At 62.8% G+C, this 57,671-nt stretch carries 52 protein-coding genes, 1 tRNA gene and 1 pseudogene (2 of these 54 cut by a window edge); 20 read left to right on the top strand and 34 right to left on the bottom strand.

From position 1 onward, the window contains the following. From BMX92_RS02950 to BMX92_RS02940, 3 genes are all read right to left on the bottom strand, one after another. On the bottom strand, positions 1-569 hold the beginning of the coding sequence (locus tag BMX92_RS02950; RefSeq protein ID WP_093011632.1) for a PAS domain-containing sensor histidine kinase. The gene continues 1,780 nt to the left of window position 1, outside the view; 569 of the gene's 2,349 nt are visible here — the first part of the coding sequence; the start codon lies at positions 567-569; the stop codon falls past the left edge of the window. Positions 570-734: 165 nt separating this feature from the next. Continuing rightward, on the bottom strand, positions 735-2,153 hold the full coding sequence (gene ahcY, locus BMX92_RS02945) for an adenosylhomocysteinase (protein ID WP_093011629.1): 1,419 nt from the start codon (positions 2,151-2,153) through the stop codon (positions 735-737). Positions 2,154-2,286: 133 nt separating this feature from the next. Further along, complete coding sequence (locus BMX92_RS02940; protein WP_093011626.1) at positions 2,287-2,847, bottom strand: YqgE/AlgH family protein; 561 nt, start codon at positions 2,845-2,847, stop codon at positions 2,287-2,289. Between the two features lie 144 nt (positions 2,848-2,991). On the opposite strand from BMX92_RS02940, the gene BMX92_RS02935 reads away from it, so the two are divergent. Further along, on the top strand, positions 2,992-3,474 hold the full coding sequence (locus tag BMX92_RS02935; RefSeq protein ID WP_093011623.1) for a peroxiredoxin: 483 nt from the start codon (positions 2,992-2,994) through the stop codon (positions 3,472-3,474). 91 nt (positions 3,475-3,565) lie between these two features. Next, on the top strand, positions 3,566-5,020 hold the full coding sequence (locus BMX92_RS02930) for an AMP nucleosidase (RefSeq protein WP_093011620.1): 1,455 nt from the start codon (positions 3,566-3,568) through the stop codon (positions 5,018-5,020). Positions 5,021-5,116: 96 nt separating this feature from the next. Here BMX92_RS02930 and BMX92_RS02925 read toward each other — a convergent pair whose 3' ends face one another. Genes BMX92_RS02925 through BMX92_RS02905 form a run of 5 tightly spaced genes read right to left on the bottom strand, consistent with a single transcriptional unit; the run spans position 5,117 to position 10,673 of the window. Then, positions 5,117-6,265: a GGDEF domain-containing protein gene (locus BMX92_RS02925; protein WP_093011617.1), complete on the bottom strand. Its 1,149-nt coding sequence runs from the start codon at positions 6,263-6,265 to the stop codon at positions 5,117-5,119. Positions 6,266-6,296: 31 nt separating this feature from the next. Next, positions 6,297-8,129 carry a M2 family metallopeptidase gene (locus BMX92_RS02920; protein ID WP_093011614.1) on the bottom strand — a complete coding sequence of 611 codons (1,833 nt, stop codon included), beginning with the start codon at positions 8,127-8,129 and terminating at the stop codon, positions 6,297-6,299. 52 nt (positions 8,130-8,181) lie between these two features. After that, a complete protein-coding gene (locus tag BMX92_RS02915) occupies positions 8,182-8,943 on the bottom strand; it encodes an alpha/beta fold hydrolase (protein WP_093011611.1) in 762 nt (253 codons plus the stop codon). Positions 8,944-9,000: 57 nt separating this feature from the next. Next, on the bottom strand, positions 9,001-9,639 hold the full coding sequence (locus tag BMX92_RS02910; RefSeq protein WP_093011608.1) for a DUF2238 domain-containing protein: 639 nt from the start codon (positions 9,637-9,639) through the stop codon (positions 9,001-9,003). An 8-nt stretch (positions 9,640-9,647) separates the two neighbouring features. Continuing rightward, positions 9,648-10,673, bottom strand: coding sequence for an aspartate-semialdehyde dehydrogenase (locus tag BMX92_RS02905; RefSeq protein ID WP_093011605.1), 1,026 nt, complete (start codon positions 10,671-10,673; stop codon positions 9,648-9,650). A 169-nt stretch (positions 10,674-10,842) separates the two neighbouring features. Here BMX92_RS02905 and BMX92_RS02900 point away from each other — a divergent pair, with 169 nt between their 5' ends. After that, positions 10,843-11,553 carry a class I SAM-dependent methyltransferase gene (locus BMX92_RS02900; protein ID WP_093011602.1) on the top strand — a complete coding sequence of 237 codons (711 nt, stop codon included), beginning with the start codon at positions 10,843-10,845 and terminating at the stop codon, positions 11,551-11,553. A 3-nt stretch (positions 11,554-11,556) separates the two neighbouring features. Here the strand turns inward: BMX92_RS02900 and BMX92_RS02895 are convergent, their stop codons facing one another. The 3 genes from BMX92_RS02895 to BMX92_RS02885 form a co-directional block, all read right to left on the bottom strand. Beyond that, entirely contained in the window at positions 11,557-12,879 is a 1,323-nt protein-coding gene (locus BMX92_RS02895; RefSeq protein ID WP_093011599.1) for a DUF418 domain-containing protein, read from the bottom strand. Between the two features lie 52 nt (positions 12,880-12,931). Then, a complete protein-coding gene (locus BMX92_RS02890) occupies positions 12,932-15,151 on the bottom strand; it encodes a S9 family peptidase (protein ID WP_093011596.1) in 2,220 nt (739 codons plus the stop codon). A gap of 117 nt (positions 15,152-15,268) precedes the next feature. Beyond that, positions 15,269-15,343, bottom strand: a tRNA-Val gene (locus tag BMX92_RS02885). 136 nt (positions 15,344-15,479) lie between these two features. Between BMX92_RS02885 and BMX92_RS02880 the strand changes: the two genes are divergently transcribed. Next, complete coding sequence (locus BMX92_RS02880; RefSeq protein WP_093011594.1) at positions 15,480-15,608, top strand: entericidin A/B family lipoprotein; 129 nt, start codon at positions 15,480-15,482, stop codon at positions 15,606-15,608. A gap of 12 nt (positions 15,609-15,620) precedes the next feature. Here the strand turns inward: BMX92_RS02880 and BMX92_RS02875 are convergent, their stop codons facing one another. Beyond that, the gene (locus BMX92_RS02875) at positions 15,621-15,809 is read right to left on the bottom strand and encodes a hypothetical protein (RefSeq protein ID WP_093011591.1); all 189 of its coding nucleotides are present in this window, start codon (positions 15,807-15,809) and stop codon (positions 15,621-15,623) included. A gap of 200 nt (positions 15,810-16,009) precedes the next feature. On the opposite strand from BMX92_RS02875, the gene hslV reads away from it, so the two are divergent. From hslV to BMX92_RS28340, 4 genes and pseudogenes are all read left to right on the top strand, one after another. Further along, positions 16,010-16,552 (top strand): ATP-dependent protease subunit HslV, encoded by a 543-nt coding sequence (hslV, locus tag BMX92_RS02870; protein ID WP_177184916.1) that lies wholly within the window; start codon positions 16,010-16,012, stop codon positions 16,550-16,552. A 150-nt stretch (positions 16,553-16,702) separates the two neighbouring features. Further along, entirely contained in the window at positions 16,703-18,004 is a 1,302-nt protein-coding gene (gene hslU / locus BMX92_RS02865) for an ATP-dependent protease ATPase subunit HslU (protein WP_093011584.1), read from the top strand. A gap of 222 nt (positions 18,005-18,226) precedes the next feature. After that, complete coding sequence (locus BMX92_RS02860; protein WP_093011581.1) at positions 18,227-20,350, top strand: S9 family peptidase; 2,124 nt, start codon at positions 18,227-18,229, stop codon at positions 20,348-20,350. Next, a pseudogene (locus BMX92_RS28340) lies at positions 20,347-20,913 on the top strand (GIY-YIG nuclease family protein). The gene BMX92_RS02860 and the pseudogene BMX92_RS28340 overlap by 4 nt, the downstream one beginning before the upstream one ends. Here the strand turns inward: BMX92_RS28340 and proS are convergent. The 3 genes from proS to phaR form a co-directional block, all read right to left on the bottom strand. Beyond that, positions 20,914-22,440, bottom strand: coding sequence for a proline--tRNA ligase (gene proS / locus BMX92_RS02845; RefSeq protein ID WP_093011572.1), 1,527 nt, complete (start codon positions 22,438-22,440; stop codon positions 20,914-20,916). It abuts the pseudogene before it with no gap. A 107-nt stretch (positions 22,441-22,547) separates the two neighbouring features. Next, entirely contained in the window at positions 22,548-22,889 is a 342-nt protein-coding gene (locus tag BMX92_RS02840; RefSeq protein WP_093011569.1) for a hypothetical protein, read from the bottom strand. Positions 22,890-22,894: 5 nt separating this feature from the next. After that, a complete protein-coding gene (gene phaR / locus BMX92_RS02835) occupies positions 22,895-23,461 on the bottom strand; it encodes a polyhydroxyalkanoate synthesis repressor PhaR (RefSeq protein ID WP_093011566.1) in 567 nt (188 codons plus the stop codon). Between phaR and BMX92_RS02830 the strand changes: the two genes are divergently transcribed. After that, a complete protein-coding gene (locus BMX92_RS02830) occupies positions 23,460-24,548 on the top strand; it encodes an alpha/beta hydrolase (protein ID WP_256213252.1) in 1,089 nt (362 codons plus the stop codon). The genes phaR and BMX92_RS02830 overlap by 2 nt on opposite strands. A 67-nt stretch (positions 24,549-24,615) precedes the next feature. Beyond that, positions 24,616-25,788 (top strand): acetyl-CoA C-acetyltransferase, encoded by a 1,173-nt coding sequence (locus tag BMX92_RS02825; RefSeq protein ID WP_093012545.1) that lies wholly within the window; start codon positions 24,616-24,618, stop codon positions 25,786-25,788. Between the two features lie 56 nt (positions 25,789-25,844). On the opposite strand, the gene alr is transcribed toward BMX92_RS02825, so the two are convergent. Continuing rightward, positions 25,845-26,891 carry an alanine racemase gene (gene alr, locus BMX92_RS02820; RefSeq protein WP_093011563.1) on the bottom strand — a complete coding sequence of 349 codons (1,047 nt, stop codon included), beginning with the start codon at positions 26,889-26,891 and terminating at the stop codon, positions 25,845-25,847. Positions 26,892-26,916: 25 nt separating this feature from the next. After that, positions 26,917-28,506: an MFS transporter gene (locus tag BMX92_RS02815; protein WP_093011560.1), complete on the bottom strand. Its 1,590-nt coding sequence runs from the start codon at positions 28,504-28,506 to the stop codon at positions 26,917-26,919. Between the two features lie 183 nt (positions 28,507-28,689). Between BMX92_RS02815 and BMX92_RS02810 the strand changes: the two genes are divergently transcribed. Next, positions 28,690-29,721, top strand: a complete 1,032-nt coding sequence (locus BMX92_RS02810) for a M28 family peptidase (RefSeq protein ID WP_218145728.1) — start codon at positions 28,690-28,692, stop codon at positions 29,719-29,721. A 2-nt stretch (positions 29,722-29,723) separates the two neighbouring features. Here BMX92_RS02810 and BMX92_RS02805 read toward each other — a convergent pair whose 3' ends face one another. The 8 genes from BMX92_RS02805 to BMX92_RS02770 form a co-directional block, all read right to left on the bottom strand. After that, positions 29,724-30,095 (bottom strand): tRNA-binding protein, encoded by a 372-nt coding sequence (locus tag BMX92_RS02805; RefSeq protein WP_093011557.1) that lies wholly within the window; start codon positions 30,093-30,095, stop codon positions 29,724-29,726. 144 nt (positions 30,096-30,239) lie between these two features. Continuing rightward, positions 30,240-32,240: an acetyl-CoA carboxylase biotin carboxylase subunit gene (locus BMX92_RS02800; protein ID WP_093011554.1), complete on the bottom strand. Its 2,001-nt coding sequence runs from the start codon at positions 32,238-32,240 to the stop codon at positions 30,240-30,242. A 126-nt stretch (positions 32,241-32,366) separates the two neighbouring features. Next, a complete protein-coding gene (locus tag BMX92_RS02795) occupies positions 32,367-32,606 on the bottom strand; it encodes a hypothetical protein (RefSeq protein ID WP_093011551.1) in 240 nt (79 codons plus the stop codon). Continuing rightward, positions 32,603-33,607, bottom strand: coding sequence for a biotin synthase BioB (gene bioB, locus BMX92_RS02790; RefSeq protein ID WP_093011548.1), 1,005 nt, complete (start codon positions 33,605-33,607; stop codon positions 32,603-32,605). The genes BMX92_RS02795 and bioB overlap by 4 nt, the downstream gene beginning before the upstream one ends. A gap of 63 nt (positions 33,608-33,670) precedes the next feature. Further along, positions 33,671-35,824, bottom strand: a complete 2,154-nt coding sequence (gene scpA / locus BMX92_RS02785) for a methylmalonyl-CoA mutase (protein ID WP_093011545.1) — start codon at positions 35,822-35,824, stop codon at positions 33,671-33,673. Between the two features lie 166 nt (positions 35,825-35,990). Continuing rightward, on the bottom strand, positions 35,991-36,431 hold the full coding sequence (gene mce, locus BMX92_RS02780; RefSeq protein ID WP_093011542.1) for a methylmalonyl-CoA epimerase: 441 nt from the start codon (positions 36,429-36,431) through the stop codon (positions 35,991-35,993). 49 nt (positions 36,432-36,480) lie between these two features. Next, positions 36,481-36,771, bottom strand: a complete 291-nt coding sequence (locus BMX92_RS02775) for a GIY-YIG nuclease family protein (protein WP_093012539.1) — start codon at positions 36,769-36,771, stop codon at positions 36,481-36,483. A gap of 120 nt (positions 36,772-36,891) precedes the next feature. Then, on the bottom strand, positions 36,892-38,424 hold the full coding sequence (locus BMX92_RS02770; protein WP_093011539.1) for an acyl-CoA carboxylase subunit beta: 1,533 nt from the start codon (positions 38,422-38,424) through the stop codon (positions 36,892-36,894). A gap of 185 nt (positions 38,425-38,609) precedes the next feature. On the opposite strand from BMX92_RS02770, the gene BMX92_RS02765 reads away from it, so the two are divergent. Further along, positions 38,610-40,025, top strand: a complete 1,416-nt coding sequence (locus tag BMX92_RS02765) for a helix-turn-helix domain-containing protein (protein ID WP_093011536.1) — start codon at positions 38,610-38,612, stop codon at positions 40,023-40,025. A gap of 6 nt (positions 40,026-40,031) precedes the next feature. Here the strand turns inward: BMX92_RS02765 and BMX92_RS02760 are convergent, their stop codons facing one another. Next, on the bottom strand, positions 40,032-41,072 hold the full coding sequence (locus BMX92_RS02760) for a nucleoside hydrolase (protein WP_093011533.1): 1,041 nt from the start codon (positions 41,070-41,072) through the stop codon (positions 40,032-40,034). Positions 41,073-41,176: 104 nt separating this feature from the next. Then, positions 41,177-42,073 carry a LysR family transcriptional regulator gene (locus BMX92_RS02755; protein ID WP_093011530.1) on the bottom strand — a complete coding sequence of 299 codons (897 nt, stop codon included), beginning with the start codon at positions 42,071-42,073 and terminating at the stop codon, positions 41,177-41,179. 107 nt (positions 42,074-42,180) lie between these two features. Here BMX92_RS02755 and BMX92_RS02750 point away from each other — a divergent pair, with 107 nt between their 5' ends. Together BMX92_RS02750 and BMX92_RS02745 are read left to right on the top strand one after the other, a co-directional pair. Continuing rightward, positions 42,181-42,960 (top strand): SDR family NAD(P)-dependent oxidoreductase, encoded by a 780-nt coding sequence (locus tag BMX92_RS02750; protein ID WP_093011527.1) that lies wholly within the window; start codon positions 42,181-42,183, stop codon positions 42,958-42,960. A gap of 60 nt (positions 42,961-43,020) precedes the next feature. After that, positions 43,021-43,734 (top strand): 2OG-Fe dioxygenase family protein, encoded by a 714-nt coding sequence (locus BMX92_RS02745; RefSeq protein WP_093011524.1) that lies wholly within the window; start codon positions 43,021-43,023, stop codon positions 43,732-43,734. Between the two features lie 174 nt (positions 43,735-43,908). On the opposite strand, the gene gor is transcribed toward BMX92_RS02745, so the two are convergent. Both gor and pgi read right to left on the bottom strand, forming a co-directional pair. Then, complete coding sequence (gene gor / locus BMX92_RS02740; RefSeq protein WP_093011521.1) at positions 43,909-45,255, bottom strand: glutathione-disulfide reductase; 1,347 nt, start codon at positions 45,253-45,255, stop codon at positions 43,909-43,911. Between the two features lie 201 nt (positions 45,256-45,456). Then, positions 45,457-46,974 carry a glucose-6-phosphate isomerase gene (gene pgi, locus BMX92_RS02735; protein WP_093011519.1) on the bottom strand — a complete coding sequence of 506 codons (1,518 nt, stop codon included), beginning with the start codon at positions 46,972-46,974 and terminating at the stop codon, positions 45,457-45,459. 176 nt (positions 46,975-47,150) lie between these two features. Here pgi and lepB point away from each other — a divergent pair, with 176 nt between their 5' ends. From lepB to era, 4 genes are all read left to right on the top strand, one after another. Beyond that, positions 47,151-47,975 carry a signal peptidase I gene (lepB, locus tag BMX92_RS02730; protein WP_093011516.1) on the top strand — a complete coding sequence of 275 codons (825 nt, stop codon included), beginning with the start codon at positions 47,151-47,153 and terminating at the stop codon, positions 47,973-47,975. After that, a complete protein-coding gene (gene rnc / locus BMX92_RS02725; protein WP_177184914.1) occupies positions 47,972-48,643 on the top strand; it encodes a ribonuclease III in 672 nt (223 codons plus the stop codon). Before lepB ends, rnc begins: the two co-directional genes overlap by 4 nt. 154 nt (positions 48,644-48,797) lie before the next feature. Next, entirely contained in the window at positions 48,798-49,085 is a 288-nt protein-coding gene (locus BMX92_RS02720; protein ID WP_093011510.1) for a GIY-YIG nuclease family protein, read from the top strand. Positions 49,086-49,121: 36 nt separating this feature from the next. After that, positions 49,122-50,030, top strand: coding sequence for a GTPase Era (gene era, locus BMX92_RS02715; protein ID WP_093011507.1), 909 nt, complete (start codon positions 49,122-49,124; stop codon positions 50,028-50,030). Positions 50,031-50,169: 139 nt separating this feature from the next. Here era and BMX92_RS02710 read toward each other — a convergent pair whose 3' ends face one another. Next, a complete protein-coding gene (locus BMX92_RS02710) occupies positions 50,170-51,072 on the bottom strand; it encodes a hypothetical protein (protein ID WP_256213251.1) in 903 nt (300 codons plus the stop codon). A gap of 106 nt (positions 51,073-51,178) precedes the next feature. Beyond that, positions 51,179-53,764 carry a type I DNA topoisomerase gene (gene topA / locus BMX92_RS02705; protein WP_093011504.1) on the bottom strand — a complete coding sequence of 862 codons (2,586 nt, stop codon included), beginning with the start codon at positions 53,762-53,764 and terminating at the stop codon, positions 51,179-51,181. Between the two features lie 133 nt (positions 53,765-53,897). Between topA and BMX92_RS02700 the strand changes: the two genes are divergently transcribed. Then, positions 53,898-54,767 (top strand): DUF4253 domain-containing protein, encoded by an 870-nt coding sequence (locus tag BMX92_RS02700; RefSeq protein WP_177184913.1) that lies wholly within the window; start codon positions 53,898-53,900, stop codon positions 54,765-54,767. Between the two features lie 21 nt (positions 54,768-54,788). Here the strand turns inward: BMX92_RS02700 and dprA are convergent, their stop codons facing one another. The 3 genes from dprA to BMX92_RS02685 all read right to left on the bottom strand — a co-directional run bounded on the left by dprA (position 54,789) and on the right by BMX92_RS02685 (position 57,193). Continuing rightward, positions 54,789-55,871 (bottom strand): DNA-processing protein DprA, encoded by a 1,083-nt coding sequence (gene dprA / locus BMX92_RS02695; RefSeq protein ID WP_093011498.1) that lies wholly within the window; start codon positions 55,869-55,871, stop codon positions 54,789-54,791. Next, complete coding sequence (gene plsY, locus BMX92_RS02690) at positions 55,868-56,479, bottom strand: glycerol-3-phosphate 1-O-acyltransferase PlsY (protein ID WP_093011495.1); 612 nt, start codon at positions 56,477-56,479, stop codon at positions 55,868-55,870. The genes dprA and plsY overlap by 4 nt, the downstream gene beginning before the upstream one ends. Positions 56,480-56,650: 171 nt before the next feature. Then, positions 56,651-57,193, bottom strand: coding sequence for a sugar O-acetyltransferase (locus tag BMX92_RS02685; RefSeq protein WP_177184912.1), 543 nt, complete (start codon positions 57,191-57,193; stop codon positions 56,651-56,653). Between the two features lie 97 nt (positions 57,194-57,290). Here BMX92_RS02685 and murI point away from each other — a divergent pair, with 97 nt between their 5' ends. Beyond that, a protein-coding gene (murI, locus tag BMX92_RS02680) for a glutamate racemase (RefSeq protein ID WP_093011492.1) crosses the window boundary here: on the top strand, positions 57,291-57,671 show its 5' portion. 423 nt of this gene lie beyond the right edge of the window; the window shows 381 of its 804 coding nt (coding positions 1-381); it begins with the start codon at positions 57,291-57,293; the stop codon falls past the right edge of the window.

Below are 57,671 nucleotides of genomic sequence, written 5' to 3'. Positions count from 1 at the left end.
ATCGGGAACGGCGCCGCCTCGACCAGTCCGGCCAGCGCCTCCAGCGCCTCCCGCAACTGTTCGACGTGACTTTTCAAATCCTGGATTTCGGCCTGACTGTCGGTCGCATCGAAAATCCACAGCACCACGCCGCCGCTTTCGGCAAGGCCCGGCCCGGCGGGCGCGCCGCGCACCAGCAGCAGGCGGGAAGAGCCGACGCCGCGCACCGGTAGGGCGAAACTCTTGCCCGCGCGCTGGGCCGAGGCGATTTCGCGGGCCAGCGCGGCCCCGTCATCGGGTTCCAGCCCGCCATCGGCGTCTGTCAGTTCCGACAGGAAGGTCGGCACTCGCGTCTTGCCCAGCCATTTGGCGAGGCGATCGGCGGCTTCCAGCCGGCCATCAGGATGGATGATGATCGGGGCGGCGGGAGCGGACGCCAACAGCACGGCCAGCCGATCCAGCTTGCCTTGCGCCTGTGTGCCTTCGCGCCGCATCCGCTGACCGCTGAGCAGCGCCCACACGGCCGCGCCCAGCCAAGCAGCCAGCACGACGCCAAAGATGATTGCGGCATAGGGGGACAAGGTCGTCATGACCCCTGCCCTCCGGCCCGCCGAACCTGCCTGTCCCTGTCCATAAGCCGATTGGGCCTAAACCAGTTCGGGCCTATCGGGAAGGCGGCAGGAAAGAAAAAGCGGGCAAGAAAAAAGGGAGGCGTTGCCGCCTCCCTTTCCGATCTGCCTTGCGGCGTCGCTATCTTAGTAGCGGTAATGGTCGGGCTTGAACGGGCCTTCCACCGGCACGCCGATATAGTCGGCCTGACGCTGGCTGAGCTGGGTCAGCTTCACGCCCAGCTTTTCCAGGTGCAGCGCGGCGACCTTCTCGTCCAGATGCTTGGGCAGGACATAGACGTCGTTCTTGTACGTCTCGCTCTTGGTCCACAGTTCGATCTGGGCCAGCGTCTGGTTGGTGAAGCTGGCCGACATGACGAAGCTGGGGTGGCCGGTGGCGTTGCCCAGGTTGACCAGACGGCCCTTCGACAGAACGATGATCTTCTTGCCGTCGGGGAATTCGACTTCGTCGACCTGCGGCTTGATTTCCGTCCACTTCATGTTGGACAGGCCGGCGATTTCGATTTCGCTGTCGAAATGGCCGATGTTCGACACGATCGCCATATTCTTCATGGCGCGCATATGATCGACGGTCAGGACGCCTTCGTTGCCGGTGGCGGTGACGAAGATGTCGGCGCGGGGCGCGGCTTCTTCCATCGTCACGACTTCATAGCCTTCCATCGCGGCCTGAAGCGCGCAGATCGGATCGACTTCGGTCACGAGAACGCGGGCGCCGCCATTGCGCAGCGACGCGGCAGACCCCTTGCCGACGTCACCGAAACCGGCGACGCAGGCGACCTTGCCGGCCAGCATGACGTCGGTGCCGCGACGGATCGCGTCGACCAGCGATTCCTTGCAACCATAGAGATTGTCGAACTTCGACTTGGTGACGCTGTCGTTCACGTTGATCGCCGGGAAAGGCAGCTTGCCCTTCTTCGACAGTTCATACAGGCGATGCACGCCGGTGGTGGTTTCTTCCGACACGCCTTTGATCGACTGGACCGTCTTGGTCAGGAAGCCCGGACGTTCGGCCAGAACGCGCTTCAGCACCGAACAGAAGATTTCTTCTTCTTCGTTCGACGGGGTGAACAGCTCTTCGCCTGCTTCGACGCGCGCGCCCCACAGCGCGAACATGGTGGCGTCGCCGCCATCGTCCAGAATCAGGTTGCAAACGCCGCTGTCGTCATTGTGCCAGTCGAAGATGCGTTCGACATAGTCCCAATATTCCTGAAGGCTTTCACCCTTGATCGCGAAGACGGGCACGCCGGACGCGGCGATCGCGGCGGCGGCATGGTCCTGCGTCGAATAGATGTTGCAGGTCGCCCAGCGAACCTGCGCGCCCAGCGCGGTCAGCGTTTCGATCAGCACGGCGGTCTGGATGGTCATGTGCAGCGAACCGGTGATGCGCGCGCCCTTGAGCGGCTGCGACGCACCGAATTCGGCGCGCAGGGCCATCAGGCCGGGCATTTCGGTTTCGGCGATCTCGATTTCCTTGCGGCCAAAGGCGGCAAGGGCGATATCGGCGATCACATAATCCTGCGCCTGGGTGGCGGGTGCAGTGGCCACGAGCGTATCTCCGTCAGCTAAGAATGGGGCCCTGCCCGGCACAGGCCGGACGGGGCGATATGCTGGGCCTTACCAATCGCAGGCAAGGCTGACAACCCAATATAAAGATTTCTTTATGTAGTCGGTCGCAGGATCAGGCCGATCCGGCGCCGCTCACCAGATGGCTCGAATCGATCCCGGACGCCGCGAAAATGGCCGACCATTTGCCGCGCGTAGGGGTGTCGAACAGCAGGCTGCTGCTGGCCGGAGCGAGGAACCAGCTTTCGCCTGTCATCTCCGTCTCCAGTTGCCCGGCGCCCCATCCGGCATAGCCCAGCGCGACCAGATAGCGACTGGGACCGCGCCCCTCCGCAATCGCCTTCAATATGTCGAGCGATCCCGACAGGCCCCATTGCTTGTCGACCTGCACCATGTCCTGCCCCGCCCAGTCGAGCGAATGCAGCACGAAACCGCGCCGCGGCTCTACCGGGCCGCCGCGCAGCACGGGTACATCGCCGACCTTGCTGCCATCGATATCGAAACTTTCCAGCAGGTCGCGCAGCCGCACGCCCTCCATCTCTTCATGCACGGCGATACCCAGCGCGCCCTGCGCGTCATGCACGCACATGGCGATGACCGAATGATCGAAGCGCGTGTCCTGCATCCCCGGCAGGGCGAGCAGGAAATGGCCACCATAGAAGCGCGTCTGGTTCATGGATCGAATATAGCCTCTCTCAGGCCCTTGCCAAGAACGGGTGACCTTAAGGGCAGGGCAGAATGACATATTCCCGCTGGCGTCTTGACAGCCCGGCCGCCAGCGCCGACCTCCGCCGCCGGTTCACAGGCCAGGAGAATAAGCATGACCATCACCAAGGGCGAACGCCTTCCCAGCACGACCTTCACCAAGATGACCGAAAACGGCCCCGAAGCCGTGGCATCGGACGAATTTTTCGCCGGCAAGACGGTCGCCATCTTCTCCGTCCCCGGCGCTTTCACGCCGACCTGCTCGGCCAAGCATCTGCCCGGCTTCATCGACAAGGCCGAAGCATTGAAGGCCAAGGGCGTCGATGAGATCGCTTGCACCGCCGTCAACGACGCTTTCGTCATGGGAGCCTGGGGCAAGTCCGCCGGCGCCGAGGGCAAGGTGACGCTGCTGGCCGATGGCAATGCCGATTTCGCCAAGGCCGTTGGCCTGACGATGGACGGCAGCAAGTTCGGCCTGGGCACGCGCGGCCAGCGTTTCTCGATGATCGTCAAGGACGGCGTGGTCGAGGAGCTGAATGTCGAGGCGCCGGGCGATTTCAAGGTGTCGTCGGCGGACTTCATGCTGGAACAGCTCTGATCTGACAGAATTTGCGCGCCGGATGGATAATCCGGCGCGCAATATTGCAGCCGGTCTTCCTTCCTTCATGCAAAGACGGTAACAGGAGGCGATGACACAAAGCATCGGCACCGCGACGGTCGCGCAACTCGACCAAATCTACCAGACATCCATCGAAACCCTGCGCGAGGCGATGCGCGCTTACGCCCGCGACGGCAGCATCCCGCCGCCCGAGGCACGAACTGACCGGCGTTTCTGCTATCCCGAACTGCGTATCACCTATCGGGATGATAATCAGGCGCCGCCTCCCGGCCGCTCCTTCGCCCGGCTTTCCAAGCCCGGCCGCTATGTCACCACCATCACGCGCCCGGCGATGTTTGCTGATTATCTGGCCGAACAGGTCGATCTGCTGGTCCGCGACTATGGCGTCGAGGTGGAGGTGGGCCTCAGCGATCAGCAGATACCCTTCCCCTATGTGCTCGACGGTCTGGACATTAACGCGCTGGATGGCACCCCGCCGACCGAACTGGCGCGCTACTTCCCGGCGACGGAACTGGCCGAGATTGGCGACGAGATTGCCGACGGGCTGTTCACGCCGGATATCGATGGCGATCGCCCGCTGGCCCTGTTTGACGGGTTGCGCACCGATTTCTCGCTGGCGCGGCTGAAACATTATACCGGCACGCCGGCCGAGCATGTGCAGCGCTATATCCTGTTCACCAACTATCATCGCTATGTCGACGAATTTGTGGACTGGGCCTGCAAGGAATTGCAGCGGCCCGACAGCCGCTTTACCGCTCTGTCCGGCGCCGGTGGCGTCTATGTGACGCCAGAGACGGCCGATCCCGCGCAGATGATCGCCGACAGCGCGTGGCGCAAGCATCAGATGCCGGCCTATCACCTGATCGCGCCCGACCGCAGTGGCATCACCCTGGTCAATATCGGCGTCGGCCCGTCCAATGCGAAGACGATCTGCGACCATCTCGCCGTCGTCCGCCCGGAAGCCTGGCTGATGATCGGCCATTGCGGCGGCCTGCGCCCCAGCCAGCGGATTGGCGACTATGTGCTGGCGCACGCCTATCTGCGCGACGACCATGTGCTGGACGAGATGCTGCCGCCCGAAATCCCGGTGCCGGCGATCGCCGAAGTACAGGTGGCGATGGCCAGTGCGGCCGAAGCGGTGCTGGGCGGTGGCGATCCGGAGGATTTCAAGCGGCGGCTGCGCACCGGGACGGTTGTCACGACCGACGACCGCAACTGGGAATTGCGTTATTCCAGTTCGGCGCTGCGTTTCAGCCTGTCGCGGGCAGTGGGCATCGACATGGAATCGGCGACGATCGCGGCGCAGGGCTATCGCTTCCGTGTGCCCTATGGGACGCTGCTCTGCGTGTCGGACAAGCCCATTCACGGTGAATTGAAGCTGCCGGGGCAGGCCAATCGTTTCTATGAGGAAGCCATTGCCGGGCATCTTCGCGTCGGCCTGATGACGTGCGAGCTGCTGCGACAGGAAGGGGCGAAGCTGCACAGCCGCAAGCTGCGCGCCTTCAACGAGCCGCCTTTCCGTTAAAGCATTTTCGAAGCAGACGCTATCGTCTGCTGACTCGGAAAACGCGACCAATCAAGGGCTTAGAGCCGTCGATCCGATGCAATCGGATTGGCGGCTCTAAGCGGCTTCGCTCCAGATGGTGATGCGGTCCTTACCGTCCTTCTTGGCGGAATAGAGGGCCGCATCCGCGCGGGCGAACATATCCTCCAGATACATGTCGGTGTCGGTCAGTTCGGTCACGCCGAAACTGGCGCGAAGGCCGGTAACGGGCACGTCGGCCAGTGCCAGATGGGCAACCTCCGCGCGCACCCGCTCCATGACTTCAGCGGCGCAGACGTCGGCCGTATCCAGCAATAGCAGGCCAAATTCGTCGCCGCCCAGACGCCCGACGACATCGCCGCGACGCACCGCACTGACCAGCAGGGCCGCAAAGCCCCGCAGCGCCTGATCCCCGGCAATATGGCCATGGCCGTCGTTCAGCGCCTTGAATCCGTCCAGATCGCAGACGACCAGCGCCAGCCGCCGCTTGTGCCTGCGCGCCTGCGCGATCGCCTGCGCCGCCGCTTCGTCCAGCCCGCGCCGGTTGAGCACCTGCGTCAGGGGATCATGGCGGATCTGCTTGCGCAATTGCTGGGCCAGATCGCCCGCCACCACCAGCACGGCGGTAACGGCGGTCGCGACATAGATGGTCGGCATGAAGATGCTGAAGATCAGGCGATAGAGGTCCTTGCCGATCTCCGGCCCACGGATCAGCAACGCCGATCCCGCCAGGGCAAGCTGAACCAGCGCGAAGGCAAGCAGGGCGACGAAGAAGACCAGTTCCGGCGGGGTGAAGCGCCGATCCCTTGGCCAGAGAGAAATCGCGCTGACTGCCAGCAAGACGCCGACATAGGTCGGAATGATCAGGCCCTGCATGATCTGGCTGCCGACCGGACCGATGGCCAGCCCCATGCCCAGCGTTGCCAGCGCAGCCGGTATGGCGAAGGCCGGCAGGCGCAATGGCTTGCCCGAGCGTTGCCGCACGCCGATGGCGAGCAGCGATCCGCTGATGATCAACCCGACACCGGTCACGATGAACCAGCCGGGGCTCTTCAGGAAATAGCCGCCGGCATTGGCTATCCATTGCAGCATTCCCACTGCATAGGAAGCGGTCCAGGTCAGGACGTGCCTCTGCCGGCCGAAGTGAAGCCAGGCCACGGTCATCGCCACCGTCATTACGGTGGCGGTACCAAAAAGCAGGGATAAAAGAATGGCTGCCGCGTTCATGCGGCAGCCGTTTACCAAGATTTACTCCGGCTTACCAGCCGCAGGACTTGCCTTTATTCTGCGCAATCAACCACTTCTGGAGCGGCGCGAAATAATTGACCAATGCCTTGCCCGACATTTCACGGCTGCCGGTGAAGGCTTGCAGCGCGTCGGGCCAAGGCTTTGACGCGCCCATTTCCAACATGGCGTTAAGTTTGGCGCCTACTTCCTTGTTTCCATAGAAAGAGCAGCGGTGGAGCGGGCCGGTCCAGCCGGACTGCTTGCATGCTGCTTCATAGAATTGGAACTGCAGAACGCGGGCCAGGAAGTAACGCGCATAGGGCGTGTTGCCGGGAATATGGAACTTGCCGCCCGCGTCGAACTTCGTCTCGTCACGGGACACCGGTGGGACGATGCCCTGATATTGGGTGCGAAGGTCGGTCCACGCCTTTTCATACTGGCTTTCGGGAATCGATCCGTCGAAGACGCCCCAGCGCCATTTGTCGATCAACAGGCCGAAGGGCAGGAAGGCGACCTTGTCCATCGCTTGCCGCAGCAACAGGCCCAGATCCTTGTCGGCGCCCGGCACCTTCGCCGGATCGAGCAGGCCGATCTTCACCAGATAGTCGGGCGTGATCGACAGGGCGATGAAGTCGCCGATGGCCTCATGGAAGCCGTCATTGGCGCCATCCAGATAGAGCGGCTTCTGGATCTGGTAGGCGCGCTGATAATAATTGTGACCGAGTTCGTGGTGAATGGTGACGAAATCGTCGCCATTGACCTTGGTGCACATCTTGATGCGGATATCATTCTTGTTGTCGAGATCCCAGGCGGATGCGTGACACACGACTTCGCGGTCGCGTGGCTTCACGATCTGTGAGCGATCCCAGAAGCTCTGCGGCAGCTTTTCAAAGCCGAGCGAACTGTAGAAGCCTTCGCCCGCCTTCACCATGCGGGTCTGGTCATAATCCTTGGCCTTGAGCAGATCGGTGACGTCATAGCCCAGATCGCCGGCGCCATCGGGTGCGACGATATCATAGATATTACCCCATTCCTGCGCCCACATATTGCCCAGCAGGTCGGCGCGGATCGGCCCGGTCTTGGGCTGGACCGCATCGCCATATTTCTCGTTCAGCTTCGTGCGGGTATAGCAATGAAGCTGGTCGTAGAGCGGCTTCACTTCGCCCCAGATCTTGTCCGTCAGCTTGGCGAAATCGGCGGCGGGCATGTCATATTTGGAGCGCCACATCGCGCCTGTATCGGCAAAGCCCAGTTCTTTCGACCCGGCATTGGCGATGCTCACCAGCTTGGCATAATCGGACCGCATCGGCGCGCCGACATTGTCATGCCAACTGACCCACATTTCCTTCAATTCTTCGGGGTTGCGGTTTTCCCCCATCTGCTCTTCGATGTCGCTGCCGTTGATCGGCTGCCCCTTCAGCGTGCCCTTCCCCTTGCCATAGGCGGACTGGAGGCGGGTCGCGAGGTCGTTCAGTTCCTCGGCCGCGCCCGGCGTCGTCGGGGCCGGCAGGGTCAGCGCCGTGCGCAGCAGCGTCAGCCGGCGCTTCGTTTCTTCGGACAGGCCCGGCGCGGTCGCATATTTCGCTGCGTCCAGCGCATAGTCGACCCGCATCTTGGTATCGATCGCGCCGAAATAGGATGCCATCGCATCGGTATCATCAGTGATATAGGTGGCGTTGATCCACGCGGCCCGGCCACTGACGATCGACTGGTCGAACAATGTCTGTTCAGCCTTGGCCAGAAAGGCCTCCGCATCAGCAGCGGTGGGCGTGGGCGATTGCGTAGCAGCAGGCGCCCGCTGCGCCTGCACCGGCGAAGCAACGAGGGCGGCCGCAAGCGCGGCCATGGAAATTGCGATTTTCACGGGGTTCCCCTTATCGGTTATAAGGGGAAGGTGGCTTGCCGCAGCGATACAGTCAAGCGGTCAGAAAATCGACCATCGCCTGCCCCAATTCCTTGCGAGTGACGGCGTTCATATGATTGCCCGGAACCTCCACATAACGGCCGTTCGGCAATATTTCGACCAGTTCCTGCGCAATGCCATTATCCTGATCGTCCACGCCGCAAATCACTTCGGTCGGCTGCTGGAAGCCGGCGATGACCTGTTCGGGCGTGTCGACGAAGGTGTTCAGGATGTTGAGCATCGCGACCGGATCACCCTTGGTGGTCTTGAGAAAAGCCTCGGTCATCCATTCGGACGTGCCGCGTTCGAACGTGCCGAGATTGGTGAGGACATTCTTGTAATAGCCGCCCTTGTCCAGCGTCTTGACCAGGCCTCGCAGCCCCATGCCGGCCAGGATCACGCGCCGCGGCGTCGCGCCGCGCGCCAGCATGCGGACCGTCGTGCGCGCGCCCAGCGAATATCCGCCCAGATCATAGTCGGTCAGGCCCATCTGCTCGACCAGCGCCAGATTGTCGTCGGTCAGCGCGTCGGGCGGATAGGCGGCGGCGTCATGCGGCTTGGCGCTTTCGCCATGGCCGCGCAGGTCCGGCAGAATCAGGCGGAAACCGGCAGCCACCAGCTTTTCGGCATGGCCATAGCGAATCCAGTTGGTCCAGGCGTTGGAGAAATAGCCATGGATCAGCACCAGATCGCGGCCTTCCCCCACAACATGCACCGCGATCGGCAGGCCGTCGCGCCCCTTGATGTCATGGCGTTCGATAGGGAGGTCGGTCATCGGGGGCAATTCCTTGTAGCGGCGGGCTAACGGGCGGCGTGCCTTGCCGATATGGCGTCAGCCTTTGCGGCGCAAGAGTGCGATGACCGCAATGGTCGCGCCGATCTGTGCGACCGCCATATCTTTCTGCGCGTCCCAGACATCACCTTGCTGGCCATTATAATAGTCGGCGGTATCGCCAGCGGCGATGATGGTCAGCAGCCATTCGAAAATTTCATACAGCGCGCTGCCAAGGCCGATCGCAGTAAAGGCGAAGGTCAGGCTCCAGCGCCAGCGCGATGTGCCATAGCGATGCGCGACTTCGGCGATCGGCAGCGTCAGCAAGGCGCCGAAGGCGAAATGCACGAGCCGGTCATATCCATTGCGTTTCATGCCGAAGAGACCGGAAAGATCATGCCCGCTGATCGCCCGCGCCCAATCATCATAGGGGACGTAGGAATAGATCCAGCGTGCACCCAGAGTGTGGAGCAGCAGGAACAGCCAGATACAGGCGATTGCAGATGTAGGAAGAGGCCAGTGTCGCAACAGCCACGGCGCAATCAGGATCAGCGCAACCGTGGGTCCATGCTGGAGCGGCGCGAGATCAGGATAGGGTTGCGCGATATTGGCGAGGCCGATCGCGGCCAGCAGCAGAAGGATCATCCGGCGCTGCGCGAGCGGAAGGGCTTTCCACATCGCGGCAGCGCCGGAGATCATAGAGGGCCTTAGCCCTTCTTGAGGTGGCGGCGGCCGAGCAGTTCGGCGATCTGCACCGCGTTCAGCGCTGCGCCCTTGCGCAGATTGTCGCTGACGCACCACAGGTTGATGCCATTCTCGATCGTCGAGTCTTCCCGCACGCGACTGATGAAGGTCGCGAAATCGCCGACGCATTCGATCGGGGTGATGTAGCCGCCATCTTCGCGCTTATCGACCAGCATGATGCCCGGCGCTTCGCGCAATATGTCCTGCGCTTCCTTGGCCGAAATCTCGTTTTCGAATTCGATGTTGATCGATTCCGAATGGCCGACGAACACGGGCACGCGCACGCAGGTCGCCGTGACCTTCACCTTGGGATCGAGGATCTTCTTGGTTTCCGCGACCATCTTCCATTCTTCCTTGGTCGAACCATCGTCCAGGAAAACGTCGATATGCGGGATCACGTTGAAGGCGATCTGCTTGGTGAACTTCTTGGGTTCGGCCGGATCGCCGACGAAGATGTTGCGGCTCTGCTCGAACAGTTCGTCCATGCCCGCCTTGCCTGCGCCGGACACCGACTGGTAGGTCGACACGACCACGCGCTTGATCTTCGCGGCGTCATGCAAAGGCTTCAACGCCACGACCATCTGCGCGGTCGAGCAGTTCGGGTTCGCGATGATATTCTTCTTGGTATAGCCGTCGATCGCGTCCGGGTTCACTTCGGGCACGATCAGCGGCACGTCCGGGTCCATGCGATAGAGCGACGAGTTGTCGATCACGACGCAGCCAGCCGCCGCCGCCTTGGGCGCATATTCCGCCGTCGGGCCGGAGCCTGCGGCGAACAGGGCAATGTCCCAGCCGGTGAAATCGAAATGTTCAATATTTTTGCATTTGAGAATCTTGCCAGTGTCACCGAACTCAACGTCGGTGCCCTGCGACCGGGGCGATGCAACCGCCGCGATCTCGTCAATAGGGAACTCGCGTTCGGCGAGAATGGTCAGCATCTCGCGGCCCACATTACCGGTGGCACCCACGACGACGACCTTGTAACCCATGACTAAAGTCTCCACTCAATATGCATTATTGCAGCGGGGGCGGCATAGCGATACTGCGGCGTTTGTCCAGAAAGAAGGGCTTGGTCAGGAAAAAGCGCACGCATTGCCATTATGGTCCTGCGCCAGTACGAAAACCGCCCTCTCCCCATGATACGGAAATAATCTTCTGATGCAGTCCGACTTGCTGCCGCCCCAGCCCGACCAATGGTTTCACAGTTTCGCCTTTCCCGATGGCGAACGGGTCAATGGCATCAAGCCGCTGGAATCGCTTCAGGAGGAAGCGGACCTGATCTTCCCCACGCCACTTGCCGGCAAGAGCGTACTCGACATTGGGGCTTGGGATGGTTTCTTTTCCTTCCAGGCGGAACAGCGCGGCGCGGGCAGCGTGCTGTCGACCGACCATTTCTGCTGGTCGGGCGAAGGCTGGGGCAACAAGCAGGGGTTCGATCATGCCCATGCCCGTTTCGGATCGAAAGTCCGGTCGCTGGATCTGGACGTGGCCGATCACCGGGTGGAGGAATTGGGCCAGTTCGACATGGTGCTGCTGCTGGGCGTGCTTTATCATGTCACCGACCCCTATCGCACGCTGGAGGCCGCCGCCGCGATGAGCCGCGACCATCTGGTGATCGAGACGGTGACGGCGCTGCGCCATGAGCCGGTGCCGGCGATGCGACTGTTCACCGAACTGGAACTGGACCGCGATTCCACCAATTACTGGGCGCCCAATATATTGGCGTTGCGCGAAATGTGCCGGCGCTTCGGCTTCACTCGCTTCCAAGTTGTCCCCGAAGCACTCGATAATCAGGGGTGGCGCAAATGGGCGATGCATTTCCGCAAGAAGGACCGCTATCGCCGGGCGATCTTCCACGCCTGGCGATAAACGTCATTCCGGCATCCGGCGGAAGGGCTGGCGCCGCCAGTAAGCCAGCGAGCGCCACGCCCATTCCATCGGCCCGCTGATGAAATAGCGGGTCCAGATATTCGCCATCAGCAACAGCAGCAAGGCGATGCCGGTGGCCCAGCCCCAAAGCGTCGCCCAGCCGAACACGCCCTTCAATCCCATGGCAGCGGGCGAGAAGAGGATGTTGATGCCGATGATCTGCTCCAGGAAATAAAGCGAGAAGGCGACCTGCCCGGCCGCCACGAACGGCTTCAATATCGCATGGCTCACGCGGAACCGCACCAGCAGATTGACCAGCGCCACATGGCCCAGCGACACCGCGATCCGGGCATATTCGCCGGTTATCCAGATTGTCTTGGGAATGGGCTGGAACGCCAGCATCTCCATCACGCCGAGCGCGCGGGCGCCAAGGCCCAAACCATAGGTGACCAGCGCCATAAGCAGGTAGAAGCGCGTCGATCGCTGTCCCTGAATGATGCCCATCTTCCATAAGGCGATACCGATCAGCATCGCGCAAAAGGCTTCGGCCACGCCCATATAGATGGCGCCCTTGGCCGCGAAGCTCAGCCAGGCGCCCCAGAGATAGGTCGCATAGCCGACATAGCTGCCGCTGCGCGCCTTGCTTTCTTCTTCCGCCTTTTTCTGGGTTTCCTTGTCGATCTTGAAGCGGTCCAGCTTCTTCTTCCACGCCTCCAGCGCGGCCTTGTCCGCCTTGTCCAGCGGTTTGCCCTGTGCCTGATGCTGCTGCGCCGTCTGGACGCTGGCGACCAGTGATACGCGCTCGACATATTGGACGGTGGCAAAGATGCCGATGCCAGTGGCGAAGAACAGCCCCAACGGGATCAGCGACCGTGGCCGCAAATGGCGGAACGGAAAGAGGAACAGCGCGGCCAGCGCATAAACATGCAATATGTCGCCGGGCCAGAGCAGCAGGAAGACATCGACCAGCCCAAACAACAGCAGCCACAGCGCCCGACGGATATAGAGATCGGCAACCGCGACCGGCCCGTCCGGCTTCATCGCCTTGGCCGCCAGCACCATCAGCGCGGCGCCGAACAGGAATTCGAGCAGGCCGCGCTGCGTGCCTTCCCAGAATATCTGGATGATGCTCCAGGCGGTGCGGTCGGCTGGCGTCCAGCCGATCTGGCGGAAATCGCGCAGCATCAATTCGCTCGGCCCCGCCATGAAGGGCAGGTTCATCGTGAAGATGCCCAGGATCGCGATGCCGCGCAATATGTCGAGAACCTCGATGCGCGCCTTGCCGCGCACCGGATTGAGCAGGACTTCCCCCGTCGTCGTCGCCATGCATGCCTCCCCCCGGAAGATGGAGGGAGGCTATGCCTGTTGCGTCATGACGTCAATCGGCGGGACCACCGGCATGCTCGGCCAGAAAATGCTCGATCGTCTTCCACAGATGGACGCTGATGCCGGGGCCTCCGACGCGATGGGTCTGGCCCGGATAGGCCATCATCTCGAACGGCACTGCCGCCCCCTGCATCTTCGCCATCAGCGCGGTGGCATTGTCGAACACGACATTGTCGTCGGACATGCCGTGGATCAGCAGCAGCGGATCGGCGATCTTCGTCGCCTCATCGATCGCACCCGACGCGGGATAGGCGCTGACCTTGTCCTGCGGCTGGCCCAGATAGCGTTCGGTATAATGGGTGTCATAAAGCTGCCACTTGGTCACCGGCGCGCCCGCGACGGCCGCGGCAAAAACGCCCGGCGCCTTTTCCAGCAGCTTGAGCGACATATAGCCGCCATAGGACCAGCCATAGGTGGCGATGCGCTTGGGATCGACAAAGGGCTGGGCCTTCAGCCATTCCACGCCCTTCAACTGGTCATCGACCTCCACCGTGCCCATGGCATGGTAGATAGGATCCTCGAACGCCTTGCCGCGATCGGGCGTGCCGCGATTGTCGATCGCAAAGACGATCCAGCCGCGATCGACCAGATATTGGTTGAGGACACCCGACCATGTGTTCGTCACCTGCCGTCCGCCGCCAGGGCCACCATAATGGATCATGAACACCGGGTAGCGCTTCCCCGGCTCCATCTTCGGCGTCATGATCTTGGTATAGAGCGTCGTGCCGTCCGCCGCCTTCACCGTGCCGAAGCTGGTCTTCACATGATCCGCGACATAGGGGGCATAGGGGTGACTGCCCGTCAGTGCATTTTGCGACAGCCATTGCAACTGCTTGCCGCCATCGTCGGCCAGGTAGACCTGCTTGGGTTGATCCGTGTTCTGGCGCGTCACCACGACGCGGCTGGCCGCGCCGTCCATCACGGCGTCATTCCACCAGCCCTGTTGCGTCAGCGCGCTGGCCTTGCCGGGCTTGCCCAGCGGCGCGACATAGAGTTGCTGCTCCAGCGGGGTTTCGCGATTGCCAGTGAAATAGACCAGCCCTTTGGCCTCATCCACGCCCACGACATCGCGCACTTCCCAGTCGCCGCTGGTCAGCGCGGTCCATTGCGTGCCCTTCACGCGATAGAGATGGCCATGCCCGCTCTTTTCGGACCACCAGAGGAAGCTGCCATCCTTGAGCGCATGGAAATTGTTCGACAGGTTGATCCAGCTTTTCGCCGTTTCGGTCAGGGCTATGGTCGACTTGCCCGTGGCCGGATCGACCGCCAGCAGATCGAGCCTTTTCTGGTCGCGGCTCTCGCGCTGGACATAGAGCGTCCGGCCATCCTTCGACCAGTCGACGCGGGCGAGGTAGATATCCTTGTCCGGGCCGAGATCGACCTGCACCTGACCAGACCCGTCTGGCTTCATGACATAAAGGTCGACGATGGCGTTGGGCGTACCGGCGGCGGGATAGCGCTGCTGATAGACTTTCGTCCCCTCCCCGCCGATCGCGGTGCGGGTGACGATGCCGACAGGGCTTTCATCGACGCGGGCGACGGCGATGCGGCTGTCGTCAGGCGACCACCAATAGCCGGTGCGCCGGTCCATTTCTTCCTGCGCGACGAATTCGGCCGTGCCCCAGCTTATCGTGTCGCTGGCGCCCTGCGTCAGTTGCCGTTCAGCGCCGCCCATGGCCTGCACGAACAGATTGCCGCCGCGCACGAAGGAGACGAAACCGCCCTTCGGACTGACGACGCCATTGAGTTCGCCGTCTGGCGTGTCGGTCAGGCGCGTGACCTTGCCATCCAGCGCGGCCAGATAGAGGTCGCCATCCACCGGCACCAATATGCTCTTGCCATCGGGCGACCAGTCATAGCTGGTGATGCCGGTGCTGCCCGCGACGCTGCGATCACGCTCCCGCTGCATCTTCTCCGCTTCGCTGAGGTCCGCGCCGCTGCCGGTCTTCTTCGAATCGACCAGCATCCGTTCCGCCCCGGTCTTGCTGTCGATCGCCCACAGGTCCAGCCGCTCTTTCTCGTCCGCGCGCGGCTTGAGCAACGTCACCAGCGAACCGTCCGGCGACAATTTCAGCGCGCGCGGCTGCGGTCCGGCCAGATCGGGGCTGGCGAAGACGCGCTCCAGCGTGAGTTTCTCCTGCGCATGGGCGGCAATAGTGGAGGTCAGCAACAGCGCGCCAAGGGCTGCACCAGCTTTCAGATAGGGGGGCATGGTCGTCCTTTCCGGTCGGCGCGCGAACGCACCGCTTCATGGCGCGCAGGCTTAGCGCGTTGCGGAAGAAAAGATCAATGCCGGGAAATAATCTATCCAGCCATCCTCTCTGGAGGATGGTGGGCGCGACAGGGATTGAACCTGTGACCCCACCCGTGTGAAGGGTGTGCTCTACCGCTGAGCTACGCGCCCCCTATAAGGAGGAGGCGGCCTTTGACATCGGCGGCGCAGCCTGTCAACATGCTCTTATCGATTTGATGCAAAATGCTTTCCCGTTTATCCGACCGGCGCCTATAAACAGGCATCAAATCTGGAAAGTGGAACTTCTATGCGTCAAATCCTTGCCCTGTTGATCGGTAGCCTGATGCTGACGGCGCTCGCCGCCTGCAATACGGTGCAGGGCGTCGGCCGCGATATCGAATCGGTGGGGCGTGCCGGCAAAGACGCCATGCACTAAAACAGCCGCGCGTTACTGGAGGACGCGGCCGATGGCGGTCGCGTTCTTGCGCAGGCGAACGCCGTCACATTCCGGTTCGCCGCATTCGCAGGCTTCGATCGTGTAGCGGTTGCCGCACATGACCAATATGTCCTGATCGAACGAATAGTTGGAAATCCCGGCGCGCTCGACCTTTTCTTGTGCTCTGGCCTTGAGAGACATAATGGCAGGCTCCTTCCGGAATTCGGTCCATCATCATTCATTTTGCATTGCACAATGTCAATTATGTAGCATTTGTTCCTGAATAAATTGTAAGAATATTGTCGCTGAAATGACACGCTTTGCCGCGCGGGCTTGGGTGACTTGCACGTGGCGACACCGCGTCCCATATGCCGCCCATGAACGACCAACGCAGCTCTTCCATGCCGGTTTGGCATGGCACCACTATCATGTCCGTCCGCAAGAATGGGAAAGTCGTCGTCGCTGGCGATGGCCAGGTTTCCATGGGACAGACGGTGATGAAGCCCAATGCCCGCAAGGTGCGCCGTCTGCATGACGGTAGCGTCATCGGCGGTTTCGCTGGCGCGACCGCTGACGCCTTCACCCTGTTTGAGCGGCTGGAGGCCAAGCTGGAGCGTCATAACGGCCAGCTGATGCGCGCCGCCGTGGAACTGGCCAAGGACTGGCGCACCGATAAATATCTGCGCAATCTGGAAGCGATGATGATCGTCGCCGACAAGGATGTGACGCTGATCCTGACCGGCAATGGCGATGTGCTGGAACCGCTCGGCGGTGTTGCGGCGATCGGTTCGGGCGGCAATTTTGCCCTAGCTGCGGCCCGCGCGCTGGTGGAATATGAGGAAGATGCCGAGACGCTCGCCCGCAAGGCGATGGCCGTTGCGGCGGATATCTGCGTTTATACCAATGACCAGCTAACGATCGAAACGCTCGACAGCGCGAACTGACCTGAAAAGCCCCTCCCTTTCAAGGGAGGGGTTGGGGTGGGTCGCGAGCGAAGTGAGCGTTCCGACATAGCCCCGAATATTGCCGTTGATCGCTGCGCGATCACACCCACCCCCCTGCCCCTCCCTTGAAAGGGAGGGGGGAGTCTTTTGATGAACGACAATCTGACCCCCAAAGCCATCGTCGCCGCGCTCGATGCGCATATCATCGGCCAGCATGACGCCAAGCGCGCCGTCGCTGTCGCGCTGCGCAACCGCTGGCGCCGCCAGCACCTGCCCGCCGATCTGCGCGATGAGGTAACGCCCAAGAACATCCTGATGATCGGGCCGACGGGCTGCGGCAAGACGGAGATCAGCCGTCGCCTCGCCAAGTTGGCCGACGCCCCCTTTGTTAAGGTCGAAGCTACCAAGTTCACCGAAGTCGGCTATGTCGGCCGCGACGTGGAACAGATCGTCCGCGATCTCGTGGAAGAAGCGGTGCGTTTGGAAAAGGACCGCCGCCGTGAAGCGGTGCGCGAAGCCGCGTCCGAAGCCGCCATGACACGCCTGCTCGACGCGCTGACCGGCAAGGAAGCGAGCGAGGCCACCCGCCTCTCCTTCCGCCAGAAGATCGAGAATGATCAGATGAACGAGGTCGAGGTCGAGGTGGAAGTCGCCGACGCCCCGTCGATGCCGATGGAGATTCCCGGCATGGGCGGTCAGGTCGGCATGATCAACCTGTCCGACATGATGTCCAAGGCGTTCGGCCAGCAACAGAAGAAGCGCCGCAAGATGCGTGTCGCCGAAGCCTGGGACAAGCTGGTCGAGGAAGAGCAGGACAAGCGGCTCGACCAGGATGATGTCGCCCGCGTCGCCATCACCAGCGCGGAGCAGAATGGCATCGTCTTCCTCGACGAGATCGACAAGATCGCCGTCAGCGACGTGCGCGGCGGCTCCGTCAGCCGCGAAGGCGTGCAGCGCGACTTGCTGCCGTTGATCGAGGGCACGACCGTCTCGACCAAATATGGTCCGCTGAAAACCGACCATATCCTGTTCATCGCGTCTGGCGCCTTCCATGTCGCCAAGCCCAGCGATCTGCTGCCCGAATTGCAGGGCCGCTTGCCGATCCGTGTCGAACTCAAGGCACTGACCGAGGAAGATTTCGTCGCGATCCTGTCCGACACCAAGGCGAGCCTTGTCGCGCAATATCGCGCTCTGCTGGCGACCGAGGAAGTGACGATCGACCTGACGCCCGACGGCATCCGCGCGGTCGCGAAGATCGCGGCGGATGTGAACAGCGAGATCGAGAATATCGGCGCTCGCCGCCTTCAGACGGTGATGGAAAAGCTGCTGGAGGATGTCAGCTTCGAAGCGGAGGATCGCCGCGGCGAAACGCTGGTGATCGATCGCGCCTATGTCGACAAGCAATTGTCGGCGGTGGCGCACGACACCGACCTCAGCAAATATGTGCTGTAAGCCATAAACACTGTTCGCCCTGAGCTTGTCGAAGCCTGTCCTGAGCGACTGCCACAGGCAGGCAGTCGAAGGGGGTGCTGCTGAGCGGAGCGAAGCCTGTTTTGGACAGACCTCGCTCCGCTCGGTGATGGGCTTCGACTTCGCTCAGCCCGAACGGAGAGATATCTTCCCCCCTGCCCGCCGCCGTGCCAGCCTTCCTCCAGCGATTCGCAGGGAGGAAATATGATCCGCACTTCGGCTTGGCTCTTCGCGGGCCTTGGCATGGCCGCACTGTCTGCCGCGCAGGCACAGGACGCGCCCAAACCGCCCACTGCGGCGAAGAAGCCGCATGCGGTGAAAGCGCCCTTCGGCGCGACGCGGCAAGACCCCTATTACTGGCTGCGCGACGATACCCGCAAAGACCCGGAGATGCTGGCCTATCTGGCTGCGGAAAATGCCTATGCCGATGCGCTGCTGGCGCCGACCAAGCCGTTGCAGGATAAGCTCTACACCGAAATTACCGGCCGCATTAAGCAGGATGACAGCAGCGTCCCGTACAGGAAGGACGGCTATTATTATTATAGCCGCTTCGAAACCGGCGGCGATTATCCGATTGTCGCCCGGCGCAAGGGCCGCATGGATGCTCCCGAACAGATATTGCTCGACCAGCCCAAAATGGGCGCGGGCAAGGGCTATTTTGCGATCGGCGGCAAGGAAGTCAGTCCCGACGACAGGCTGCTCGCCTATGCCGAGGATCTGGTCGGCCGCCGCCAATATGTGATCCGCGTCAAGGCCGTCGCCGACGGCAAGATGCTGACCGATGAAATCCCCAATGCCGAACCCGATTTCGCCTGGGCCGATGACAGCAAGACGATCTTCTATGTCGAGAAAGACCCCACCACCCTGCTCGGCAAGCGGGTGAAGGCGCATGTACTGGGCACCCCGGTCAGCGCCGACCGGCTGGTCTATGAGGAGAAGGACGATAGCTTCTACATGGGCCTCAAGAAGACGACGTCGGACAAATATATCTGCATCGTGCTGCAATCGACGGTCAGCAATGAAGAACGTTGCGCCCCGTCCGCCAACCCCGCCAGCTTCGCTGTCCTAGCGCCACGCGAGCGAGATTTCCTCTACAGCAGCGACAATGTCGGCGGGCAATGGACGATCCGCACCAACTGGCAGGCGCCCAATTACCGGCTGATGACCGTGTCGGATGCCGACGCCGCCAAGGGCCGCACCGCGTGGAAGGATATCGTGCCGACCAGCGCCGATGTCTTCATCGAGAATTTCCAGCCCTTCGACAGCTTCCTAGCGATCGAGGAGCGATCAGGCGGCAACAAGCGACTGCGCCTGCTGACCAAGACCGGCAAGAGCCGTTTCGTGGAAGCGGACGAGCCGGCCTATGCGATGGCGCTCAACGTCAATGCCGAAAGCGGCACGCTCTGGGTTCGCTACACCTATGACAGCCTGCGCACGCCGCAGACAACCTATGAGGTGAATGTCGACACCGGCGAGCGCAAGATACTGAAGGTCCAGGAAGTGAAGGGCTATGACCCCGACAAATATGTGACCGAGCGCGTCTGGGCGACCGCGCGCGACGGGACGAAGGTGCCCGTCTCGCTCATCTACGCCAAGGGGTTCCGGAAGGACGGCAGCGCGCCGCTCTACCAATATGCCTATGGCAGCTATGGCTATTCGACCGATCCGGCCTTTACGCCACTGCTGCCCAGTCTGCTGGATCGCGGGGTCGTCTATGCCATCGCCCATATTCGCGGCGGGCAGGAAATGGGTCGCAAATGGTATGATGACGGTCATCTCAAGAACAAGATGAACGGCTTTACCGACTTCATCGACGTGACCCGCGCACTGGTGGATCAGGGCTATGCGAAGAAGGGCCGAGTCGCGGCCATGGGCGGCAGCGCAGGCGGCCTGTTGATGGGCGCGGTCGCGAACATGGCGCCGCAGGATTACAAGCTCATCATCGCGCAGGTGCCGTTCGTGGATGTGGTGACGACCATGCTCGATCCCACGATCCCGCTCACCACCGGCGAATATGACGAATGGGGCAATCCCGAGCAGAAGCAGTGGTATGACGTGATGCTGGCCTATTCGCCCTACGACCATGTCGAGGCGAAAGCCTATCCCAGCCTGTTCGTCGGCACCGGCCTGTGGGACAGCCAGGTCCAATATTATGAGCCGACCAAATGGGTGGCCAAGCTGCGCGCGACCAAGACCGACAGCAATCCGCTGGTCTTCCGCATCAATATGGAAGCCGGCCATGGGGGCAAGTCGGGCCGCTTCCGCCGCTATCGTGATCAGGCGGAATATAGCGCCTTCGCGCTGGAGCAATTGGGGGTGGCCAATTGACGGCCCTGCCCTCGGCCGATCGCTGCCCTGTTTCGGACCTGCCCGAACTGCATGGCGCTGGCCTATATGCCTTTTACCTAAACGATGCGAAATCGCTTGCGCCGATCGAACCTGGAGAAGACGGGCTGGTCTATATCGGGATGACGAAGGATGATCTGCATGTCCGCAATCATCTGCTGCACCAGAATAGCGGCTTCTCGACTCTGCGCCGCAGTTTCGGCGCGTTGTTGAAAATTCAGCTTGGCCTCATCGCCATTCCGAGGGGACGTGGCTCGTCAGAGAGTAATTTTCGTAACTATTGCTTCACGCCGGAAGGAGAGCAGCGTCTTTCACAATAGATGGCTGGACATCTGCTGGCGGTCCAGTGGACTGCCGATCGGGATGCGGTTGAGGTGATGGAAACGACGCTTATTCGGCTTAATAGTCCACCGCTCAACCTCATGAAAAACCCGGCCAATCGATGGCGCAACCACATCATGGACCTGCGCGCATTGTGTGCGGCAGAAGCAAAGCAGCGCTATCAAGCTCAAATTAGGGAGGGCGTGCCCTCCCCAACTAACTGATCAGTAGCTGCGCCCCACCAGCACGCGCTCGACGGCCGTGCCGCCGGTGAAGATGCACGTGCCATCGGCGGCTTCCGCGTCAGTCGGCACGTTGCGCAGGGTGAGCTTCTCGCCCTTCAGCCACTGCACCACCTTTTCCAGTTCTTCGCCGGTCGGCTTGGCCCACTGGACCAGCGCCCAACCGGGGTTCTTGCTGGCTTTGAAATAGGCCTTGAGCGCATCGAGATCGGTGATCGACCGGTCGATACTGCCATCGAGCCGCGCCTTGGCGTCCGCGAACAAGGACGACTGGATATCCTCCAGCATCGCGGTCGCGCCGGCCACGAAATCGCCCTTGGCGACGATCTGGCTGTCTAGCTTGCCATCTTCGCGATAGAGGCGATCGCGGCGGATGACCGAGACATTGCCACCGGCCACATCGCGACCGCCAACCTCGATCACGATCGGCGCGCCCTTCTTGACCCAGCCCCAGCGCTTGGTCGCCGCCTTGGACGGGCGCTTGTCGAGCAGCGCGCGGACGGGCTCGCGGAAGACGTCCAGGCCGTTCAACTGGTTCACCAGATCGGTGCAATAATCGACGATCGCGGCGTCTTCCTCGATATCGCGCAGCATCGGCACGACCACGACCTGATAGGGTGCGACGCGCGGCGGCACGCGCAACCCGTCATCGTCACCATGGACCATGATCAGGCCGCCGATCATGCGGGTCGACATGCCCCAGCTGGTGGTCTGGGCCAGTTCCTGTTGCCCTTCGGCATTCTGGAACTTGATATTCTGCGCCTGACTGAAGGTCGTGCCCAGGAAGTGCGAGGTGCCGGCCTGCAGCGCCTTGCCATCCTGCATCATCGCCTCGATCGAATAGGTCGCGACGGCGCCGGGGAAACGCTCATTCTCCGGCTTCTCGCCCGCTACCACCGGCAGACCGACGCAATCCTCGGCGAAGCTGCGATAGACTTCGAGCATCTTCATCGTCTCTTCCATCGCCTCATCGACGGTGGCATGCGCAGTATGGCCTTCCTGCCAGAGAAACTCGCTGGTGCGCAGGAACATGCGGGTGCGCATTTCCCAGCGGACGACATTGGCCCACTGGTTGATCAACACCGGCAGGTCGCGCCAGCTCTGGACCCAGCGGCTGAACGCGGCGCCGATCACGGTTTCCGATGTCGGGCGCACGACCAGCGGCTCTTCCAGCTTCGCGTCGGGATCGGGAACCAGCTTGCCGTCCTGCTGAATCAGGCGATGATGGGTGACGACCGCCATTTCCTTTGCGAAGCCGTCGACATGCTCGGCTTCCTTCTCGAAATAGGACAGCGGAATGAACAGCGGGAAATAGCAATTTTCATGGCCGGTCTGCTTGATGCGGGCATCGAGCAGGGTCTGGATGCGTTCCCAGATGCCATAGCCCCACGGCCGAATGACCATGCAGCCGCGCACGCCGCTTTCCTCGGCCATGTCGGCTTCGGTGATGACGGCCTGATACCAGGCGGCGAAATCCTTTTCGCGGGTGACGTTGAGAGCGTGCTTCACGGGATACGGACCTTGGCTAGCAAAGAAGAATGGCGCGCCATAGGCCAAGCGCGCCGTTCCTGTCGACCCCCTGAACGATCAGGCTGAACGATCAGCCTGCGCAGCAATCAGGCGGCTGCGTCCATCCGCTCCAGCCAGGCTTTCGCCTGTTTCGGTTCGCCCACCGCATCGGCCGCAGCCGGGCCGCGCGCCGCCATGAAATCATGATGCAGTGCGAACGGCTCCAGACCCAACGTATCGCGCATGGCGTCGATCTCGTCCGCCAGTTCGGACAGGGCCGCAACCACTGGCGCCGTGCGGGCCCTGGCGGCCTTGTCCTTCTGATGATCGAACAGGCCCCAGCGACCGGCAGCCGTATCCCGCAACGCCGCGATCAACGCCGCGCGATACTCTTCTTCCACTTCGCCCCGACGGGTGTCGAGGCGTTCCAGCCGGTCCGCCTTTGCCATGATTGTCAGCTCAGCTTGTCGATCTTCGCGTTGAGCGCCGCGAGCTGGGCCTTGAGATCGTTGATCTCTTCATCCTTGCTGCCTTCCGCCGATGGCGTGGCGGGCGGCGTTGCCCCCGGCACGCCGTTGCCGAACGCGCTGGTGGCGGCTTCGAACATCTGCATGTTGCGCTTGGCGATGTCGGCCAGCGGGCCGCCACCGAAGGCACCCTTCATCGCTTCCTGAAACTGCTGCTGGTTCTTGCGAAAGGCGTCCATCGACGATTCCAGATATTGCGGCACCATGGACTGCATCGAATCGCCATACATGGAGATCAACTGGCGCAGGAAATTGACCGGCAGCATATTCTTGCCGCGCTGTTCCTCTTCCATGATGATCTGGGTCAGCACATTATGGGTGATATCCTCGCCCGTCTTGGCATCCACCACGACGAACTCGCGCCCTTCCCGCGTCATCTGCGACAACAGGTCGAGCGTGATATAGCTGGAAGTTTCGGTATTATAGAGTCGCCTGTTGGCGTACTTCTTGATGACGACCGGCTCCGATTCATTGACGGTCTTGGATTTGGTCATGGATTCCTCTCCCACACCTGAGCATATCGCATTAGCACAAGCCGTTGCCGCACCGCAACATGGCCCGCGCCCTTTACCCCTTTTTCTCAATATTTTATGGCGCGAAACGCAGGACGACCCGGAACTGCGCCGCCGCGCCTTCATCGGCCTGCGCAAATATCAGGAGGCGCAACGGCCACCGCCAGCACCACCCGGCCACTGTGTCGCCACCGCCGGGCCTGCCCGCCTGTTGCAATATGGCGCAGCAACGGACGGTAATCCGGTAGTTTTCATCCCCTCGCTGATCAATCCGCCGCAGGTTCTGGACCTGTCCGAAAGCCGATCCATGCTGCGCCACATGGCCGCAGCAGGACATGCCGCCTATCTCGTCGACTGGGGTGCGCCGTCAGCGCAGGATGCAATGCTGGGGCTGGACGGCCATATCATGGAGCGCCTGCTGCCGATGCTGGCGGCGCTGCCCCGACCGCCGATTCTGGTCGGCTATTGTCTGGGCGGCACGCTGGCGCTGGGGGCGGCAGCGATGCAGCGGTTTCCGGCAGTGGCGACGATCGCGGCGCCCTGGCGGTTCGATGCCTTTCCGGCCGCCGACCTCGACCTGATCGCCAATATGTGGCGCGGCGCGAAGGCGATGTGCGAACGGATCGGTTATGTGCCGATGGAGGTGCTGCAATCAGGTTTCTGGGCGATGGACCCGGCGCGGACCATCGCCAAATATGCGGCCTTTGCCGATGCGGCGGTGGGTTCGGATGCCGAACATGCCTTTCTGGCGGTGGAGGATTGGGCCAATGGCGGCGCGCCGCTCAGCTTCGCCGCCGGGCGCGACCTGTTCGAATCTCTCTATGCCGACAATGCCAGCGACGCGGGACGCTGGAGGATCGGAGGCCGCGCGGTCGACATCGCGGCGCTCGATTGCCCGACCCTGTCGATCGTTTCGACCAGCGACCGCATCGTTCCGGCGCTTGCCGGACCCCGCCTGAGCGAAGAGCACAGCCTGCATCTGGGCCATGTCGGCATGGTCGTGGGCGGGCGGGCGCGCGAAATATTGTGGGAGCCGCTTTCTGACTGGATTTCCGATCATGGCGGTTGAAGCCCGTTGATCGCTGATGCTATGTGCAGATGCGAAAAAATATTCACTACCAATGAGGATCAAGGCATTGTCAGACATCGTCATTACCGCCGCCAAGCGCACGCCTGTCGGCAGCTTCCTGGGGGCTTTCGGTTCGGTCCCCGCGCATGAGCTGGGCCGTCAGGCAATTCTTGCCGCGCTTGCTCAGGCCGCCGTCGCGCCCGAAGAAGTGGATGAAGTGATCCTGGGTCAGGTATTGGCCGCCGCGCAGGGCCAGAACCCTGCCCGTCAGGCTGCTGTCAATGCCGGCATCCCGGTCGAGCGGACCGCGATCGGCCTGAACCAGCTATGCGGTTCGGGCCTGCGCGCCGTTGCGCTGGCGGCGCAAGCGATCCGTGCCGGCGACGCCGACATCATGGTCGCGGGCGGCCAGGAAAGCATGTCGATGGCGCCCCATGCCCAATTGCTGCGCCCCGGCGCGAAGATGGGTCCGGTGACCTTTGTCGACACGATGGTTCATGACGGCCTGACCGACGCCTTCAACAATTATCATATGGGCATCACCGCCGAAAATCTGGCCGAGAAATACCAGATCAGCCGTGAAGCACAGGACGAGTTTGCCGTCGCCAGCCAGAATAAGGCGGAAGCCGCGCGCGCTTCGGGCCGCTTCGTCGACGAAATCGTGCCGGTGACGATCAAGGGCCGCAAGGGCGATGTCGTCGTCGAGCATGACGAATATATCCGCGCCGGTGCGACGATCGAGGCGATGCAGGCGCTGCGTCCGGCCTTCAAGAAGGATGGCACCGTGACCGCCGGCAATGCCAGCGGCCTGAACGACGGCGCCGCCGCGCTGGTGCTGATGACCGCCGATGCCGCCGCCAAGCGGGGCGCGACCGTGCTGGGCCGGATCGCCGGTTTCGGCACCGCCGGTGTCGATCCGGCGATCATGGGCATCGGCCCGGCCCCGGCCAGCCGCAAGGCGCTGGCCAAGGCGGGCTGGTCCGTCGCCGACCTCGACCTGATCGAGGCCAATGAAGCCTTCGCCGCGCAGGCGCTGTCGGTTGGTCAGGAACTGGGCTTCGATCCTGAAAAGCTGAACGTCAATGGCGGCGCGATCGCCATCGGCCACCCGATCGGCGCATCGGGCGCGCGCGTGCTGACCACCCTGCTCTATGAAATGGCCAAGCGCGACGCGAAGAAGGGTCTTGCCACCCTGTGCATCGGCGGCGGCATGGGTGTTGCCATGTGCATCGAGCGCTGAGGCTAAACCAATGATGCAGAGGGTCGCCGGTAGAAAGATCGGCGGCCCTTTTGCTTTCAGTCCCAATGCCGATCGTAGCGCGCGCCCAGCCCGGTCAGCAGTTCATATTGCGACAGGCCCGAAGCCGCGGACGCCATGCCCAGATCATAGGCGATGTCGAGCCAGTCGCCTTCCGCCAGATCGGGCTTCGTGCTGACGTCGACCGCCAGCAGGTCCATCGACACGCGGCCCAGCACCGGCAGGCTTTCGCCATCGACGATCACCGCGCCGCGCCCCGAAAAGCCCCGCAGATAGCCATCGGCATAACCCAGGTTCAGCACTGCCACCTCATGATCGCGCTGCGCCGTGAAGGTCGCATTATAGCCGATGCTGTCGCCCTCCAGCAGACGACGCCGTTGCAGCACCTGCACCTGCGGTTGCACCACGGCGCACAGATGCGGCGCGGCGACCGGGGACGGAATGCCGCCATAAAGAGCCAGCCCCGGCCGGGTCAGGTCGAAATGATAGCCGCTGCCAAGGCAGATGCCCGCGCTATTGGCCAGGCTGTAGCGCCGCAAGGACATTTGCTCCCGCAGCGCCGCGAAGCGCTCCAGTTGCGTCGCGTTGAGCGGCGTGTCCTCGTCGGCGGAGGCGAGATGGCTCATCAAAGTCACGATCTCCAGCCCCTCGACCGTCGCGGCCACATCGCCGCGCCAGTCCAGCCCCAGCCGGTTCATGCCGGTATCGACCATCACATCGCAATCGCCGCCGCCCGCCGCCCGCCAGCGCGCGATCTGCACCGGGGTCGACAGCACCGGCCGGGCGCGCGATGCCAGCGCCTGCGTCATATCTTCCGCCCGCACGCCATGCAGCACGGACAGGCTGACGCCATCCTCCAGCAACGGTTCCACCGCCGCCGCCTCGCCCCAGTTGGAGACGAAAAAATCCCGGCAACCCGCCTGCATCAGCCGCCGCATCACCTCGACCGAGCCCAGCCCATAGCCATTGGCCTTGATCGCCGCGCCGCAGGCCGCACCGCCGCTCATGGCCGACAGCCAGCGCCAGTTGGACACAAGCGCGTCACCATCAAGGCGCAGGCGCAGCGGGGCGATATAGCTTTGCATGGCTTTGCCGATAGCGCCCGGCGGCTCAGGCGTCGAGGGGGCGATCCTTCGTTTCGGGCAATCCAATCAGGCAGGTGACCAGCGCCAGCACCACGACCGCCAGTGTATACCACAGACCCGCATAGGGATCGCCGGTCCGCGCCACGATATATTGGCTGACCAGCGGCAGGAACCCGCCGAAATAGCCGGTGCCGATATGATAGGGGATGGACAGAGACGAATAGCGGATGCGGGCCGGGAAATATTCCGACAATAGCGCCGCCACCGGTCCATAGGTCGCGCCAGAGAGCGTCCAGAGCAGCAGCAAAGCGCCGAACAGCGCCAGCGCACGGGGCCAGTCCGGCGTCACCGTGCCGAAATCATAGCCCCCCGCCATCAGCGCCGCGTCCAGCCCCTTCGGACTGAGATCGCCGACCGCCGTGCCGCCGATCGTCACCGCCGGGGCAGCGCCCTGTTGCTTGTCATAGGGGATGCCGCGCTTGGAAAAATGATCGAGCAGCTTGCCGCAGGCGGTGGGCTGCACCTTCGCAAAGGGATCGAAGCGGCAATCGGGGCCGCTCACCACCACGGGCGCGCGGGCGGCGGCCGTTTCCAGCGCCGGGTTCGCCGTGCGCCCCATGAACTGATAGAGCGGCAGCGCCAGCAGCAGCACCAGCGCATAGCCGATCAGGATCGGCTTACGGCGCCCGATCCGGTCCGACAGCCAGCCGAAGAAGATGAAGCTCGCCACGCCGAAAAAGGCGCTGCCGCCCACCAGCAACTGCGCCAGCCCCGGCGCGACATGCAGGCCGCTTTGCAGGAAATAGAGCGCCTGAAACATCACCGTATAGGCGATGACGGTGAAGCCCGCCGCAATACCGATCATGGCGACGAACATCCGCTTCTTGTTGCCCGGCGCGGTGAAGGCTTCCTTCAGCGGGTTCTTCGCCTGCGCGCCCGCCTTTTTCATCGCCAGGAACACCGGGCTTTCGCGCAGCATCAGCCGCATCCACAATGATATGCCCAGCAGGGCCAGCGACAGGATGAAGGGGATGCGCCATCCCCAGGCGTCCCACACCGCCTTGCCCACGATCGCCTGCGTGCCGACGACCACGATCAGCGACAGGATGAAGCCGCCAATCACCCCGGCCTGAATGAAGCTGGTGTAGAAACCGCGTTTTCCGGGCGGCGAATGTTCCGCGACATAGATGGCCGCGCCGCCATATTCGCCGCCCAGCGCCAGACCCTGCGCGATGCGCAGCGCGATCAGGATGACGGGCGCCGCCATGCCGATGCTGGCGGCGGAAGGGGTTAGGCCGACGCCCGCCGTCGCCAGCCCCATCAGGATGATCGTGGCAAGGAAGGTATATTTGCGCCCCAGCCGGTCGCCCAGATAGCCGAACAGCATCGCCCCGATCGGCCGGAAGGCAAAGCCGATCGCGAAACCGGCCAGCGTATAGAGCAGTTCGACGGTGGGATTGTCGGTCGGGAAGAAGGTGCGCCCGATGATCGGCGCCAGCACGCCATAGATATAGAAATCATACCATTCGAACACGGTGCCCAGCGCCGACGCGGTGATGACCAGCCGGTCCCGCCGCGCATCCATGACATAATCCGTCCCCACCGACTCCGGCATCCGTCCCCCTTAACTTCGCATATTTCCCGTGAGTTTTGGCATTTTAGAACAGAAGTTGGAAATGATCTTTCCTATTTACGCCTTTCCAATTGCAGGACGATCCTATCACCCCGGTCCGCTAATAGGACAGGTGCAGGAATGGCAATGCCTCGCTATCATCAAGGCAGGAATAGGGGAGGCAGCATGGAAAGCGAGCGGAGCGGCTGGACCGGGCATTGGCGGCATATCCTGCTTCTGGCTGGGATGGCCCTGCTGCTCTCGGCGCCTTTATGGCTCCTGCTCTGGATGACCGCCGTGCCGGGGCGATCCTATCAGGGGCCGTTGCCACGGATCACCCATCAGCAGAGGGAGACGGCCGCGCGGCTGAAGGCCGATGTCGCCATCATCGCGCGCAAGCCGCACAACAGCGTCCATCTGCGCGAGATGGAGAGTGTCGCCCGCCATATCGAGACGCAGCTTCGGCAGGCGGGCTATGCGCCGCGTCGTCAGCCCATTGCCGCCGTGCCCGGCGTCTTCAACATAGACGCCAGTCTGGAGCCGACCGATCCCGCCGCGCCGACGCTGGTGATCGGCGCCCATTATGACAGCTATGGCACGACGCCCGGCGCCAATGACAATGGATCGGGCACGGCGGCCGCGCTGGAACTGGCGCGCAAACTGGCGCCGCTGCGTGGCCGGGCGAAGTTGCGGCTGCGCTTCGCCTTCTTTGCCAATGAAGAGCCGCCCTATTTCCAGACAGAGCATATGGGCAGTCTGGTCTATGCCAGGGCGCTGGCGGCGCGTGGCGAAAAGATGATCGGCATGCTGTCTCTGGAGACGCTGGGTTTCTACAGCGATGCAAAGGGCAGCCAGCATTATCCCTTTCCCCTGTCGCTGCTCTATCCCGACACCGGCAATTTCGTCGCCTTCGTGGGCATGACGTCTTCCCGTAGCTTCGTTCGATCGACGGTCGGCGCGTTCCGCCGCGAAGTCGCCTTCCCCAGTGTCGGCGGCAGCGCACCCGCCTTCGTACAGGGGATAGACTGGTCGGATCATTGGGCGTTCGCGCAGATTGGCGTGCCGGCGCTGATGATCACCGACACCGCGCCTTTTCGCTATCGCTACTATCATAGTGAAGCCGACACGCCCGACCGGATCGACTATGACCGGCTGGCGCGGGTGGTAAACGGAATGGAGCGCGTCGTTCGAGACTGGACGCTGGACGGGGCGCTATAGGCTCAGAACAGGCGCGATCCGTTCGGCACTGGCCGGTCCGGCGCGAACAGCATGACCGCGCCGGTCGCGTCGGCGAAGCCCAGTGTCAGCACTTGCGACATGAACTTGCCGATCTGGCGCGGCGGGAAATTGACCACGGCGGCGACCTGTCGGCCGGGCAGGTCCACCAGTGCGTGGTTTTCGGTGATCTGGGCGCTGGATGTCTTCCGGCCGATCGCCGGGCCGAAATCGATCAGCAGCTTATAGGCGGGCTTGCGCGCCTCGGGATAAGGTTCGGCACTGACGATCGTGCCGACGCGGATGTCGACCTTCAGGAAATCGTCGAAGCTGATCAGGTCGGCGGCGGGGGCGCTGGGGTCGTGGGTCAGGTGCATGGCGGGGACTCCTGTTCCTCCCCGCTTGCGGGGAGGTGTCGGCGAAGACGATGGAGGGGGCGTGCCGCAAACGCGAGGTCGCGTCCAGAGGCATGCCCCCTCCACCACTTCGTGGTCCCCCTCCCCGCGAGCGGGGAGGAATGGTTACGCCAGTTCCAGGATCACCGCGTCCACCGGCAGGCTTTCGCCCTGTGCGGCCGACACGCTCTTGACCGTGCCCGCCTTGCCAGCGCGCAAGATATTTTCCATCTTCATCGCCTCGATCACCGCGAGCGGCTGGCCGATTTCGACCTTGTCGCCTTCCTTGACGTTCAGCGCGACCAGCAGGCCGGGCATCGGGCAGATCAGGAAGCGTGACAGATCGGGCGGGATCTTTTCGATCATATGCGCGGCATAGGGCGCCGCATGGGCGGGCAGGATGCGCAGCTTGTGGCTCGCCCCATGCGCCGTCAGCACGAAGCCCGACCGCACCGGCGCAATCCGCACCGCCAGTTGCTCCTCGCCAAATTCCGCCTCGATCAGGCGGTCGCCCGGCGTATATTCCAGCGCCATGTCGATGCTTTCGCCATCGACGGTCACTTCGTCGCCATCGATCACCACGTCATGGATGGCATCGCCGATCTTCACCTGCCAGCCGGTGGGCGGCGACAGGCGACGGCCGAGCTGCCCGTCGATACGGCGGGCGCGGTCGGCCTGCGCCATGGCGGCAAAGGCGCCGATCGCGGACAGGCGCTGAAGCAGTTCCGCCGACGCGGGCGCACCGGTGAAGCCTTCGGGATATTCCTCCGCGATGAAGCCGGTGGTGATATTGCCCGACCGGAACCGCTCATGCTGCATCAGCGCGGAGACGAAATCGATATTGTGACCCGGCCCCTCGATCTCGAACTTGTCGAGCGCCTCGATCTGCTTGTCGATGGCTTCGAGGCGGGTCGGCGCCCAGGTGATCAGCTTGGCGATCATCGGATCATAGAAGATCGACACTTCGCCGCCTTCCTCCACGCCATCGTCCACGCGGATCAGCGCGCCGCTCTCATCCGTGCCGGTTTCGGGCGGATTGTAGCGGATCAGGCGGCCGGTCGAGGGCAGGAAGCCGCGATAGGGGTCTTCGGCATAGACGCGGTTCTCGATCGACCAGCCGTTGATCTTCACGTCGGCCTGCCCGAACGACAGTTTCTCGCCATTGGCGACGCGGATCATCTGTTCGACCAGATCGACGCCGGTGATTTCCTCGGTAACGGGATGCTCCACCTGCAAGCGGGTGTTCATTTCGAGGAAGTAGAAGCCGTCGCCGGTCTTGTCCTCACCGCTGACGATCAGTTCGACCGTGCCGGCGCTGAAATAGCCGACCGCGCGGGCGAGCGCGACGCACTGCTCGCCCATCTTCTTGCGCATTTCAGGCGAGACGAAGGGCGACGGCGCTTCCTCCACCACCTTCTGGTGGCGGCGCTGGATCGAACATTCGCGTTCGTTCAGATAGACGATATTGCCATGCTGGTCGCCCAGCACCTGAATTTCGATATGGCGCGGGCTTTCGATGAACTTCTCGATGAAGACGCGATCGTCGCCGAAGCTGTTCAGCCCCTCGCGCTTGGTCGCCTCGAAGCCTTCGCGGACATCCTGTTCGCTATAGGCAAGGCGCATGCCCTTGCCGCCGCCGCCGGCCGAGGCCTTCATCATCACCGGATAGCCGATCTCGTTGGAGATCTTCACCGCATGGTCTGTATCGTCGATCACGCCGACATAGCCGGGGACGACGTTGACGCCCGCTTCCATGGCCAGCTTCTTGGACTCGATCTTGTCGCCCATCGCGGCGATCGCATTGGCGGGCGGCCCGACGAAGATGATCCCCTCGGCGTCCAGCGCCTTGCGGAAGCTTTCGCGCTCGGACAGGAAGCCGTAGCCGGGATGCACCGCATCGGCGCCGGTGGCCTTGCACGCCTCGATGATCTTGTCGGCCAGCAGATAGGACTGGGCCGCGGGCGACGGGCCGATATGCACGGCCTCGTCCGCCATCAGCACATGCGGCGCGCGCGCATCGGCATCGGAATAGACCGCCACGGTCTTGATGCCCATCTTCTTGGCCGTGCGCATGACACGACACGCAATTTCGCCACGGTTCGCGATCAGGATCTTGGTGATTGCCATTCTATTTCCTGTCCCAGTCCTTATTCAATGCCTCTCACCCCGTTCGGGCTGAGCCTGTCGAAGCCCCGTTCTTGTCTTCAAGAGAAGTACGGCCCTTCGACAAGCTCAGGGCGAACGGATTGTGATTTATTGCCTATCCACTCCGGAGAGCCGAGCCTTGAAATAGGCAAAACTAAGTCCTGCAAAAATCAGGAGCGAAAGCGCTCCCGTAATAGCTGGCGAAATACCATCGCAGTCCGCCGGAGCATCTGGCCCCATCCCGCAATTGCCAATGGCCGCCAATAAAATGACAATCATCGCGATCAGCCAATAGGCTATACCGAGCACCACAAAGAGTCCGATCTTTATGGCGCTCGGCTTGTTCACTCCGCCGCCTCCAGTTCGACCTTGACCTCTGCCTGCATGGGCACGACGCCCAGCTTCGCGAACAGCGCGGCATCCGCATTGTCGCCCGCATTCGCCGTGGTCAGCAGCTTGTCGCCGGTGAAGATGCTGTTCGCGCCGGCCATGAAGCAGAGCGCCTGGCAGCTATCCGACATGCTCTCGCGGCCCGCGCTCAACCGCACCATGCTTTCCGGCATCACGATCCGCGCGACCGCAACCGTGCGCACGAACTCGATCTCGTCAATCTTGGCCAGCGGCGTGTCGGCCAGCATATTGCCCAGCACCGTGCCCTTGACCGGGACGAGCGCATTGATCGGCACGCTCTGCGGATGGGCGGGCAACACGGCCAGCGCGTGGAGGAAGCCGACACGGTCCTCGCGCGTTTCGCCCATGCCGACGATGCCGCCCGAACAGACGTTGATGCCCGAATTACGGACATTTTCCAGCGTCACCAGTCGATCGTCGAAGGTCCGGGTGGTGATGACCTTCTCATAATGTTCGGGCGAGGTGTCGATATTATGGTTGTAATAATCGAGACCCGCGTCGGCCAATGTCCTGGCCTGCTTTTCATCCAGCATGCCCAAAGTCATGCAGGTTTCCATGCCCATCTGGCGGACGCCCTTCACCATCTGGACGATGGCGGGCATGTCGCGCTCCTTGGGGTTGCGCCAGGCGGCACCCATGCAGAAGCGCGAGGAGCCTGCGTCCTTGGCCTGCGCCGCCGCCTGCATCACCGCCTGCACGCTCATCAGCTTTTCAGCCTTCAGGCCGCTTTCCGCCGAGGCCGACTGGTTGCAATAGCCGCAATCCTCCGGACAGCCGCCGGTCTTGATCGACAGCAAAGTGGACAGTTGCACTTCATTGCGCGGGAAGTTGGCGCGATGGATCGACTGCGCGTCGAACATCAGGTCGTTGAAGGGCAGGTCGAACAGCGCGGCGATTTCCTCGCGCGTCCAGTCGTTACGGGCCTTATGCATGGGCATCCTCCGATTGTCCGACGAAATCAATAAACAATCGAGTGGCAACTGAAAAGATAGAAACGGACGTCAAGCGGCTTCCTCCAGCCCCGCCGGGGGCATGTTGTGGCCGAGCAGGCGCAGCACATCGGCCGCGCACTCCACGACATTGGAACCCGGCCCATAAATGCCCTGAACCCCGGCGTCACGAAGATAGTCATAATCCTGCGGCGGGATGACCCCGCCGGCGATCACCTTGATGTCGCTGCGCCCCTGTTCGCGCAGCCGGTTGATCAGTTCGGGGATCAGCGTCTTGTGTCCCGCGGCCAGCGACGAGGCGCCCACCACATCGACCCCCGTATCGAGCGCCAGCACCACCGTTTCCTCCGGCGTCTGGAACAGCGGACCGGACACCACATCGAAGCCCATGTCCCCAAAGGCGGATGCGATGATGTTGGCGCCCCGGTCGTGTCCATCCTGGCCCATCTTCGCAACAAGAAGCTTGGGCTTACGACCGAGGCGCCGTTCGACGGCCTGCACGCCGTCGAGAACCTGTTGCCAGCGGCTGTCCCCTGCATAAGGGGCGGCATAGACGCCCTTTACGGGCGTCGGCTGGGTGCCATAGCGATTGAAGCTGTCCTCCATGGCGGCGGAGATTTCGCCCAGCGTGGCGCGGGCGCGGGCGGCTTCAACCGCATGGGCGAGGAGATTGGTTTCGATCGATTGCGGCGCGGCTGCGGCGTCACGCAGCGACTGGAGCGCGGCTTGACAGGCGTCCTCGTCGCGCTCCGCCTTCACCCGGTTGATGCGGGCGATCTGTGCGTCGCGCACCTTGGCATTGTCGACCTCCAGCGTTTCCAGCAGGTCTTCATTGGCGAGGCGATATTTGTTCACGCCCACGATCACATCGTCGCCTCGATCGACGCGGGCCTGACGGGCGGCGGCGGCGGTTTCGATCATCGCCTTGGGCCAGCCGGCGCCCACGGCCTTCGCCATGCCGCCTTCGGCTTCTACGCGGTCGATGATTTCCTGCGCGGCGTCGACCAGTTGCTGGGTCAGCGCCTCGACATAGTAACTGCCACCCAGCGGATCGACGACATTGCACATGCCCGTCTCTTCCTGGATGACGATCTGCGTGTTGCGCGCGATCCGGGCCGAGAAGTCGGTCGGCAGCGCAATGGCTTCGTCCAGCGCATTGGTGTGGAGCGACTGGGTGCCGCCCAGCATCGCCGCCATCGCCTCGATCGTGGTGCGCATGACATTGTTATAGGGGTCCTGCTCGGTCAGGCTGACACCCGAAGTCTGGCAATGGGTGCGCAGCATCTTGCTGCGCTCGTCCTGCGCGCCGAGCTTGGTCATGACGCGATGCCACAGCACGCGGGCGGCGCGCAGCTTGGCGATCTCCATGAAGAAGTTCATGCCGATGGCGAAGAAGAAGCTCAGCCGTCCGGCGAACTTGTCGATATCGAGGCCCGATGCCACGCCATAGCGCACATATTCCGCGCCGTCGGCGATGGTGAAGGCCAGTTCCTGCACCTGCGTCGCGCCGGCTTCCTGCATATGATAGCCGGAGATGGAGATGCTGTTGAACTTGGGCATCTCACGCGAGGTATAGCCGAAAATGTCGCTGATGATCCGCATCGAGGGTTCGGGCGGGTAGATATAGGTGTTGCGGACCATGAACTCCTTGAGGATGTCGTTCTGGATGGTCCCGTCGAGCAATTTGCGCTCGACCCCCTGCTCCTCACCCGCGACGATGAAGAAGGCGAGGATCGGGATAACCGCGCCGTTCATGGTCATCGACACGCTCATCTTGTCGAGCGGGATGGCATCGAACAGGATCTTCATATCCTCGATCGTGTCGATCGCCACGCCGGCCTTGCCGACATCGCCGGTCACGCGAGGATGGTCGCTGTCATAGCCGCGATGGGTGGCGAGATCGAACGCGACGGACAGCCCCTTCTGCCCGGCGGCGAGGTTGCGGCGATAGAAAGCGTTGGATTCCTCGGCGGTGGAGAAGCCCGCATATTGGCGGATGGTCCAGGGACGCCCCGCATACATGGAGGCGCGCACGCCGCGCGTGAAGGGCGCGAAGCCCGGCAGGCCCGGATCGACGCTGACGTCCTCGGCCGTGTAGAGCGGCTTCACCGTGATACCTTCCGGGGTATCCCAGTTCAGATCCTTGCCCTTCACTTCCTTGGCGGCAGCGGCGGCCCACTGGTCCAATGTCGGCTTGTCGGTCATTCGTTCCTACCCTTCACTCCTCTCCCGCAGGCGGGAGAGGATATGCAGGCTTAGCAGCTTGCTGCTTAGCCGGAGTTGGAGTGGGCTGTCCCGTGCCCACCCCGCTGCGACTAGGCGGCAGAGCCGCCAAGTCTCGCTGCCCCTCCCGCTTGCGGGAGGGGTGTTGTCAGTGCGCGCCGTCCTTCGGCGTCTCCATGATCTCGGTCAGCACCCCGTTCATGTCCTTGGGGTGGACGAAGAAGATCGGCGTGCCATGGGCGCCGATGCGCGGTTCGCCCAGTATCTTCTTGCCCAGCCCCTCGAACCAGGCCTTCGCCTCGTGAATATCGGCCACTTCATAGCACATATGATGCTGCCCTCCGGCCGGGTTCTTGGCGATAAAGCCGTGAATGGGCGAGTTCTCGCCCAGCGGTTCGATCAGTTCGATCTGGGTGCCGGCGGTGCCGCCTTCGCCGGGCGTATCCACGAAACACACCTTCACCCCCTGCGCGGGCAGGTCGAACGGTTCGTGCGTCAGCGTCGCGCCCATGATGTCGCGATAATAGGCCAGGCTCGCCTCCAGCGAAGGCGTCGCGATGCCGATATGGTTGAGACGGCCGAGTTTCACATACTATCCTTCGTCATTGCGAGCGAAGCGAAGCAATCCAAGCGACGTTTCACCCTTGAGCGATGCTCTGATAAAAATCCTGCCAATCGGGATTGAACCCGACGATCAATGCTATCTTCTTCGCCCGTGAGCCTGCCTTGATCTGCTTCTCGCGCATGATGGCCACCTCCATCGATTCCGCCATTTCGTACCAGACCAGCATCTTGCAGCCGTAACGCTGCGTGAACCCGTCGGTAACACCTTCGCGATGCTGCCACACCCGTTCAGGCAGGTTCGAGGTGACGCCGGTATAGAGCGTCCCGTTCCGTCTGCTCGCCATGATGTAGACCGCCGGCTGCATCACCTTCATTCCATATCTCCGTCATTGCGAGGAGCCGCAGGCGACGCGGCAATCCAGACGGCGCGCAAGTGGATTGCTTCGCTGCGCTCGCAATGACGAATGAGAGTTCATTTCAAGACCTCACAGCGGAATATTGTCATGCTTCTTCCAGGGGTTCTCCAGCGCCTTGTTGCGCAGCTTGCGCAAGCCCAGCGCGATCCGCCGCCGCGTCGAATGCGGCTGGATCACCTCGTCGATGAAGCCCTTGCTTGCCGCCACGAACGGGTTGGCGAAGCGGTCTTCATATTCTTTTGTCTTCTGTGCGATCTCTTCGGGCGTCTTGCCGCGGAAGATGATCTCCACCGCACCCTTGGCGCCCATCACAGCGATTTCCGCAGTCGGCCATGCATAGTTCAAGTCACCGCGCAGATGCTTGGAACTCATCACGTCATAGGCGCCGCCATAGGCTTTCCGCGTGATGATGGTGATCTTCGGCACGGTCGCCTCGGCATAGGCGAACAGCAGTTTCGCGCCATGCTTGATGATGCCGCTATGCTCCTGCGCGGTGCCCGGCAGGAAGCCCGGCACATCGACGAAGGTGACGATCGGGATTTCGAACGCATCGCAGAAGCGCACGAACCGCCCCGCCTTTTTGGACGAGTTGATATCCAGCACGCCGGCCAGCACCATCGGCTGGTTGGCGATGATGCCTACCGTCTTGCCCTCGATCCGGCCGAAGCCGCACAGGATACTCCCGGCATGGGCGGGCTGCACTTCAAAGAAGTCGCCTTCGTCCACCACCTTGCGGATGACTTCGTGCATGTCATAGGGCTGGTTGGCGTTGGCCGGGATGACCGTGTCGAGGCTCTCCTCGATCCGGTCCCACGGGTCCGCGCTCGGCCGTTCCGGCACCGGCTCCTTGTTCGACGCCGGCAGGAAGTCCACGAAATCGCGCACTGCAAGCAGAGCCTCGATGTCATTGTCGAACGCCACGTCGGCCACGCCCGACTTGGTCGTGTGCGTCACCGCGCCGCCCAGTTCTTCCTGCGTGACGACCTCGTTCGTCACCGTCTTGACCACATCCGGCCCGGTCACGAACATGAAGCTGCTGTCCTTCACCATGAAGATGAAGTCGGTCATGGCGGGGGAATAGACCGCGCCGCCCGCACAGGGCCCCATGATGACGCTGATCTGCGGCACCACGCCGCTGGCCAGCACATTGCGCTGGAAAATCTCCGCATAGCCGCCCAGCGACGCGACGCCTTCCTGAATGCGCGCGCCGCCGCTGTCGTTCAGCCCGATCACCGGCGCGCCGACCTTCAGCGCCATGTCCATGATCTTGCAGATCTTCATCGCGTGCCGTTCCGACACCGCGCCGCCATAGACGGTGAAATCCTGGCTGAAGACATAGACGAGGCGACCGTTGATGGTGCCCGATCCGGTGACGACGCCGTCGCCCGGAATATGCTGCTCATCCATGCCGAAATCGATGCAATTATGCTCGACATACATGTCCAGCTCTTCAAAGCTGTCCTCGTCCAGCAGCACGTCCAGCCGTTCGCGCGCGGTCAGCTTGCCCTTGGCATGCTGGGCGTCGATGCGGCGCTGACCGCCGCCCATGCGCGCGGCCTCCCGCTTGGCTTCCAGCTGTTCGATGATGGCGAGCTTCGACATGGTAGGCTTCTCTCCGGTTCAGGCGAACGGTTTATGCCCTTCCCCCTACCCAGCCTCAGGCAAAGTTCGCAAATGTAAATTTGCTAATTTGCAAATCGCGACTTCGCAATTAAGGTCCGCCTTTGCCGTATCATCACAGGTTTAGCGAAGTGATGAAGGCATAGGGAAAGACTGGGTAGACAGATATGGCACGCGGCAACCGCATCTTCGCAGGTCCTCGCCTGCGTCAGCTTCGACTGGACCATCGGATGGACCAGGCGACGATGGCGCAGGCACTGGGCATATCCGTATCCTATCTTTCCCAGATGGAAAATGACGATCGCCCCCTGACCGCCAAGGTCAAGGCCGCGCTCGCCAGCGCCTTCCCGACCGACTGGGCCAGTTTCGACAGCCGGGAGGAGGAGCAGTTGCTGGGCGCCTTCACCTATGCGCTGGCCCATCCCGAACTGCCCGGCACCCAGATGGAACCGGAGCGGATCGAGAAACTGCATCTGCAATTTCCCGAATTCGCGGCGCGCTATGTGGACCTCTACAACGCCCATATGCGCGCCAATGAGCGGATCAACATGATCGAGGAGGCGATCGCCAACGATCATGAAGTGCAGGCGCGTTTGCCGTGGGAGGCGGCGCGCGACTGGTTTCATGAGGCCGGCAATTATGTCCACCCACTCGACTGCCTGGCCGAAGAGATGGCGGAAAGCTTCACGCAGGGACAGGTGCTGGACGAAGGCATGCTGGTGGAGGCACTGGCGCGCCGACACGGCATCGAGACGCTGATCGCCGAAACGCCGGACAGCGCGCTGCGCGCCTATCGGGCGGCGGAGCGCAAGCTGTTCATCAATGCGGCGCTGCCGACCGAGAGCCGCAAATTCATGCTCGCGCATCAACTCATGATGCTGGAGGGACAGGCGGTGATTGCCGACGTGGTGAAGAAGGCCGCCCTGCCCGTCCCCGGCGCCGACCGGTTGCTGGCGATCGGCCTTGGGAATTATGCCGCCGGCGCACTGCTGCTGCCCTATGCCGCCTTCCGCGAGGCGGCGCGGGCGATGCGCCATGATATCGACCGGCTCGCCCGCACCTTTGGCGTCAGTTTCGAACAGGCCTGCCACCGGCTCTCGACGCTCCAGCGGCCGGGGCTGCGCGGCATCCCCTTCTTCTTCTGCCGGGTCGACATGGCCGGCAACATCACCAAGCGGCATAGCGCCACCCGCCTGCAATTCGCCCGCTTCGGCGGCGCCTGCCCGCTATGGAACGTGCATGAGGCTGTGGCCGTGCCGGACCGGATCAATGTGCAGCTTGGCGAGACGCCGGACGGGGTGCGCTATGTCTCCATGGCGAAGGGGCTGGTGAAGCCATCGGGCAGCTACAAGCGGACCCCGCGACGCTATGCGGTGGTGCTGGGGTGCGAAACCGCCCATGCCGCCAATTTCGTCTATGCCGATGGCCTGCATCTGGCGGAGGAAGGCGCGGCCACGCCGATCGGCATCACCTGTCGCCTGTGTCCGCGCCAAAGTTGCGATCAGCGCGCTTTCCCGCCCGCCGACCGGCCGATCCATGTCGATCCCGACAATCGCCAGATCGTGCCCTATTGGATCGGCTGAGGCCGCTCAGCCCTCCCCCTGAGACCGCGCCTGCCTGGCAAAGCGACTGACCATGTCGCGGAAGGTCAGGTCGCTGTCGATCGCGCCATAGACCCGCATGGGTCGCGCGCCCGGCCGGTCGCGATAGCTGCCGTCGATATTCAGCCAGGGCGTGGGCTTGCGCAGATAGCGGCTGGAGGCCGGATCGGACTGGATCGGGGTCATCAACGCCGTCAGCGTCACCAGCGGACTGTCGCCCAGCACATAGACGTCGGCATCGGGCATCGGCGGAAAGCCGGGAATGGTCGCCAGTATTGCCGCCATCCCGTCCAGCTCTGCCTTCAGATAGCGGCCCAAAGGTCCGGTGACGGCAATATCCTCAATCTCGGCCATCGAGAACAGCATCTGGCGATAGGCGTCGCGCGGCACTTGCCAGATTTCGATGTCGGATTCGTTGAAGATGATCTGCGCCGCGATCGGATCGATGGACAGGTTGAATTCCACCTCCGCCGGTCCGGGTGGCGGATAGGCGATCCCCGGATGTTCATTCCCGCCGATCCAGACCAATTTGATGCGCGGCCCGATCTTCGGTTCGGCCAGCCATGCCAGCGCCAGTTCGGTCAGCCCCGCGCCGGCTGCGTAGAAAAGCGGTTCTTTCCGGTCCTCACGCATCGCCTCGCGCACGATCGCTGCCGTCGCCGGGCCGGGCGTCCAGCGATCGCGCGACGCGATGGGCAACTCAGCCCCAGCCATCGGCGTGTGGTGGCCATCCAGTCGCATCACCTTCAGCAATTCCCGCGCCTTCGCGGCGCCGGCCGTGGCGGATGCGGTGCCGCCGAATTTCACCGGCAGATGCGATCCGATGATCAGCGGGATATCGACGGACCCGCACAGCAGATGATGGGCCAGCTGGAACAACCCGTCCGGATCGCCCGAAAAATCATTGTCCACGATGACGCGCGCCTGCGGATGCCGCGCCCCTGCGGCGCCATGTGCCGCCATCGAAAGGCTCGCCATCAACCCGGCGGCGGACATCAGGACGTGGCGACGGCAAAGCTCTGTATGCATATATCCTCTCCCCCATATTTCATCCCGCGTCATGCAAGCCCAGCGACATCGGGTAAAATATGAATATCGCATACCGACATAATCTCAGCCTATGGCCGCAGCGCTCACCCCTCTATGACCATCGCCTCATCCAGAAAATCCAGAAACGCCCGCACCCGCGCGGCGGCCCGGTCTTCCGCCGCATAGAGGGCGTGGATATCCTCGCCGTCGCCGGCATTATAATCCGCCAATATCTCGACCAGTCGCCCTTCGCGCAGGTCGCTGGCCACATGGAAGCGGCCGTGCCGGGCTATGCCGCCGCCCGCGATCGCCATGCGCCGCACCACTTCGCCCGAATTGCCGAAGAAATGCCCCTGCACCGGTCGCTGGACCGGCTTGCCGTCGATCAGGAACGGCCAGCTATCCACCGAGCGGCGGAAGCTGAAGCGCAGGCAATCATGCATGGCCAGATCATCGGGCGTCGCCGGTATCCCGCGCCGGGCCAGATAGTCGGGGCTGGCCACCAGTAGCATGCGGCTATGCCCCAGCTTCTTTGCGCGCAGACGCGTGTCGCGCAGCGGGCCGATGCGGATGGCGATATCCGCCCGCTCCTCCACCAGATCGACGATCGCGTCGGTCAGGGTCAGGTCGACGATGATCGCGGGATGAAGTTCGGCGAAACGCGGCAGGATCGGGATCAGGCATTCGATCCCGAAGGAAGGCGAGGCGTTGATCCGCAGCAGGCCGCGCGGCCCCTGTCCGCTGTCGCTCAGGCTGTTTTCCACCTCGGCCATATCGCTCAATATCGCCACCATCCGGTCGCGATAGGCCAGCCCCTCCCGCGTCAGCGCCAGCGATCGCGTCGTCCGCCGGATCAGCGACACGCCCAATCGATGCTCCAGCCGCGCGATCGAGCGACTGACGGCCGAGGGCGTGAGCCTCAGGGATTTTGCCGCCGCCGCGAAACTCCCCTCGATGGAGACCATCAGGAAATTTTCGACATCGGCGAAATGGTTATTCATGCGCTGGATTCACTTCTGAAGTGATGATGTTCCATCTAATCATCAATCAGCAAAAATCTATCTACTGTCTCATTCGTCGTACCAATCATGCTTGAGGGAGTAGCCCCATGGACCTGAAACTGACCAGCAAGAGCGCCATCGTCACCGGATCGACCGCCGGCATCGGCCTCGCCATCGCCAAACGCCTTGCCGAAGAAGGCGTGGCCGTCACCATCACCGGCCGCAGCCAGGCCAAGCTGGACGCCGCCGCCGCAGACATCGGCCTGCCGGTCAACGCCGTCCTCGCCGACCCCGCCACCGCGGAGGGCGCCGCCGCGCTGATCGCCGCCGTGCCCAGCACCGACATTCTCGTCAACAATCTGGGCATCTATGAGGCCAAGGACTTCGCCGACATCAGCGACGAAGACTGGCATCATCTGTTCGAGGTGAATGTGGTGAGCGGCGCGCGCCTGTCCCGCCATTATTTCCCCAGGATGCTGGAACAGAATTGGGGCCGGGTGATCTTCATCGCCAGCGAAAGCGGCCTGCTGCCGCCCGCCGAGATGATCCATTATGGCATGACCAAGTCGGCCCAGCTTTCCATCTCGCGCGGCCTGGCCGAACATACGCGCGGCACCGGCGTCACCGTGAACAGCGTGCTGCCCGGCCCGACCCGGTCGGAAGGGATCGTCGAGTTCATCCGCTCCGTCGTGGAGAATAAGGATGCGCCCGAAGCCGAGCGGGAAGCGGAGTTCTTTACCAAGCTGCGGCCGTTGTCGCTGATCAAGCGGCTGATCGAAGCGGATGAGGTCGGCGCGATGGTCGCCTATCTCGCCAGCCCGCTCGCCGCCGCGACCAATGGCGCCGCGCTGCGGGTGGAAGGCGGCATGGTGCCGACGATCGCGTAAAATCCGCCTTGCGGAAACTGGCCCTGCCGCTCGTCTTTTGCCTTCGTTAAGGAAGCGAAGATGAGCGATACGGACAGCCTTTCCCCCATCGAAGACGCGCTGGCACAGGACGGCTATGCCCGCCTAGCCGGCGCGGCGCTGTTCGATCAGCTTGGCGTCACCTCGCAGGACTGGGATCGTTTTGCCGCAAGCTGGAACGATCTTGGCCCCGATCTCTACATGGCCGATGGCGGGCGATATCGCCGCCGCCGCCATGCCGCCTTTGCGCTGCAAGCCGGGCATTATAGCCGCAAGCCGCATCAGCCCCATTATCAGAGCCGCGACTATAATGTGCTGAACGGCGACGTGCAGCGCTGGTTCGATCCGGTGACGCCGGAGACGGTGGACAGCCCCGTCCTGCAATCCATCTTCGCCTTCGCCGCCGAAAATTTCGATCCGGCGAGCAAGGGCGACTGGCATGTCGAACTGCACCAGTTCCGCATAGAGGCGAAGCCCGGCGAAAATGGCCGCCCCACGCCCGAAGGCATGCACCGTGACGGGGTGGACCATGTGCTGGTGATGCTGGTGGAGCGCCGCAATGTGCGCGAAGGCGTCACCCGGATCGGCGCACCGGACGGCACGGCGCTAGGCGAATTCACGCTGACACAGGCCGGCGACACGATGCTGATCGACGATCACCGCATCCTGCACGGCGTGACGGAAATCCATGCGGTGGACCCGGCACGACCGGCCTGGCGCGATGCGCTGGTGGTGACGTTCGTGGCCGAAGGATAATAACCCGGATCCGGTCGACCTGAGCGAAGTCGAGCTACCGTTCATGCCAGTACATCATGAAGCCAATATGAAAGGTTCCCCGGCGCAGGCCGGGGTCCAGTTCCACGCTCTGAACTGGACCCCGGCCTGCGCCGGGGAACAGAAAGTCATAGGCTCAACCACTGCGCGCCGGTCTTACTTCAGCAGAACCAATTCTTCCGCCATGCTGGGGTGCAGCGCGACGGTGTCGTCGAAATCCTGCTTGGTCAGGCCCGCCTTCACCGCGATCGCGGCGGCTTGCAATATTTCCGGGGCGTCCGGCCCGATCATGTGCAGGCCGACCACCTTGTTGGTCGTGGCGTCCACGATCATCTTGTAGAGCGCCCGTTCCTCGCGGCCCGCCAGCACATTCTTCATCGGCCGGAAGTCGGACGTGTAGACCTTCACCGTGCCATAGTGGTTCTTGGCCTCCGCCTCGGTCAGGCCAACGGCAGCGAGCGGCGGATGGCTGAACACGGCGGAGGGGACGCAGCTATAATCGACCTTGCGCTTGTTATCGCCGAACACCGTGTCGGCAAAGGCATGGCCTTCCCGGATCGCTACCGGCGTCAGTTGCAGCCGGTCGGTGACGTCGCCCACCGCATAGATGCTCTCGCATGTGGTCTGGCTATAGTCATCGACCTTGATCGCGCCCTTTTCGGTCAGGTCCACCCCGGCCGTTTCCAGCCCAAGCCCGTCGGTCAGCGGCCGCCGCCCCGTCGCGAACAGCACCACGTCTGCCGCGGCCGGATCGCCATCCTTGAAATGGACGCACAGCGTGCCGTCTTCCTTCTTCTCAATCCGCTCCATCTTCGCATTGAAGCGGAAATTGATCCCCTTGGTCATGCTGATCTGAAGCAGCCGGTCGCGGATCTGCGCGTCATAGCCGCGCAGCAGGTCGCTGCCGCGATTGACCATCGTCACATGGCTGCCGAACTGGTGGAAGATGCCGGCAAATTCATTGGCGATATAACCGCCACCCACGATCACGATCCGCTTGGGGCATTCGTCCAGATGGAACACCTCGTTGCTGGTGATGCCATGTTCGGCGCCGTCCACTTCCGGCACCACCGGCCAGGCGCCGGTCGCAACCAATATGACCCTGGCCGTCACTTCCCGCCCGCTCGCCAGCCTGATGCCATGCGGCCCGGTGATGGTCGCGCGCTCGCGGATCACCTCAACCTTATGGCTGCTCAGCGTATTGCCATACAGCCCTTCCAGCCGGTCGACATCGGCCAGCACATTGTCGCGCAGCGTGGTCCATTCGAAGCCGCATTCCGGCACGTCCCAGCCGAAGCGGCGGGCGTCCTTCAGATCTTCGGCGAAATGCGCGCCATAGATGAGCAGCTTTTTGGGCACGCAGCCACGAATGACGCAGGTGCCGCCGACCCGATATTCCTCCGCCACCGCAACCTTCGCGCCATGCGCGGCCGCCACGCGAGAAGCGCGCACGCCGCCCGATCCGGCGCCGATGACGAAAAGGTCGAAATCAAACTCGCTCATGCATGGCCTCCGCTCGGCGCATCGCATACTGGGCGACCCGCCATCAAACTTGGGGGCGGATATGGCGGCTGGGGCGCGGAGTTACAAATGGGAATCTTCTTGCTGGTAGCCAAACCACCTCCGTTCGCTTCGAGCTTGTCGAGAAGCGGGCAGCACTGCGCCTGCGTTTCTCGACTTCGCTCGAAACGAACGGATGTTGTGCTACTCCCCGCCCAAGGCGAGGTCGATCAGCGCCATGGTCGACGGATCAAAGCCGGTCGGTCCGTTGGCCTCGATCGACTTGGCGATTTCCTTGCCCAGTTCCACGCCGAACTGGTCGAAGGGGTTGATGCCCATCAGCACCGCATTGGCGAAGGTGCGATGTTCGTAGAAGGCAATCAGCGCGCCCAGCGCTTCGGGCGTCACATCGTCCATCAGGATCGTGGTCGACGGGCGGTTGCCGGGATAGGCGCGCGCCGGATCGTCCGCATTCTCCTTGCCGCGCATCAGCGCCGCGCCCTGCGCGAAGCAGTTGACCAGAAGGGCGCGATGATGCGCCGGGTCCAGCGCATGGCCCGGTTCGATAGAGGCGATAAACTCCACCGGCGAAACGATCGTGCCCTGATGCAGCAGCTGAAACACGGCATGCTGCGCGTCCGTGCCCACGCCGCCCCAGGTGATCGGCGCGCTCGGCCCTTCGACCGGCTGCCCATCACGGGTCACGCTCTTGCCATTGCTTTCCATCTCCAGCTGCTGGAGATAGAAGGGCAGCAGCGCCAGCCGCTCGTCATAGGCGAACAGCGCGCGGGTCTGGAGGCCCAGCACGCGGGTATAATATTGGTCGACGAACGCGGCGATCAGCGGGGCGTTCTCGCTGGGATCGGACAGGCGGAAATGGCGGTCCATCGCCGCTGCGCCTTCCAGCAGGCTTTCGAACGCATCCCAGCCCAGCGCCAGTGCGGCGGGGAAGCCGATCGACGACCAGAGCGAATAGCGACCGCCCACCGACTCCGCGAAGGGCAGGACGCGCGTTTCATCGACGCCCCATTCCATCGCCTTTTCGGGCGCCGCGGTCAGCGCGATCACCTTGCCATAGGGGTCTTCGACGCCCGCCTCGACCATCCAGTTGATCGCGCTCGCCGCGTTCAGCATGGTTTCGCTGGTGGTGAAGGTCTTGGAGGCGATGGCGATCAGCGTCGTGTGCGGATCGAAATCCTCGATCGCACGCTCCAGCGCGGTGCCGTCGACATTGGACACGATGCCCACATCGTAACGCACGCCATCGCCATCCAGCGCATCGACGATCAGCTTGGGGCCAAGCGCCGACCCGCCGATGCCGATATGCAGGATATGGCGAACCTCGCCCAGCGCGCCCGCTTCGATCGCGTCGATCAGCGCGCGCATCCGGTTATGCAGCGCCTTGGCCATGGCGACGCTTTCGGCATTGCCCTCGCCCCGTTCAGCGGGATGTTCGGCCGCGCGGCCTTCGCTGTTGTTGACCGCTTCCCCCGCGAACAGCGCGTCGCGCCAGGCGGTGAAATCCTGTTCCTTCGCCAGCGCCTGAAAGGCGGCCAGCAGATCGTCGGTCAGATGGGTCTTCGACCAGTCGAACCGCAACCCGCTTTGGGTCAGCACCAGCTTGGACAGGCGGTCTGGATCGGTCGTGAAAATGGACTTGAGTTCGGCTTGCGGCAGCGCGGCGATGGCGGCCAAGGGACCTGGCAGTGCAGGGCTGGTCATGCAATTGTCCTCTTATGATGTTGGTCGATATCGACGCTGCACCGGTCGATTCTGTCTCTGCTTAAACGGGTCCGGCGTGCAATGCACCATGTCGCGTGCTTGACGCGGCCTTTACGACGCCGCAAAAGCCGCCACGGCCCCTTTTCGGGCCAGAGCGAAGGAAAAGACGAACGTCCATGACTGCCAAATCCGAAACGCGGGATTTCCTCTGGTTTCTCGCCAAGCTGGGGCTGTTCGTCTTCATCCTGCGCAGCTTCATCATCTCGCCCTTCAACATTCCATCGGAATCGATGCAGCCGCGCCTGCTGATCGGCGATTATCTGCTGGTCGCCAAATGGCCCTATGGCTATTCGCGCTATTCGCTGCCCTTCTCGGTCCCGCTGATCCCCGGCCGCATCCTGGCCTCCACGCCCCAGCGCGGCGACGTGGTCGTGTTCAAGGCGCCGCCAAACCAGAAGAACGACTATATCAAGCGCGTTATCGGCCTGCCCGGTGACATGATCGCGGTGCGCGGCGGCACGGTCTATCTGAACGGTCAGGCCATCCCGAAGCAGAAGGTCGCCGACCTCGTCATCCCGGTGACGCCGAACATGGAGGATGCCGCTGCCAAGGAAGGCGCCGTTTCTCCCTGTTATCGTCCCGAATTCGAGCAGGCCGCGCCCGGTGGCGGCAAGCAGTGCCGTTATCCGCAGTTCCGTGAGACGCTCCCCGGTGGCAAGAGCTACAACGTCCTCGATCTGGTGCCCGATGGCGCGGCGGATGATCGCGACACGGTGCTGGTGCCCGAAGGCCATCTGTTCATGATGGGCGACAATCGCGATCGGAGCGCCGACAGCCGCTTCCCGGCGGTCGAAGGTGGCGGCATCGGCCTCGTCCCCGAAAAGAATCTGGTCGGCAAGGCGATGATCTCGGTCTTCTCGACCGATGGCAGCGCCAACTGGCTGCTCCCCTGGACCTGGTTCACCGCCGCCCGCTGGAGCCGTATCGGGGAAGGCTTTTGAGCAAGCCTGACACAGATAGCTGGCTGAAGGACCTGATCGGTCGCGCGCCCAAAAACCGGGCCGCGTTCGAACAGGCGCTGACTCATGGCAGCGCCAAAGCGGTCAATTATGAGCGGCTGGAATTTCTGGGCGACCGCATATTGGGCCTGCTGATCGGCGAATGGGTCTATGAGCGCTTTACCGAAGAGCCGGAGGGCAAGCTGTCCCGCCGCTACAATGCGCTGGTGTCGGGCGAAACCTGCGCGGAGATCGCGCGGGGGGCCGGCGTGCCCAAGCATCTGATCCTGGGCAAGCAGGCGCGCGACGATGGCGCGGCCGACAGTGACAATGTGCTGGGCGACGTGATGGAGGCGCTGATCGGCGCGCTCTATCTGGAAGCCGGGCTGGAGGAAGCGCGTGCGCTCGTCCGTCGCCTGTGGGGCAGCCGGGTCGACACCCAGACCAGCGCCCCGCGCCACCCCAAATCCTATCTTCAGGAATGGGCCGCCGCCAACAAGCGCAAGCCCCCCGAATATGTGATGACGGATCGTTCTGGTCCGCAACACTCGCTGCGCTTCACCGTGACGGTGTCGATCAAGGGCGCGGGCGAGGCCAGCGCGACCGGCGCATCGAAGCAGGAAGCCGAAACGGCAGCCGCCAAGGCGCTGCTGGAGAAATTGGCGGGATAAAGCTCCTTTCAACCCGTTAGCCCTGAGCCTGTCGAAGCCTGTCCTGAGCGACGCCGCAGGCGGCGTCGAAGGGGGCTTTCCTTCTCTTGAAAAAGGGAAGGGGCTTCGACAGGCTCAGCCCGAACGGTTTCTCTTGGGAGCTTATTGCTCTGATATGACATTCTGGGCCTACATGCTCCATTGCGCCGACCGCAGTTTCTACGTCGGTCACAGCGACAATCTGGAACAGCGGATTGCCCAGCATGAGAGCGGGGAAATCCCTGGCTACACCCAAACACGCCTTCCGATAAAACTGGTCTGGTCGCAAGCCTTCGGCACGCGTATGGAGGCGCTTGAGGCCGAGCGGCAGATCAAGGGCTGGAGCCGGGCCAAAAAGCTGGCTCTGATCCGGGAAGATTGGACATTGATCTCCAGCTTGGCGCGATCGAACAAAGAAAAGTAAAGCCCTTCGACAGGCTCAGGGCGAACGGAGTTATAGTTGACGGACAATCTTGAAAACCAGCGCTGCGGCGTCGTTGCGATCGTGGGCGCGCCCAATGCGGGCAAGTCGACGCTGGTGAACGCGCTGGTGGGGCAGAAGGTGGCGATCACCAGCCCCAAGGCGCAGACCACCCGGACCCGGGTGATGGGCGTCGCGATCGAGGGCGATGCGCAGATCGTGCTGGTCGACACGCCCGGCATCTTTGCGCCCAAGCGCCGGCTGGACCGTGCGATGGTGCAGGCCGCCTGGGGCGGCGCGCAGGGATCAGACCTGATCGCGCTGGTGGTCGACGGCAAGGCCGGTCTTGGTTCCAAGATGGAGCCGATCATCGAGGCTCTGGTCCATCGCCCGGAACGCAAATGGCTGATCCTCAACAAGGTCGATATTTCCATCAAGGAAAAGCTGCTGGTTCATACCCAGAGACTGTATGAGCGGGTCGGTTTTGAGGAGACTTTCTTCATCTCCGCGCAGACCGGCGACGGCCTTGCCGAACTGAAGACCGCCTTTGCCAACGCCATGCCCGAAGGGCCGTGGCATTTCCCCGAAGATCAGGTGTCCGACGCCACCGACCGGATGCTGGCGGCGGAAATCACCCGCGAACAACTCTATCACCAGTTGCACGCCGAACTCCCCTATGCCGCCGCGGTCGATACCGAGCAGTATAAGGAGCGCGACGACGGATCGGTGGAAATCCACCAGCAGATCCTGGTCGCGCGCCCGACCCAGCGCGCCATCGTGCTGGGCAAAGGTGGCCAGCGCCTGAAGGAAATCGGGTCGAAGGCCCGCGCCGAACTGGCCAGCATGCTGGGCGTCAAGGTCCACCTCTACCTGCACGTCAAGGTGAAGGAAGACTGGGAAGACGACCGCTTCATCTATCGCGACATCGGCCTCGACTGGGTGGACTAGAGTCTTCTGAATTCGGCTTGAACAGCCTATGGCTTACAGAAGCCGGCAATCAAGTAAAAATAGAGCCGTGAACGATACAATCTAATCATTTACGGCTCTGCAAACGCAGCCTGCCCTGGCTGTCGAGCTGCGCAGCCTGTCAATCGAGCGTGACGCCTGTCGCCTGTCTGATCCGTTCCTTTTGTAGTAATTGCATCTGCGCGGCCGCATCGGACGAAGTCGGGCCACCTTGCCGATTGATATCGGACAAGGCCCTGATCTGTTCATCCAAAGTTTGCAGCTTGCTCATCTTGTCATACTCGGCACGTTTTTCGACCGATTCCATGACGACCTGAAGCCCTGTGGTGAAAGAGCAGGCCTGATGATAGGCGTTCACGTCCCGGATCATCGCATCGACTGGATAACCGCCATTATCCTTCGTCAGATTTGGCGTAATGACGCCATATAGGCGAACCCGCTCCGTATCGATCGCCTTAGTCACCGTCTGGATGATCTGATTGCGATAGACATGGGTGTTAATATGGTCGCGACTTCCACTGGTTAGCGCTGCACCGCCCGCCAAGATGGATTTGGCGAGATCTCCGGTAACAATGGCCGCGGCCGTCGATAGGCCGGTCGTCGCGATGCTCAGCGTGCCGTTGGCCTGTGCCTGTCGCACCAGCATCAGCGCCTTTTCCGACGTGCATACATCGTCCGCCTGCTTCAACAGAATAGCGGCAAGGCGATTGCGCTTCTGCCCTGTAGCGTCGGCAACGGCCCGCCCGTAGGCCGTCTTATCCGCAGTGACGGAACTGTTCCCAGCGCCCGCCGCTCGATCTTCCGGGAATTGGAAGCATCCCAGATCGACCGCCCCAGGCCGCGAGTCCGCGACCTCCCTGCCCCCCAATGTCGCATTCAGAGGTTGTCGCGCGGTCAGACATTGCCCACCGGGATACACCGCCATTGTCACAGGCTCGACGCGCGCCGCCCCCATACGCGCGCAACCTGACAGCGCCAAAGGCGCCAAGGTCAGGATCAAAAAACGAATATTCTGAACCACCACGCCAAATCCCCCCATTTGCAACGCAAAGAGGAATATAACCTATGACTTTATCTTTCCTAGTCAAAGTTCAGTTCAAAATTGCCCTAACGGCAATTGTCATTGCCTGTCAGTCCGCCGCCTCAGCCTTTTTCTTTGTCGGGGCTTTCCTTGCGACCGGCTTCTTCTCGCCCGCTTCCTTCTTTGCCGCCGGCTTCTTAGCTGCGGCCTTCTTGGCAGGCGCCTTCTTGCCCTTCTTCGCCGGGGCGGCCGCTGCGCGGGCGTCGATCAGTTGCGCGGCTTCCTCCAGCGTCAACTGGTCCTTGTCCACCGTCTTTGGCAGCGTCGCATTGGTCGTGCCGTCGGTGACATAGGCGCCGTAACGGCCCTCCATCAGCTTGATCTCGGCCTCGGTGCGCGGATGGGCGCCCAATATCTTCAGCGGCTCGCGGCCACCGCTCGACCGGCCACCCCGGTTCGCGGCTTCCGCCAGCTTGACCACGGCGCTGTTCATGCCGACCTCGAAAATCTCGGCCGTGTTCGCCAAGCGGCCATATTTGCCGTCATGCAGCAGATAGGGACCAAAACGGCCGATATTCGCCACGATCGGCTTGCCCGTTTCCGGGTGCAGGCCGACTTCGCGCGGCAGGCTGAGCAGCTTTACCGCCCAGTCCAGCGTCATTTCGCCATCGGGCAGATCCTTGGGGATCGATCCACGCTTGGCCTCCTTGCCCTCGCCCATTTCGATATAGGGACCGAAACGGCCGGATTTCTTGACGATATCCTGCCCGGTTTCGGGATGCTGGCCAAGGATTTCCGGCCCGGTATCCTCGCCATCCTTGCCGCCCGGCTGGCCGAATTTGCGGGTATATTTGCACTCGGGATAGTTGGAGCAGGCGATGAACGCGCCGAACCGACCGCCACGCAGCGACAATTGCCCATCGCCGCACATCGGGCAGGCGCGCGGATTGCTGCCATCCGCCTTGGGCGGGAACAGCATCGGTTCGAGAAACTTGTCCAGTTCGGCCGTGATGTCCGACGGCTTCTGTTCCATGACCTCGGCGGTCTTGGGCTTGAAGTCCTTCCAGAAAGCTTCCAGCACGGCCTGCCACTGGGCGCGGCCGCCGCTGATATCGTCCAGCTCGTCTTCCAGACCTGCGGTGAAGTCATAGGAGACATAGCGTTCGAAGAAGCGTTCGAGGAATGCCGTCACCAGCCGCCCGCTCTCCTCGGCGAAGAAGCGGTTCTTCTCGATCCGCACATAGTCGCGGTCCTTGAGCACCTGAAGCGTGGAGGCGTAGGTGGACGGACGCCCGATCCCCAGTTCCTCAAGGCGCTTGACCAGCGACGCTTCGGAATAGCGCGGCGGCGGCTGGGTGAAATGCTGCTCGGCGCTCACCTTCTTCTTGGCCGGGGCATCGCCCTCGCTCATGCGCGGCAGGATCTTCGAATCATCGTCGTCGCTATCGTCGCGACCTTCCTCGTACAGGGCGAGGAAGCCGGGGAAGATGACCACCTGACCGGTGGCGCGCAGCGTATGGCTGCCGCTGCCATCTACCAGGTCGATCGTCGTGCGCTCCAGCCGGGCCGAGGCCATCTGGCTCGCCAGCGCGCGCTTGAAGATCAGGTCATAGAGGCGCGCATGATCGCCGCTGCCCACCTTGTCGCGACCGAATTCGGTCGGACGGATGGCTTCATGCGCTTCCTGCGCATTCTTCGCCTTGGTCTGATATTGGCGCGGCTTTTCGGGCAGATAGCCGCCGTCATAGCGCTCCGCGATCGCCTTGCGCGCGGCGGAAATGGCGCTGCCGTCCATCTGCACGCCGTCGGTACGCATATAGGTGATCGCGCCGTCCTCGTAGAGCTGCTGCGCGATCCGCATCGTGTGGCTGGCGGAAAAGCCCAGCTTGCGCGCGGCTTCCTGCTGCAACGTCGAGGTCGTGAACGGCGCGGGAGGATTGCGGCTGAGCGGCTTCGTCTCGACCTTGTCGACGGTGAAGCGCCCGGCCTCCACATCGGCCTTGGCCGCCATGGCGTCGCCTTCCTTGCCGATGGTCAGGCGATCGATCTTCTCGCCCTTCCAGCGGACGAGGCGCGCGGTAAAGCCCTGCCCACCCTGCTCCATCTCGGCCGCGACCGACCAATATTCCTGCGGGGTGAAGCTTTCGATCTCCCGCTCGCGCTCCACCACCAGACGCAGCGCGACCGACTGCACGCGGCCCGCCGACTTGGCGCCCGGCAGCTTGCGCCACAGCACCGGCGACAAAGTGAAGCCCACCAGATAGTCGAGCGCCCGGCGCGCGCGATAGGCGTCGATCAGATCCTCGTCCAGCGCGCGCGGCTTGGCCATCGCGTCCAGCACTGCCGCCTTGGTGATGGCGTTGAACGTCACCCGCTCGACCGTCTGCGGCAGCGCCTTCTTCGCGCGCAGCACTTCCTGCACATGCCAGCTGATCGCCTCCCCTTCGCGATCAGGGTCAGTCGCCAGGATCAATCGCGTCGCCTTCTTGGACGCATCGGCAATGGCTTTTAGTTGCTTGCCCTTGTCGCCATAATTTTCCCACGACATGGCAAAGCCGTCGTCCGGGTCCACCGATCCGTCCTTGGCCGGCAGGTCGCGGATATGGCCATAGCTGGCGAGGACGTGGAAATCGCCGCCCAGATATTTCTCGATGGTCTTCGCCTTGGCCGGCGATTCTACGATGACAAGTTGCATGTGCGTCCAGTAGTTGCTTACGCGTGTGCGTGTAAGGTGGGGAGCAAAGACCCGATGCGTCAAGCCAGTCTGACAAATGGCTTCAATGACGAATCGCTTCCCCCCGACAAACTCGTTCCTAGCGGAGCAGCGAATGATGCGGCGGAATTTTTTGGCCATGTTGATGGCAGCGGTAACGACCTTCCTGAATGGAAGCAGGCAAAATGCGCGCGCCGCTTCGAATGATGGCAATATCAGTCCTGTTGATGCTGCATCCGCTATGCAGCAGAGGATGCGCGCAGCCCTGCCCTACCGATATGTTACGGTGGCTGGAGAAGAAGCGCTCACAGAGTGGACACGCCTTCGGAATTCAGGCGAAGGCTGGCCCGTCGTTATCGGCGACGATGAAGCGCTCGACCGTATCGCCGAACAGTTTAGTCTGGAAGACAGTGCGGTCTTCGCGCAACCTGCCAACGCTTCAGTAAGCTCGCCGCCTACACCTGCTGAAATAATCGCCGCTTCAAGCGTCGTCAAAACACCAGAAATATTCGAGCAGCTTTGGCGTGATGGATATGGTAGCGATCCTGAAGACGACGGGATGCCAGACGAGGGGGCATGGCCAAGTTCAACGGCCGATGTGCAACCGGGCTTCACCATCGCCAGCGACATATTAACCGGCAGGCCGTTAACGCACGTTCACATCCTGATCATACCCACACTGAATTCCTATGAAGTGCCAGCCTATCTGCGGTGGGGCAACTGGAACGCCTGTCCGTCACCCGAAATCCATGTGGCTGCCATGCGATACTGGCATGATCGTTATGGCGCAGAACTGATCGGTATCAACGGCGATACGATAAACATGCGAGTTGCCAGACGTCCGAAGACGCGGGAGGAAGCACTAAACCTTGCTCGCCACCAGTTCTTCTACTGCGCGGACATCGTCTATCAAGGCACGGACACCTTGGCTCCGTTGGCGGCCGGACTCATGGAGTCAGATTGGTGGTTCTTCTGGTGGGATTGATCACAGCCGGGGCATAATCGTTTACCGCAAACTCACCCGTCCCCCAGCCTGCCGTTCCAGTCCGCCCGCCAATTCCAATTCCAGCAATATCGTCTGCACCACCGCCGGCGACAACCCCGACTGGCGAATGACTTCATCCACTGCGACCGCCACTGGCCCCAGCAGCGCGATCACCGCCGTCCGCTCCCCTTCCGCCACATCGCTCGACACCGGCGCGCCGATGAAGTCGAAGCTGCCCTGTCGCACCATCCGGGGATCGAAACCGCCGATCGCCTCCATGATGTCCGCGCCATTCTGGATCAGGATCGCGCCCTCGCGGATCAGGCTGTTGCAGCCCTGCGCACGCGGATCGAGCGGCGATCCCGGCACGGCCATGACCTCGCGCCCCGCTTCGCCGGCCAGTCGGGCGGTGATCAGCGATCCGGATTTGGGTGCGGCCTCCACCACCACCGTTCCCAGCGCCAGCCCGGCGATGATCCGGTTGCGCGCGGGGAAATGGCGGGCGAGCGGCTGGACGCCGGGCGGATGTTCCGTCACCAGCAGGCCGCGCTCCGCCACCTGCGCCTGCAAATCCCGGTTCTCCGGTGGGAAGGCGATGTCGATGCCGCTGGCGATCACGCCAATCGTGCCGCTGTCGATCGATCCGCGATGCGCCTCCGTATCGATGCCGCGCGCAAGGCCCGATACGACCACCGCGCCGCGCTGCCCCAGATCCTGCGCCAGGCTGCGCGCGAACCGGCATGCGGCGGCCGAGGCGTTGCGCGCGCCAACCATGGCGACACAGGGCTTCGCGGCCAGCGTCACATCCCCCCGCACGATCAGCGCGGGCGGCGCGCCCTCCATCTGGTCGAGCAGCACCGGATAATCAGCGTCGCCCATCAGCAGGTAGCGCGCACCCAGCGCCCGCGTTGCTGCAATCTCCCGCTCTACGGCGCCCGCATCGGCGACGCTGGCCCTGCCCCCGCCCCGCGCGGCGAGATCGGGAATGGCGCGCAGCGCTTCGCCTGCGGAACCGAAGCGCGCGAGCAATTGCCGATAGCTGACCGGACCAATCCGGGGGGAGCGGATGAGCCGCAGCCTCTCGAACCGGTCCCGCTCGCTCATTCCGGAGATGCGTCCTTGGACCTGCCGATTTTCGGCTCCTCGCCCTTCAGCAATCGGGTGATATTGGCGCGATGACGCCATAGCACGATCAGGGCGAGCGCCAGCGCCACCGGCACCAGATCAAGCCGACCGAACGCCCACATGGCCACCGGCGCACTGACCGCCGCCGCCATGCCGCCGACCGACGACCATTTGGTCCCGAACAGCGCCGCCAGCCATACTGCGGCGAAGATGCAGCCCGCCGGCCAGAACATCGCCGTCACCACGCCCATCATCGTCGCCACGCCCTTGCCCCCGGCAAAGCGCAGCCAGACGGGATAGCAATGGCCGATAAAGGCCATCGCGCCGGCCATCGGCCCGCCGCCATCGATCAGCCATGCGCCGATCAGCACCGCCGCCGCGCCCTTCAGCAGATCGAGCAGCAATGTCGCCGCCGCCAGCCCCTTGCGCCCGGTGCGCAGCACATTGGTCGCGCCGATATTGCCCGACCCGATCTGCCGCAGGTCGCCCGCACCGGTAAAGCGCGTCAGCAACAGGCCAAAGGGGATGGAGCCGAGCAGATAGCCCAGTAGCAGAACGAAAGCGGGAAGAAGCCAGGGAGGTGTCATGAAAATCGCCAGTTGAAGCGTTTTCGAAGCAGGTGGAACAGCTGCTGACTCGGAAAACGCGGTAGATCAAAAGACCAGAGCAGAAGAGCCGATGCAATGGGCTCTTCTGCTCTAAATGTTGCGCGCGCCCATATAGTGACAGGCGCGCGGGGCAATGGGGTTAGAATGCTCTTAACGCACCCGCGCAGGATTGCCGACAACAGTGGCGCCCGCCGGCACATCGCGCGTCACCACGCTGCCAGCCCCGATCAATGCATCGTCACCAATCGTCACGCCCGGCAGGATGATGGCCCCGCCACCGATCCAGACATTGCGGCCGATGCGGATCGGCCTGCCCCATTCGATGCCGGTCGCGCGCTCGGCCGGATCGCGCGGATGGTCGGCGGTCAATATCTGTACGCCAGTGCCGATCTGCGTTCCGTCCCCGATCGACACTTCCACAACGTCCAGAATGACGCAGTTGAAGTTCAGGAACACGCCATCGCCCAAAAATATGTTGAAACCATAATCGCAATGGAAGGGCGGCCGGATGGTCGATCCCGCTCCCAAAGCGCCGAGCCTTTCGCGCAGCAAGGCCTCCCGTTCCGGCGGCAGGGTGGCGTTGAAACGGCGCATCCATTCCGCCGCCGCCAGTTGATCGGCGATGATTTCGGGATCATTGGCATGATAGGGTTCGCCCGCGATCATCTTCTGCTTCATGCTGCGGTCGGTCATCCTCATCTCCTTCTTGACCCGGCGAGGTGACAGCGGGAGGCGCGCTTTGCAAGCGCGGCCGTTGACACCTCCGCCCCATGCCGCGACACAGGCGCGCATGACGGTCGCACCAGACGCTCCCATCCTTTTCTTCGATTCCGGCGTAGGGGGCTTGTCCATCCTCGCCCCGGCGCGGGCGGCTCTGCCCACGGCGCGCATCGTCTATGCCGCCGACAGCGCCGGTTTCCCCTATGGCACCAAGAGCGAGGGGGAGATCGCCGCGCGCGTGCCTGCGTTGCTCGGTCGGCTGGTGGAGCGCTATCGCCCGCGTCTGGCCGTCATCGCCTGCAACACCGCCTCCACCATCGCGCTCCAGCATGTCCGCGCGGCGCTCGACATTCCGGTGGTCGGCACCGTGCCCGCGATCAAGCCCGCCGCGTTGCTCTCCAAAAGCCGCGTCTTCGGCGTGCTGGGGACGGATGCCACCGTGCGCCAGCCC

Source organism: Sphingobium sp. YR768, from assembly GCF_900111125.1.
GTDB lineage: Bacteria > Pseudomonadota > Alphaproteobacteria > Sphingomonadales > Sphingomonadaceae > Sphingobium.
This window is presented reverse-complemented; position numbering and strand designations above follow the sequence as displayed.

Coding starts and splice junctions, on each gene's coding strand:
- BMX92_RS02940 (WP_093011626.1), bottom strand. CDS start 2,847: ATGAACCAGACGCGCTTCTATGGTGGCCATTTCCTGCTCGCCCTGCCG.
- BMX92_RS02935 (WP_093011623.1), top strand. CDS start 2,992: ATGACCATCACCAAGGGCGAACGCCTTCCCAGCACGACCTTCACCAAG.
- BMX92_RS02930 (WP_093011620.1), top strand. CDS start 3,566: ATGACACAAAGCATCGGCACCGCGACGGTCGCGCAACTCGACCAAATC.
- BMX92_RS02925 (WP_093011617.1), bottom strand. CDS start 6,265: ATGAACGCGGCAGCCATTCTTTTATCCCTGCTTTTTGGTACCGCCACC.
- BMX92_RS02915 (WP_093011611.1), bottom strand. CDS start 8,943: ATGACCGACCTCCCTATCGAACGCCATGACATCAAGGGGCGCGACGGC.
- BMX92_RS02910 (WP_093011608.1), bottom strand. CDS start 9,639: ATGATCTCCGGCGCTGCCGCGATGTGGAAAGCCCTTCCGCTCGCGCAG.
- BMX92_RS02905 (WP_093011605.1), bottom strand. CDS start 10,673: ATGGGTTACAAGGTCGTCGTCGTGGGTGCCACCGGTAATGTGGGCCGC.
- BMX92_RS02900 (WP_093011602.1), top strand. CDS start 10,843: ATGCAGTCCGACTTGCTGCCGCCCCAGCCCGACCAATGGTTTCACAGT.
- BMX92_RS02895 (WP_093011599.1), bottom strand. CDS start 12,879: ATGGCGACGACGACGGGGGAAGTCCTGCTCAATCCGGTGCGCGGCAAG.
- BMX92_RS02890 (WP_093011596.1), bottom strand. CDS start 15,151: ATGCCCCCCTATCTGAAAGCTGGTGCAGCCCTTGGCGCGCTGTTGCTG.
- BMX92_RS02880 (WP_093011594.1), top strand. CDS start 15,480: ATGCGTCAAATCCTTGCCCTGTTGATCGGTAGCCTGATGCTGACGGCG.
- BMX92_RS02875 (WP_093011591.1), bottom strand. CDS start 15,809: ATGTCTCTCAAGGCCAGAGCACAAGAAAAGGTCGAGCGCGCCGGGATT.
- hslV (WP_177184916.1), top strand. CDS start 16,010: ATGCCGGTTTGGCATGGCACCACTATCATGTCCGTCCGCAAGAATGGG.
- hslU (WP_093011584.1), top strand. CDS start 16,703: ATGAACGACAATCTGACCCCCAAAGCCATCGTCGCCGCGCTCGATGCG.
- BMX92_RS02860 (WP_093011581.1), top strand. CDS start 18,227: ATGATCCGCACTTCGGCTTGGCTCTTCGCGGGCCTTGGCATGGCCGCA.
- BMX92_RS02840 (WP_093011569.1), bottom strand. CDS start 22,889: ATGGCAAAGGCGGACCGGCTGGAACGCCTCGACACCCGTCGGGGCGAA.
- BMX92_RS02830 (WP_256213252.1), top strand. CDS start 23,460: ATGGATTCCTCTCCCACACCTGAGCATATCGCATTAGCACAAGCCGTT.
- phaR (WP_093011566.1), bottom strand. CDS start 23,461: ATGACCAAATCCAAGACCGTCAATGAATCGGAGCCGGTCGTCATCAAG.
- alr (WP_093011563.1), bottom strand. CDS start 26,891: ATGCAAAGCTATATCGCCCCGCTGCGCCTGCGCCTTGATGGTGACGCG.
- BMX92_RS02815 (WP_093011560.1), bottom strand. CDS start 28,506: ATGCCGGAGTCGGTGGGGACGGATTATGTCATGGATGCGCGGCGGGAC.
- BMX92_RS02810 (WP_218145728.1), top strand. CDS start 28,690: ATGGAAAGCGAGCGGAGCGGCTGGACCGGGCATTGGCGGCATATCCTG.
- BMX92_RS02805 (WP_093011557.1), bottom strand. CDS start 30,095: ATGCACCTGACCCACGACCCCAGCGCCCCCGCCGCCGACCTGATCAGC.
- BMX92_RS02800 (WP_093011554.1), bottom strand. CDS start 32,240: ATGGCAATCACCAAGATCCTGATCGCGAACCGTGGCGAAATTGCGTGT.
- bioB (WP_093011548.1), bottom strand. CDS start 33,607: ATGCCCATGCATAAGGCCCGTAACGACTGGACGCGCGAGGAAATCGCC.
- scpA (WP_093011545.1), bottom strand. CDS start 35,824: ATGACCGACAAGCCGACATTGGACCAGTGGGCCGCCGCTGCCGCCAAG.
- BMX92_RS02775 (WP_093012539.1), bottom strand. CDS start 36,771: ATGCAGCCGGCGGTCTACATCATGGCGAGCAGACGGAACGGGACGCTC.
- BMX92_RS02770 (WP_093011539.1), bottom strand. CDS start 38,424: ATGTCGAAGCTCGCCATCATCGAACAGCTGGAAGCCAAGCGGGAGGCC.
- BMX92_RS02765 (WP_093011536.1), top strand. CDS start 38,610: ATGGCACGCGGCAACCGCATCTTCGCAGGTCCTCGCCTGCGTCAGCTT.
- BMX92_RS02760 (WP_093011533.1), bottom strand. CDS start 41,072: ATGCATACAGAGCTTTGCCGTCGCCACGTCCTGATGTCCGCCGCCGGG.
- BMX92_RS02755 (WP_093011530.1), bottom strand. CDS start 42,073: ATGAATAACCATTTCGCCGATGTCGAAAATTTCCTGATGGTCTCCATC.
- BMX92_RS02750 (WP_093011527.1), top strand. CDS start 42,181: ATGGACCTGAAACTGACCAGCAAGAGCGCCATCGTCACCGGATCGACC.
- BMX92_RS02745 (WP_093011524.1), top strand. CDS start 43,021: ATGAGCGATACGGACAGCCTTTCCCCCATCGAAGACGCGCTGGCACAG.
- gor (WP_093011521.1), bottom strand. CDS start 45,255: ATGAGCGAGTTTGATTTCGACCTTTTCGTCATCGGCGCCGGATCGGGC.
- pgi (WP_093011519.1), bottom strand. CDS start 46,974: ATGACCAGCCCTGCACTGCCAGGTCCCTTGGCCGCCATCGCCGCGCTG.
- lepB (WP_093011516.1), top strand. CDS start 47,151: ATGACTGCCAAATCCGAAACGCGGGATTTCCTCTGGTTTCTCGCCAAG.
- BMX92_RS02720 (WP_093011510.1), top strand. CDS start 48,798: ATGACATTCTGGGCCTACATGCTCCATTGCGCCGACCGCAGTTTCTAC.
- topA (WP_093011504.1), bottom strand. CDS start 53,764: ATGCAACTTGTCATCGTAGAATCGCCGGCCAAGGCGAAGACCATCGAG.
- BMX92_RS02700 (WP_177184913.1), top strand. CDS start 53,898: ATGATGCGGCGGAATTTTTTGGCCATGTTGATGGCAGCGGTAACGACC.
- dprA (WP_093011498.1), bottom strand. CDS start 55,871: ATGAGCGAGCGGGACCGGTTCGAGAGGCTGCGGCTCATCCGCTCCCCC.
- plsY (WP_093011495.1), bottom strand. CDS start 56,479: ATGACACCTCCCTGGCTTCTTCCCGCTTTCGTTCTGCTACTGGGCTAT.
- BMX92_RS02685 (WP_177184912.1), bottom strand. CDS start 57,193: ATGACCGACCGCAGCATGAAGCAGAAGATGATCGCGGGCGAACCCTAT.